A 56,984-nucleotide genomic window follows, 5' to 3' on the forward strand; every position below is an offset into this window, starting at 1 on the left:
CGACCTTGTTGACGACCCTGCCGCCGATGCGCAGCTCGCCGGAGGTGATGTCCTCCAGGCCCACGATCATGCGCAGCAGCGTGGACTTGCCGCAGCCCGACGGGCCGACGAGGATCATGAACTCGCCGTCCTTGATGTCCAGGCTGACGTCGTTGACGGCCGGATAGCCGTCGCCGTACCTCTTGACGATGTTGGTCAGCGTGATCTCGGCCATGGCGCACCCCTCCTCGAGTCGGCCCCGTCAGCCCTTGACCGCGCCGGACGTCAGCCCCGCGACGATCCGCCGCTGGAACAGCAGCACGATCACCACGACCGGGACCGTCACCACCACGGCCGCGGCGCAGATCGCCGTGGTGGGCTGCTCGAACTGCGACTGGCCGGTGAAGAACGCCAGCGCCGCGGGCACCGGCCGGGCCCGGTCGGTGGAGGTGAGCGAGATGCCGAAGACGAAGTCGTTCCAGCAGAAGAAGAACGTCAGGATCGCCGCGGTGAACACCCCCGGCGCCGCCAGCGGCACGATCACCTTGCGGAAGGCCTGCCAGGTCGTGGCCCCGTCCACCTGCGCGGCCTGCTCCATCTCCCAGGGGATCTCGCGGAAGAACGCCGACAGCGTCCAGATCGCCAGCGGCAGTGCGAACGAGATGTAGGGGATGACCAGCCCCGGCCAGGTGTCGTACAGCCCGAGCTCGCGCCACAGGTCGAACAGCGGCCCGACCAGCGACACCACCGGGAACATCGCGATGGCCAGCGCGAACGACAGGATCAGCCGCTTGCCCGGGAAGTCCAGCCGGGCGATCGCGTAGGCCACCAGCGTCGCCAGCACCACCCCGACGAACGTGGCGATCAGCGAGATGCCGATCGAGTTGATCAGCGCGGAGGTGAACAGGCCGGTGGAGAACACCGTCCGGTAGTTCTCCAGGGTCCAATCGCGGGGGAGGAAGCCCTGGACGTTGCCGATCTCCCCGGGCTGCTTGAACGACAGCATCGCGATCCACCCGATCGGGAAGATCGTCCACAGCAGGATCAGCAGCGACACGACGATCCACAGCGCCCGGGAGCGCCCCGTCTCCATCAGCGATCACCCCTCACCTGGGACAGGTCCACCCGGAAGCCGCGGATGAACACCGCCGCGATCAGCACCACGGACAGGAACAGCAGCACCCCGACCGCGTTGCCCATGCCGATCGAGGTGCGGGTGATGGTCTGGTCGTAGGTCAGGAACGACAGCGTGGCGGTCTGCTCCTGGCCGCGGGTCATGACGAACGGGTTGTCGAAGATCCGCCAGGCGTCCAGGGTGCGGAACAGCACCGCCACCAGGATCGCCGCCTTCATGTTGGGGATGGTGACCCGGCGCAGCCGCTGCCAGGCGGTCGCGCCGTCCACCGTGGCCGCCTCGTCCAGGTCGCGCGGCACCTGCGCCAGCCCGGCGAGCAGCAGCAGCGAGATGAACGGCGTGGTCTTCCAGATCTCCGACAGGCAGATCACGAACAGTGCGGCCCACCGGTCGGAGAACCAGGCGAAGTCGCCCAGCCCGAACCAGGAGTTGACGAAGCCGGACTGCAGGTCGAAGGCGTACCGCCAGGCGAACGCCGAGATCACCGTGACGATCCCGTACGGCAGCAGGATCGCGGTGCGCACGGTGCGGCGGGCGAAGACCGCCCGGTGCATCACCATCGCCAGCCCGAACCCGAGCACCAGCTCGACCGCCACGGTGCTCAGGGTGATCAGGAACGTGGTGAACACGTCCTGCCAGAACAGCGCGTCCGACAGCGCGGTGGCGTAGTTGCGCAGGCCGACGAACTCGCGGTCCTGCGGGGCGGTGAGCCGGTAGTTGAACAGCGACAGGTACAGCGCGTTCAGCAGCGGGTACCCGGTGACCAGCAGCATGACGGCCACCGCGGGCGCCGACAGCAGCAGGCCCAGCCGGCGTTCGGCCCGGGCCCGGTCGGAGATCTCCGCGCGCCCGGCCGGCTCGGCGGCCAGCGCCGTCTCCACCTGGGCGGTCATGACGCACCTCCTGGCACAGCGGGGGCGTTGCTCGTCCGCACGGCGCGTCCCCCGTCACAGCAGCGCCTCGTCGCGCAGCACCGCGCGGACGAACTCGGCCGAGCGGCGCGGCGTGGTCTGCGGGTTCACCGACGCGGGCGGGTGCCATCTGCGCTGCACCGCCGCGGACACGTCGGTGTAGTAGGGGGTGATCGGCCGGGGCGCCGCCGCGTTGATCGAGTCGCGGATCAGCGTGGCCATCGGGAACTCGCGCTGGACCTCGGGGTCGTCGAACACCTCGGGCCGCGCCGCCGGGTTCCCCGAGTCGAGCATGTACTTCTTCATGTTGCCGGGCGCGGTGAGGCAGCGGACCGCGTCGACGGCGTGGGTGTCCTTGTACTTGCCGAACGCGCCGATGCCCAGCTCGATGCCGCCGAACGGCGGCCTGCTCGGCCGGTCCGCCGCCACCCGCGGGTAGGGCGCCCAGCCCAGGTCGCCGGGGATGCTCTTGTCGATGACACCGTGCTCGGCGTCGTCGTTCTCGGCGCGCCAGATGTAGCCCCAGTTCACCATGAAACCGCCGCGGGGCCCGTTGAGCATCGACCGCGCCTGCTCCTCGATGTCGGTGGACAGCGACGGACTGGCCGCCTTCGACCGGGCCAGCTTGCGGATGATCCGGGCCGCCTCGCGTCCGGCCGGGGAGTCGATGTCGATGGACGCGTCGTTGCCGCGCTCGGCCGCGCTGATGATGCGGCCGCCGGCGGACGCGACGAGGGCGTTGATCCACACCATGTAGCCCTCGTACTTGTCGCCCTGCGCGCCGACCGTGAGGTTCACGCGGACCGCCGCGTCGATCATCTGGTCCCAGGTGAAGCCCGGGGCGGTCGGGTCGACGCCCGCCTTGCGCGCGGCCGACTTGCGGTACCAGAGGATCTGGGTGTTGGCCCAGAACGGAGCCGCGTACAGCCGACCCTTCCAGGTGGAGCTCTGCACGGCGGCGGGGAACACGCCCTTTGTGAACCGCTGCGCCTCGGCGGCGTCGAACGGGCGCAGGAATCCGGCGTTGGCGGCCTCGGCGACGAACACCGGGTCCAGGCTCATGATGTCGAGCTGGTCGTCCTCGGCGGCCAGCCGCCGGATCAGCTGCTCGCGCTGCTGCGTCGCGTCGTTGGGCAGGACGGAGGTGACGATGCGGTACCGGCCGCCGGCCGCCTTCGTGCACGCCTCGGCGAGCCGCGCCTGCCCGCCGTTGTCGGGGTTGATGTACCAGTGGAGCGTCGGTGTTCCGCCGTCGCCGCCGCAGGCGGTCAGCCCCCCGGCGAGCAGCGCTGCGGCGGCCGCGCCCCGCAGCGTCCGCCCGGGCGCCCTCGGCCGGGTTCGTCCTGCCGGACCGCTGCGGGCACGTCCGCCGCGGTCACCGCGTCCGCTCCTCGCCCCTTCGCTCACGGAACCTCCCGACGGCCCCCCGGTCCGGGCACCTCGGCGGGCCCGGCGCGGCGGGACTGGCTCTCCACTCAAGCACCGGCGACTACGGAATGTCGAGATCCGTATGCGGACCGGTGCAGAGCAACTGCTGGCTACCCTCCAGTCCGTTGCATCACCCGGCTGTGCGGTAGAACACACATCCGGCGAGTGGATGGCCACACCTGGCCCGCCCGGCAGGCGGCGCGCCGACCGCATCCGATGACGGACTGTAGAACTTTCATGAACAGTCCGCGATGTCACGACATACGGCGTTGGATGGCATTTGCGGGGGTCGGTTGCCCGAATGTCCGGCGCAACCGATCGCAGGTTCGGCCGCGACGGGGCGGCCGCCGGCCGCGCCCCGCCAGACGTGCCGCGCCCGGCGGCCTCTCGCCCGCGGACGCCACCGGCCTGTCATCCGGTGGTCCGAATCAAGGGCCATCCGCCATTCACATGATCATTATTGAATGGCGCGAGAGAACGCGATCACCTTTTCCCCGGGACGCCCGCCGGACGCGTCCGTCTTCGCCTCCGGATGGAAGACCCAACCGTGGTAGACGGCTTTCTTCACGGTCGTCCGGATGGGCCGGAAGCAGTGCGGCGGAAGTGCGCAGAAGCCCGTGCTCACCACGTCCCGGTAGACCAGGTCGGACACCGCCAGGGCGAGGTCGCGGTCGGGCCGCTGGTCGAGCAGGCGGCGCAGCGGCCGGGCGTCCAGCAGCCGGCTTGCCACGACCGGGGCGTCGCCCGCCGGGCCGAACGACGCCTGCGGGCCCAGCACGAGCGTGCCGTGGTGCATCGCCATCCGCACGCGCAGCCGGCGCCCCCGGCCGCGCCCGCCGTTCACCTCGCCGAGGGACCGCTCCAGGGCCTGCGGGAAGGCGCCCACGACGTGGGCGAGGTCGATGCCGTCGGGGAGGACGGCGAGCTCGCCGTCACCGGCGCGCTGCAGGTACCAGCCGGTGCGGTCCAGGCGGGTGGCCGCGGCCGCCTCCTCCAGCGCCGCGCACAGGTCCATCTGGGCTTCGAGCTGGTCGAACGCGTGCCGGGAGCTGTAGCCCTGCACGTCCACCGCCAGGACGAGGCGGGACACCAGGCGGGGCCCGCCGCCGGCGTCGTCCGCGACCGGTCTGCCAGGGTGCACCGCCCGCAGCGGCGGTGTCGTCGGAGTCAGCGACATGCCAATTCCCCACAGCGTTGGCGACGCCCTTTGCGAAAGCAAGGGTCGACGCATTCAGTTTGGCACGGGAATGGCAAATAAGTAAAGCGAGTCCGTTGACTCAGGCCGAAAGAAGTGCTATATGCCGCACTGCTTTCCGTCAGGTCGATAAGACTCGTACGGCTTCGTGGCCGACCGCCACATGGCATCCTGAAAGGAGTCACTTACACAGGTCGCGGCGCCGGGCACGGGAAAGGCGCGAAGACGCCGTCCGCCCCCGTCGGACCGCGGCGTCCCCGCGCCCTCCGTCTCCGGTGCGCGGCCCTGCTCCGGCCGCACCGCCGCCATGGGCGCGTGCTGTCGCGGTTCGGTCATCCCGGAGCGTTGGTGATCTTGGTGCCCTGCGGGGAGACGACCCACCAGGCGTTCTGCAGGCCCTGGCCCTTGGTGTCGCCCGGCTGCTCGTCCCCGGCGTAGTAGTACATGGGGCGGCCGTTGATGGTGAGCTGGCAGGAACCGTCGTCCTTGCGCTCGATGAAACCGATCAGTTTCCGGTCGACGCCCTCCACCTTGAGCTTCTTCCAGTTGGTGAACTTCACCACCGGCCATGTCCGCCTGCACTGCCCGAAGCAGGTGGTGGTCCTGGCCCGGTCCTTGTCGAAGCGGTACATCACGCGGCCGTCGCCGTCGGTGACGATCCTGCCGAGCTGCGGGTCCTGCCGGACCTTGACGACCGTCCAGCCCGCCCAGCGGTCCCGGTCGCCGTCATCCGCGTCGTCTCCGCCGTCGTCCTGCCGCTGCGCCTGCCGCCCGCCCGCGGCCTTCGCGCCGTCGGGCGCCACCGCGAACCAGGCCCCGCCGACGCCCTGCCCCTTGACCTCGCCGGGGCTGTCGTCGTTGGCGTACCGGTACAGCGGCCAGCCGCCGAGCGTGACCTGCCAGGTGCCGTCGGGCCGTTTGACCTTGCCGACCAGCCTCTGGTCGACCCCTTCGACCTGGACGGCGTCCTGGGTCGCCCGGACCGGCGGCCAGGTCTTGGCGCACGAGTCCAGGCAGGTGGAGGCGGGCGGCCGCGCGGTGTCCTTGTCGAACCGGTAGAGCGTGCGACCGTCGCCGTCCGTCACGATCTTGCCGAGCCGGTTCACGCTGGCGGCCTGCAGCACGGGCGCGGCGGCGGTGGGGGACGGCGATGCCGAGGGGTCCTGCTGCGCCGGGTCGGGGGCGGCCTGCGTGGGGCCGACGCCCGCGTTCGCCTGCTGCCCGGGGGGAACCTTGCCGCAGCCTGTGAGGAGGAGCACCCCGGACGCCGCGACGGCCGCGGCGGGGGTCGCCCAGCGTGGGATGTGCATGTCTGGTCCTCCGTTCTCCCGGCGAGCAGTACGCGGACCGTCGCGCCCCGGTTCAAGGTGGGGCATCCCGCACTGACACCCGCACGGAGGACCGAACAGAATGACGCTCGCATACGTCGCATAAAGGCAGGCGGGACACCGGAACCGTCAGATGTGAGGTGAGCGTTGACCACGGCCGGACGGCCCCAGCGGCCCTACGACCGGTACGACCCGCGGCCCGGCGCGTCGGATCCGGCCGCCGCCCCCGCTCCGGGCCTGGTCGAGCCGTCCTCGGCGCCGCCGCGTGAGCGGCCCCAGCCGGCCGGCCCGGCGTGGGTCGTCGTCCCGGCGCGGGTCGTCGCGCTGACGGTGGTGCTCCCGTTCCGGCTGCTGTACGACGGCCTGCGGCTCCTCGGCCGCGGCCTGGAGCGGGCCTTCGCCGGGCTGTTCCGGGGGATCGGATGGCTGCTGGCGGCGATCGGGCGCGGGCTGTACGCGGCGGTGCTGCGCCCGCTGGGCCTGCTGTTCGTCTTCCTGGTGGTGCGGCCCGCGCTGTGGTTCTACGCCGCGGTGCTGACCCCGGTCGGGCGCGCCCTGGTGTGGCTGCTGGAACGTCTCGTGGTGCAGCCCTTGCGCCTCCTCGCCGTCGCGCTGGCGTGGCTGGTCAACACGCTGATCGTGACCCCCGCCGTGCTGCTGTGGCGCTACCTGCTGCGCCCGCCGCTCACCGGTCTCGCGTGGCTGCTGCGCACCATCGGAACCGGGCTCGCGCGGGCGTGGCGGGCCACCGGGCGTGCGCTGGCGTGGCTGGTCAACACGCTGATCGTGACCCCCGCCGTGCTGCTGTGGCGCTACCTGCTGCGCCCGCCGCTCACCGGCCTGGCCCGGCTGCTGCGCACCATCGGAACCGGGCTCGCGCGGGCGTGGCGGGCCACCGGGCGCGGGCTGGCCTGGCTGGGACGCGTCGTCATCGTCACCCCCGGCCGGGCGGTCTGGCGGTACGCGCTGCGGCCGGTGTGGCGCGGCGTCGCCGCGGGCTGGCGCCTGGCCGGGCGCGTCCTGCGCCGGCTGTGGCGGACCCTGGTCGTGGCGCCGTGCCGCTGGGTGGGCCGCAGCGTGCTGCGCCCGGTCGGCACCGCGGTCGCCGCGACGTGGCGGGTCGCCGTCCGGGAGCCCGCCCGGTGGGTGGGCCGCAACGTGCTGGCCCCCGTGCGGCAGGCCGGGCGGGACGTCCGCCTGTCGATCCGCCGCGCCTTCCGCGGGGTCTGACCGTCCGGCGGTACCCGGCGGCGGCGGGGCCGGGCCCCGGCTGGAAGAATCGGTCGCGATGTACCGACTGCTGTTCTCACTGGTCGTCAGCCGGGTTCCGGCGGAGACCGCCCACCATCTGACCCTGCGGGCGCTGCGCGTCGTCCAGGCGGTGCCCGGCGCGGCGCCGGTGCTGCGGCGCGTGCTGGCCCCGCGCGATCCCGCGCTGGCCGTCCGGGCGTTCGGGCTGGAGTTCCCCGGGCCGCTCGGGCTGGCCGCCGGATTCGACAAGGACGCGGTGGCCTACGAGGCGCTCGGCGCGTTCGGCTTCGGCCATGTCGAGATCGGCACGGTCACGGGGCGGCCGCAGCCCGGCAACCCGCGGCCCCGGCTGTTCCGGCTGCCCGCCGACCGGGCGATCATCAACCGGATGGGCTTCAACAACGCCGGATCGGCGGCGGCCGCGCGGCGGCTGCGCCGGCGGCGGCCCGGCACGATCGTCGGGGTCAACATCGGCAAGACCAAGGCCGTCCCCGAGGACGAGGCCGTCGCCGACTACGTGGCCAGCGCCGAACGGCTCGCCCCGTACGCCGACTACATGGTCGTCAACGTCAGCTCGCCGAACACGCCCGGTCTGCGCGATCTGCAGGCGGTGCGGCATCTGCGGCCGCTGCTGACGGCGGTGCGCGAGGCCGCCGACCGGTCCGCCGGACGGCGCGTCCCGCTGCTGGTGAAGATCGCGCCGGATCTGGCGGACGAGGACGTCGACGCCGTCGCCGACCTCGCCCTCGAACTGGGCCTGGACGGCATCATCGCCACCAACACCACCGTCGGGCGCGACGGCCTGGCCGGCCCCGCCGAGCTGACCAAGGAGACCGGCGGGCTGTCGGGCGCCCCGCTCAAGGCGCGCTCGCTGGAGGTGCTGCGGCGGCTGCGGGCGCGCACGGACGGCCGGCTGACGCTGGTGTCGGTCGGCGGCGTGGAGAACGCCGACGACGTGTGGGAGCGGATCCGCGCGGGCGCCACGCTCGTCCAGGGCTACACCGGCATGATCTACGGCGGGCCGCTGTGGGCGTACCGGGTGCACCGGGCGCTGTCGCGGCGGCTGCGCGGCAGCGCGTTCGCCACCCTCCGCGACGCCGCGTCCCGCTGACCGGGGCCCGGGGCCGGGTTCGCGGGGGCCTTTGCCATACCCGGGCGGCGGCCTGGCCGTGCGGTGACCCGCGGGGCGGCACCGTGCAGGTATGTCGGTGGGGACGCTCTCGCGGGACACCGTGGCGGTGCGGATCGCCGTCGCCGTGGTCATCGCGCTGCCCGCGGTGGTGCTGCGGCTGACGGGCGTCCACCCGCCGCCCGTGGCCGCCATGGTCCTGTTCGGCGCCGGGGTGGTGAGCGCCGCGGTGCTGCTGCTGTGGGCGGCCGAGACGGCGCGGGTGGACATGTCGGGCGCGCTCGCGGTGGCGCTGCTGGCGCTGATCGCGGTGCTGCCCGAGTACGCGGTGGACCTGTACTTCGCGTTCGCGGCGGGCAGCCGTCCCGAGTACACCGCGTACGCCGCCGCCAACATGACGGGCGCGAACCGGCTGCTGGTCGGGGTGGGCTGGCCGCTGGTGGCGTTGGCGTTCGCCCTGGCGGTGCGGCAGCGCAGCCCCCGGCGGCGGCGCATCGGCCGGATCCAGCCGCCCGCGCAGCGGCGCGACGTGCGGCTGAGTGAACGCCACCGGATCGAGCTGGGCTTTCTGACCGTCGCGGCGCTGATCGCGTTCATCCCCGCGCTGACCGGCGAGATCGGCTGGTACGTGACGATCCTGCTGGTCGCGGTGTACGTCGCCTACATGATGGGGATCGGACGCGGTGCCGCCGAGGGCGTGGACGACCTGATCGGCGTGCCCGCGCGCTTGGCGATGCTGCCCCGGACGCGGCGCCGCCAGGTCACCTGGCTGGGGTTCGGGTTCGGCGCGCTGGTGGTGGTGTGCGCCGCCGAGCCGTTCGCCGAGGCGTTGGTCGACACCGGCGCCGTGCTCGGCATCGACCGGTTCCTGCTGGTGCAGTGGCTGGCGCCGCTGGCCTCGGAGGCGCCCGAGCTGATCGTCGCGGCGGTGTTCGCCTGGCGGCTGCGCGGCGGCGACGCCATCGGCATCCTGCTGTCCAGCAAGGTCAACCAGTGGACGCTGCTGGTCGGCACGCTGCCGCTGGCCTACCGGGCGGGCGGCGGCGCCTGGTCGCTGCCGCTGGACGCCCGGCAGATCGAGGAGGTGCTGCTGACCGCCGCGCAGACCGTGCTGGGCGTGGCCCTGCTGGTCAACCTGTGGTTCCGGCGGATCGAAGCGGTGCTGCTGTTCGTGCTGTTCGCCGTGCAGTTCGTGTTCCCCGGCACGCAGATCCGCCTGGTGCTGGCGGGCATCTACCTGGCCATCGGGTTCTCGCTGCTGATCGCGCGCAACCGCGACCTCGGCGAGTGCCTGCGCGCCGCCGCCGTCTCCCCCACCCGCTGAAACCCGCCCCGGCGGGGCGCCGTGCCGGACGCGGTCAGGCGGGCGGGACGACCTCGAAGAATCCGTCGGCGATCAGCTCCGGCAGGACGGCGGCGGCATGCGCCCGCACCTGGTCCGGGTCCAGGCCGGTGAGCTGGGCGATCGCGGCCAGCAGCGGCCCGAGCGGCAGCGTGCCGTCGCAGACGCCCGCCAGGCCCGCCTCCACCGTGCCGACGCCCGCGGCGCGCCGCAGCCGGCCGGTCTGCCGCAGGACGATCCGCTCCGGGTCCTCGGCGCCGGGCGGGCCGATCTGCTCCTGGACGACGCCGAGGGCGGTGCGCAGCCGCACGTCCTGCCGTCCACAGGCTGTGGAAAACTCCCGGGCGGCGGCGAGGCCGTCCAGGATGCCGTCCACGTAGCCGCCCACGGGCTCCTGGACGGCGTGCCGCAGCTCCTCCACCCGCACGACCGGCTGCTCGCGTCCCGCGTTGCGCAGCGTGATCCAGCCGAAGCCGATGCCGGTGACCCGCTGCCGTTCGAAGTGGTCGAGCCAGGCGTCGTAGCGCTCCCGGTACTCGGGGGTGCCCGCCTCGCAGGAGTCGCGCAGCCACAGCTCCACGTACTCGGCCGGGTCCTGGACGTCGCGCTGCACGACCCACGCGTCGCAGCCCGACGCCTCCACCCACGCGCCGACCCGCTCCTGCCAGGGCGTCCCGTCGACGTGCAGCCAGTTGGCGAGCAGCTGGCAGCGCCCGTCCTCGGTCAGCACGCCGGGCACCTCGGCGACCAGGCGGCGGCAGAACTCGTCCCCCGGCAGCCCCGACTCGCGGTAGGTGAACCGGGGCCCGGCGTCCGGCGCGATCACGAACGGCGGGTTGGACACGACCAGGTCGAACCGGCGGCCCCGGACGGGCTCCAGCAGCGGCCCCTCCCGCAGGTCCACGCCGTCCAGGCCGGACAGCGCGAAGCTCATCGCGGCCAGCCGCAGCGCCCGCGGGTTGACGTCCGTCGCGGTGATCGCGCGCGGCGCCGGGCGGACGGCGGGGTCGGCGAGGTGCAGCGCCTGCACGCCGCAGCCGGTGCCGAGGTCGAGGGCGTTGTCCACAGCCCTGTGGACAACAAGGCGGGCCAGGCCGGCGGAGGCGCCGCCCGCCCCCACCACGTGCTCCGGCGCCGGCCGCCCGCCGGACCCCGGACGGATCCGCAGGTCGGACACGACGTGGCCGACGTGCCCGGCGCCGCTCACCGACTCCACCGGCTCCACCCGCAGCAGCGCCCGGACCTCGCCGCCGGAACGCTCCACCAGCCCGGCGGCGACCAGGTCGTCGGCGAGCTCGTCGACGGGCGGGGCGTCGCCGGGCACCGGCACCTGCAGCCAGAACAGCCGGACCAGCGTCTCCAGCGGCGACCCGCCGGCGGTGGCGCGCAACGCGGGCACGATCTCGTCACGGGACAGGGCGCCGCCCGCGACGGGGCCGAGCAGGTCACGGACGGCGGCGACGGTGTAGTCCGCCCGCTGCAGGGCGGCGCGGACACGGCTCAGGGAAGCGGCAGGCTGATCGGACACCCGCCCAATCCTGCCCGGTCCGGGGCACCCGTCACCTCGCGAACGCGGGTGACCCGGCGAACATCACGTCAGGTAGTCGTCGAGCCCCTTGGCGAGCGCCTCGGCGATGCGCTGGCGGAACGCGGCGCTGCTGAGCTTGGCCGCGTCGCCGCTGTTGCGCATGTTGCCGCACTCGATGAACACCTTGGGCACCTTGGACAGGTTCAGCCCGCCGAGGTCGTCGCGCGAGTCGAGGCCGTCCTTGCCCAGGTAGGTGGAGTACGGGAGGCCGGTCCCGGCGCGGTAGGCGTCGCGGATCGCCCGGCCGAGCCGCCGCGACGCGGGCACCATCCCATCGCCCTGCCCCTTGACCGACCGCGGCTGGATCACGTGGAACCCGTGCCCCGAGGCCGACGCGCCGTCGGCGTGGATGGACAGCGCGGCGTCGGCCTTGGCGCGGTTGCCGATGGCGGCGCGCTCGGTGATGCACGGCCCCACGCCGGTGTCGTCGGGACGGGTCAGCACGACCTTGGCGCCCTCGGCCCGCAGGATCTTCGCCAGCCGCTTCGACACGTCCCAGGTGAAGGCGTGCTCGGGGTACCCGTCGTCGGTGCTGGTACCGGTGGTGTCGCACTCCTTGCGGCCATTGCCGATCTCGACCTGCTTGTTGATCTGCGCCGGGTGCTTGGCGTTGCCGCCGTTGTGCCCGGGGTCGAGCACCACGACCTTGCCGCGCAGCGGGGCCGCGTCGTCCTGCCGGGCGTGGGCCGCCCCCGTGGTCGCGTCGCCCCCGCCGCTCGCGGTGGGCGGCTCGGCGGCCCCGGCGGACGACCCGCCGTTCCCGCCGTCTCCGCCGCATGCGGTCAGGGCGGCCAGGCACAGTGCCAGGCCGGCGGCCGCGGAAGCGCCTCGTTGGATGAGCAACGGCCGTCTCCCCGTGATGCGCTCGTCACCGACCCTGCCAGTCTGCACGCACACGGCCGTACGTCAAACAGCGGCGCGGCCGCGCGGGCCTCCCACCCCGCGCGGCCGCGTTCCCTCCGCTCCCCCGATCGGTCAGCGGAGCGCGTTCTCCTTGCCGAGAAGCGCGGCGAGCGCGCGGGCCTCGTCCGCGTCCAGGCCCAGCACCACGCGGGGGCGCCCCCACGGGTGGTCGATCGAGTGGGCCACGTAGCTTGCGACGGACTCCGACACCTGCTCGGCCAGCCCGCGCGCATGCCGCCACTGCGCCCACGCGCGTTCCAGCTCGCTCGCCGCGCGCTGCGCGCACGACACCAATTCCGGATCACGCACGGCGTGAACCCCCCTGGGTGAACGATCCTTGCCCGTGTTCCTCGGCGGGCCCTCCTGCCGGCCGCGGGTCCGGCCGGAGCAGCGGTCCCCCGCCTCCGACCCACCGAACGGTGCCACCCATTAACCCCTTTGCGGCACCCTCCGGCCGGGTGATTGCGGCAGGCTTTCCCGTGGCATTAGCAACGCCTAGCGAACCCATGGCCTGCCGGGACGCGCGCCGCCCCACTCGGGGCGCACGAGCCCGGCCCGGCGCGCCGGGGCGACGACGCACCGGGCCGGACGTCCCTGAGTCACACCCCCGCGGGGACGGGCCCCGTCGTGGAGCGGACCACCAGATGGGGGACGACCAGGTTCTGCCGGGCCACCCGGGTGGGGTCCTCGATCCGGGCGGTGAGCAGCTCGGCCGCCACCCGGCCCATGTCGCGGCGCGGCTGGTCGACGCTGGTCAGCGAGATGTGCCGGATCGCCGCCAGGTGCGTGTTGTCGTACCCGACGATCGACACCTGCTCGGGCACCGGCATCTCCAGCTCGTCGGCGGCCGACAGCACACCGGTCGCCACCAGGTCGTTGGGCGCGAAGATGGCGGTCGGGCGCGGATCGCGGGTCAGCAGCGCGCGGGCGGCCAGGTAGCCGCCCTCCTCGGTGAAGTCGCCCCGCTCCACCATGATCTGGTCGCCGAGGCCGTGCCGCCGCATGGCCTTCTCGTACCCGGCGCGGCGGTAGCGGGCCGTGGTGGAGCGCGCGCCCTCGATGTGAGCGATGCGCCGGTGCCCCAGCTCCACCAGGTGGTCGACGGCCAGGCTGGCGCCGAGCTCGTCGTCGTCGACCACGATGTCCACGCCGCTGACGTCGCGTTCGCCGACCACCACCACCGGGACGCTGGCGGCGGCCTCCTTCAGCGACTCGGGCACGACGCTGAGCAGCACCAGGCCGTCCACCCGCATCTCCAGGAACGCCTCGACCGCCTCGGCCTCGAACATCGGGTCCCAGCGGCCGCTGCCGACCAGCATGCGCAGGCCCTCGCCGTGCAGGGTCTCCTGGAGCCCGTCGAGGAACTCGGCGAAGAACGGGTTGTGCAGGTCGGCCACGATGGCGCCGATCAGCCTGGTACGGCCCTCCACCAGGCTGCGGGCCACGGCGTTGGGCCGGTAGCCGAGTTCGCGCGCCGCCTGCAGCACGGCCTGCCGGCGCCGCTCGCTGACGTGCGGCGACCCGCGCATGACCAGCGACACCAGCGACTTGGACACGCCGGCGCGCTCGGCGACGTTGCGGATGGTGGGCTTGGGCGCGTTCGGGGCGGGCGGCACCGCGCGTCCCCCGCCCGCGCGGCCCCGGCGTCCGCCGGACGACGGCCCGCCGTCGCGCGGCGGCGGCACCTGACCGCCGGGCCGCCGCGGCGACCCGGCGCCGGATGAGGCCGGAGGTTGCGCACCGGGCGGCGCCGGGGACTCGCCGTACCGCGGCCCCGGCCTCTTGTTGCGCGGGGCTTTTCCTTCACCAGCTGACATGGCACTCCGTCCAGGGGGCCTGCAGGACCTGCCGCCACGGCGCCCCAGAGCCCCGCGGGGGTGGGTGCGCGGGAGTCGGTGCGCCTTCCTCACTCGGGAGGAGATGCCATGATGCCTCGCCTTCGCCCGATATCGAGGCAACAGGGAGTAACGGGCTGCCGCCAATGGCAGTTCGGGGCTGTGGTGTTCTGCATCACAACGCGACGACCGCCCAGCTCGGAGCCGGTGCACGGCACTGAAGCGGGCGTCGCGCTCGGATACGCTGCCCGGGTGGCAGAACACGCGGTGACCGACGCGGAGACGCGCACCGAACGTTCCCGGCGCAGCCGGCGCAGGCTCAGCGTCGACGAGCGCAGGGACGAGTTGATAGAGGCGGCGCTCGGGCTGTTCAGTACGCGACCCCCCGAGGACGTGTCCATCGACGACGTCGCGGTGGCCGCGGGCGCTTCCCGGGCACTGGTGTACCACTACTTCGGCGGCAAGCAGGAGCTGTACCTGGCGGCGCTCTCCAGCGCGGCGCGGCGGCTGTCGGTGCTGCTGGAGCCGCCGACCGAGGGCAAGCCGCTGGACCGGCTGCGCATCTCCCTCAGGCGCTACTTCGACTTCGTGGAGGACCACGCGGCGGGCTACACGGCGCTGCTGCGCGGCGGCCCGGCCGACCGCTCCGGCGAGGTCGGCGAGATCGTGGAGAACGTCCGCCGGCTGCTGCTCGACCGCATCCTGCACACGGTCGGCGTCGAGGCCCCCAGTCCGGTGCTGCGGATCAGCCTGCGGTCGTGGATGGCCGTCGTCGAGACGGCCGCGCTGGACTGGCTGGAGCACCGCGACATCGAGCGGGCCGATCTGGAAGGGCTGCTGGTGGACCAGTGGGTCGTCATGCTGCGCGCCGCGGGACGGCACGACCCGGTCACCGCCGAGCTGTTCGACCGGATGTCCCAGGAAGAACTCGACCCGGACCGCTGACCCCCCGGTCCTGCGGCCCGCCCTCGTTCGGCTGCTCCCGCCGTCCGCGCGCACGCGTGCGCGAGACGGCGTGAACGGTGAGATGGCCCAGGACCACGCCATTGTGGTCCTGGGCCTCGCCCAGGGGACCCCTGAACAGACCACTCGGCTGTTCAGCGGCCTCCTGGCCGCCCCCCACTGTTGGTGCCGTGTGCGTCCGGCGGGCGGTACGGACCGTAGGACCCCCCACGGCCGCGGTCAGCCATGGCCGCCGCGGGAGACGCGCCCCCGCGCCGTCGGCTCACCGCCACCGCGGCAAGGAAACCCCCCGCCCCCAGGTCGACCGCTGCCGTCGCGGGGTACCCGCCCCCGCTCCCCCGGCCCGGTCGACACAGGCGCCCGCCGATCGGAACGTGCTACTCCGAACGCTGCTGCGGGATACCCGCCAGCAGCGCCCGCACCTCAGCCTCGCGGTAGCGCCGGTGTCCCCCCAGGGTGCGAATGGAGGTCAACTTTCCGGCCTTCGCCCACCGCGTGACGGTCTTGGGGTCGACGCGGAACATCGTCGCCACCTCTGCCGGCGTCAGCAGGGGCTCGGCCTCTGGCGTACGTGCTGACATGTGTGCGGCCTCTCCTCCGTGGACCGATGACAGCGATCCTGCGATTGAACCTCGCGGTCACTGATGTCCCCTATGGCCCGAAAGAGCCACTATGACATCACAACGTGTAACCTTGCCACCACTCAACGCAACAAGCAAGTTCCTGGCGGTAGTTGCGTGGGAACATCCCCGCGAAGACGGGTCGCGATGCGCGCACGGCGGCAACTGGGTCACGCTGCGTGATTCTAGCGACACGTATAGTCGTATCGCGCGCGGATTCGGGAAATTTGTTCAATCTCGTCCTCACGACGCCGCGTCGGAGGCCGGTCACGCGGGCGGCCGCGGGGCGCCGAGCGCCCGAAACCGCCCGTCCGAGCGCGGGTGTAGCGGTGTTCCTTACCGGAAGGACACACCCTCGGAACCCTTCGGCTCCGAGCAGCCTAGCGGGGCGGACGGCGGCCGATGGGCGCCCTACCTGGCCGATCGCGGCCGCGGCGGCCCTCCGCGGTCAGTTCGCCGACTCGAGGGCCCGCACGGGGCGCCAGCGGTCGAGCAGGCGCGTGGACATCGCCACCGCCAGCTCCGCCTCCCCCCGCTCCAGGGCGGCCAGCGCCACCGCGGTCTCGGCCACCGACGCGTCGGCGCGCAGCCACCGGTCGTCCAGCAGGTGAACCAGACCGCCATAATCCAGTTCCACCAGGGAACGAGGATGGAACTCCGACAGCCACCTGCCGAGTTCCTCCAGCCGCCCCTCACCCAGCGTGACCGTTTCGCCGCCGCCGACGCGCGTGCGGACGATCCGCAGCGCCCCCTCCACCCGGCGGCGCGCCTCGGCCATCGCCGTCACGTAGATGAGGGTCCGCGCCGTCGCCGCCGTCCTCGGCCCGCACCCGGCGTGTTCCGGCGCCGCGGGGGCGGAGCGGCCCTTGTCGGTGGCGCCGTCCCCGAGCAGCAGGCACCGCTCGGCCGGGGCGAACGGCACGAACCACGTGGGCGGCACGTGCCAGGTGCTCGTCAGGATGTGCGGCCGCAGGGTGCGCCCGGCCCGCTTCCAGCGTTCGTAGTCGCGCTCCACGCGTTCGGTGACGGCGGGCGGTGCGAACATGGGTACCAGCCGGGCGGGGGTCCGCTCCCGGAAACGCTCGTAGGCCAGCCATGACCGCAGGCGCGTCCCCCAGGGGCAGATGTAGATGGTGTCGCCGGACTTCCGCACGTAGGCGTCCTGGCTCTCCAGCTCGGGGGCCGGCTCCGGAGGGTCGGCCACCAGACGTTGCAACGCCTCCTGGTGCTCGACCTCCAGGGCGCGGACCCGTTTGGGGCGCCGCCTGGACTCGGCGTAAGCGGTCCACAGCGTCCGCGCAGGCTCGGGGAAGGCGGTCACCGGCTCATATACCCGTAGGTACGCGGCGTATGGCAGCACCACCGCATCGTGACACGAGCCACTCCGGACCACTGGCACCACCGCGCCACCGAGATCGGTGCGTTACGTGAAATCTCCAGGCGGGGCAGGCGGCACAGGCCCGCGACCAGTCCTAATCTGATCTCAAGACAGAGAGGAGGGCACTACCGTGCCTAATGTCTTCGGGACGCCCCACAAGGGCGCAGAACCCCGCCACGAGCAGGTCGTCTTCTGCCAGGACGAGGCCAGCGGCCTGCGCGCGATCATCGCGATCTACTCCACCGCGCTCGGCCCCGCGCTGGGCGGCACCCGCTTCTACCCGTACCGGTCCGAGGACGAGGCACTGGCCGACGTGCTCAACCTGTCCCGGGGCATGGCGTACAAGAACGCCCTGGCCGGACTGGACCACGGCGGCGGCAAGGCGGTGATCATCGGCGACCCGGCCGTCGACAAGACCGAGGCGCTGCTGCGCGCGTACGGCCGGTTCGTGCAGTCGCTGAACGGCCGCTACTACACCGCCTGCGACGTGGGCACCTACAGCGAGGACATGGACGTGGTCGCCCGCGAGTCGCGCTTTGTGACCGGCCGCACCACGGCCAACGGCGGCGCCGGCGACTCGTCCGTCCTGACCGCCTACGGGGTGTTCCAGGGCATGCGCGCCGCCGCCGAGACGGTGTGGGGCTCCCCCACGCTGCGCGGCCGGCGGGTGGGCGTCGAGGGCGTCGGCAAAGTGGGCCACCGGCTGGTGGAGCACCTGCGCGAGGACGGCGCCGAGGTGGTGGTCTGCGACGTCAGCGAGGCGGCGGTGGAACAGGTCCGGGCGCGGCACCCCGAGGTGGAGGTCGTCGCCGACAGCGACGCCCTGATCCGCACCGACCTGGACGTGTACGCCCCCTGCGCCCTGGGCGGCTCGCTCAACGACGACACCGTGCCCGCGCTCACCGCCAAGATCGTCTGCGGGGCGGCCAACAACCAGCTGGCGCACCCGGGGATCGAGAAGCGGCTGGCCGACCGCGGAGTGCTGTACGCCCCCGACTACGTCGTCAACTCCGGCGGTGTGATCCAGGTCGCCGACGAGATCCGCGGCTTCGACTTCGACCGGGCCAAGTCCCGCGCCTCGGGCATCTACGAGACCACCAAGCGGATCTTCGCGCTGGCCGCGGACGAGGGGGTGCCCCCGGCCGCCGCGGCCGACCGGCTCGCCGAGCGCCGCATGTCCGAGATCGGACGACTGCGCGGAATCCTGCTCTGACGCCTGTCCTGTCGCCGAAGGGCGACCTGTCCGGTCCGCCCCGGGCAGATCGCCCTTCGGGGGCGCCATGTGATCTCGCTGACGACTTCGCGGCGCGGGGGCTCGCCGCGCGACCGGACGCCCCCGGCAGGACGAACCGGCAGGTTGCGGTTCGTTGGTGGCGTGTCGGCTTGGATCGGTGAACTCGCAACCACCGGATACACTGGAGTTCGCCGTTAGGGGCGTGCGCCACGTACCGACGATGTACCGAGCCGGGCGCAAAACGGGTACGGTTGTACCCGTGACTGACGCATGGCTCATCAGGCACCGGTTCGTGTGTAGGACGCGCGCGTTGATGGGCCCACATAAGCCCTGACCATTCGAGGGGGTCGAGCCAATGGGTCGCGGCCGAGCCAAGGCCAAGCAGGTGAAGGTTGCCCGGCAGCTCAAGTACCGGACCGGCAACACGGACCTCGACCGCCTGAAGAGCGAGCTGGGAGTGTCCGACTCCCCCGGCGACGACTCCTACGACTACGACGATCTCGCCGAGAAGTACGCCGACTACGCAGACGACTACGGCACCGAGGACCGCAAGGACGGCACCTCCGCCCGTTGATCTTCGACACTACGCCACCGCCCGCGGCAGCGCCGGGTGGTGGCGTTGTTTTTTACCCGCGCCTCCCCCCGGCGTCGGCACCGCAGCGCCTCGTCAGCTCTCCAGGGCCTGCCGGACGCCGGGCTCGGGGCGGCCAAGCACGGCCGGGTCGGGGCGGATCACCAGCGTGGCCACGGCCTTGAGCATCGCCAGCGGCTCGCGCGTGTAGCCGAACGCCGTCGGCCCCGGGCGCGCGGCCATGCTGTCGTCGCCGACGCCCCACGCGTCCAGGCCGGCGGCCCGGCACAGCGCCACGGCGCGCGGCAGGTGGAAACCCTGCGTGACGACTGTCACACGCTCCACCCCGAAGATCCGCTTGGCGCGGACGCAGGACGCCCACGTGTCGAGCCCGGCGAAGTCGCGGACGATCCTGCGTTCGGGCACGCCGAGGGCCACCAGGTGGTCGCGCATCGCGGTCGGCTCGTCGTAGCCGCGGGTCCGGTTGTCGCCCGACACCAGCAGCACCCGCACCTTGCCGCGCCGGTACAGGTCGGCGGCCAGCTCCAGGCGCCGGGCCAGCAGCGTCGTCGGCCGGCCGTCCTGGATGCCCGCCCCGAGCACCAGCGCGACCGGCGTCCGCGGGACGGCGCCGGGGTCTGCGCGGCGTTCTCCGGTCGCCGCGTACGCCCAGGCCAGCGGCGCCAGCAGCGCGTAGGCCGCCAGCCCGGCCAGCACCGCCAGCGGCGCACGCCACCGCAACGCCAGGCTCTTGATCACGGCAGGGGTGACGGCACCCCGCCCGCGCCCGAAGACCCGCACGGGCGGGCGTCAGGACAGGTGGACGGCGCCGGTGCCGGGGACGATCTCGCCGAGCGCCCAGGCGGGCACGCCGCGTCCGGCCAGCAGTTCCAGCGCGGCGTCGGCCCGCTCGGGCGCCACGATCGCGACCATGCCGACGCCCAGGTTGAAGGTCTTGTCCATCTCGGCGTCGGGCACCCGGCCGTGCGCCCGCAGCACCTCGAAGACCGGCGGGACCGTCCAGGACGAGCGGCTCAGCACCGCGTCGGCCGTGCCGGGCAGCGACCGCGCCAGGTTGCCCGCCAGCCCGCCGCCGGTGATGTGGGCGAACGCCCGCACGCCGCCCGCCCTGGCCAGCGCCAGGCAGTCCTGGGCGTAGATGCGGGTGGGGGTGAGCAGCTCCTCGCCGAGCGGCCGGTCGAGCTCGGCGGGCGTCGCGTCCAGCGACAGCCCGGTGGTGGCGAGGATGTGCCGGACGAGCGAGTACCCGTTGGCGTGGATGCCGGACGACGCCAGGCCCAGCACCGCGTCCCCGGGCCGGACCCGGTCGGGGCCGAGCAGCTCGTCGGCCTCCACCACGCCGGTGGCGGCGCCCGCGAGGTCGAACTCGTCGGGCTCCAGCAGACCCGGATGCTCGGCGGTCTCCCCGCCGACCAGGGCGCACCCGGCCAGCGCGCAGGCGTCGGCGATGCCGCCGACGATGTCGGCGATCCGCTCCGGGACGACCTTGCCGCAGGCGATGTAGTCGGTCATGAACAGCGGCTCGGCCCCGCACACCGCCAGGTCGTCGACCACCATGGCGACCAGGTCGTGCCCCACGGTGTCGTAGACGCCCAGGCGGCGGGCCAGATCGACCTTGGTGCCGACGCCGTCGGTGGACGTGGCCAGCAGGGGCCTGCGGTACCGGGCCAGCGCGGAGGCGTCGAACAGCCCGGCGAACCCGCTGGCGTCGTCCACGACCTCCGGCCGCCGCGACCGCGCCACGCGCGCCTTCATCAGCTCGACGGCCCGCTCGCCGGCCGCGATGTCGACCCCGGCCGCCTCGTAGGAGGTGCTCATCTTTCCCTTCGATCGTCGCGCTGCGGACAGGTCACGAGCGGGACGGCTCCAGCAGGTGCTTGCCCCGGGCGCCCTCGTCCACCGGAATGGGGTAGATCCCGTCGAAGCAGGCGCGGCACAGCCGGTCCTTCGGCACCCGGGACGCGGCGATCAGCGCGTCCAGCGAGATGTAGCCGAGGCTGTCGGCGCCGATGGAGTCGCGGATCTCCTCGACCGACAGGTTGCCGGCGATCAGCTCGGCGCGGGTGGCGAAGTCGATGCCGTAGAAGCACGGCCAGGCCACCGGCGGGCTGGAGATCCGCACGTGCACCTCGGCGGCGCCCGCGTCCCGCAGCATCGCCACGATCGCCCGCTGGGTGTTGCCGCGCACGATCGAGTCGTCCACCACCACCAGGCGCTTGCCCGCGATGGCCTCGCGCAGCGGGTTCAGCTTGAGCCGGATGCCGAGCTGGCGGATGGTCTGGGACGGCTGGATGAACGTCCGGCCGACGTAGGAGTTCTTCACCAGCCCCTGGCCGTAGGGGATGCCGGACGCCTCGGCGTACCCGATCGCCGCCGGGGTGCCCGACTCGGGCGTCGGGATGACCAGGTCGGCCTCCGCGGGGTGCTCGCGGGCCAGCCGGCGGCCCACCTCCACCCGGGTGGCCTGCACGCTGCGCCCGGCGATCGCGGTGTCGGGCCGCGCCAGGTAGACGTACTCGAACAGGCAGCCCTTGGGCCGCGGCTCGGCGAACCGCTCCGACCGCACCCCCTGCCCGTCGATCGCGACCAGCTCGCCGGGCTCGATCTCGCGGACGAACGCGGCGCCGACGATGTCCAGGGCGGCGGTCTCGGACGCCACCACCCAGCCGCCGAGGTCCTCCAGGCGGCCCAGCACCAGCGGCCGGACGCCCTCGGGGTCGCGCGCGGCGTACAGCGTCTGCTCGTCCATGAAGACCAGCGAGTAGGCGCCCCGGGCGTCCGGCAGGATCTGGCGGGCCGCGGCGAGCGGGTCGCCGTCGGCCGCCGTGCCGTGCGCGGCCAGCAGCGCCGTCAGCACCTCGGTGTCGGTGGTGGCGGTCAGCACGCCGGGCTCCAGCCGCGCGGCCAGCTCCGGGGTGTTGATCAGGTTGCCGTTGTGCGCCAGCGCCAGCCCCCCGGCCTCGGTGGACCGGAACGTCGGCTGGGCGTTCTCCCACGTCGGCGAACCCGTGGTGGAGTACCGGCAGTGCCCGACGGCGATGTGGCCGCGCAGCGTGTTGAGCACCGACTCGTCGAAGACCTGCGACACCAGGCCCATGTCCTTGAACACCACGATCCGCGACCCGTCGCTGACCGCGATGCCGGCGGACTCCTGCCCGCGGTGCTGCAACGCGTACAGCCCGTAGTAGGCGAGCTTGCTCACCTCCGCACGGGCCGCCGAGTCCGGGCGCACCCAGACCCCGAACACCCCGCAGGCGTCCTGGGGGGAGCGGTCGAGGGGATCGATGTCGTGGCTCAGACGTCCATCACCGTGAGGCACCCAGACAGTCTAGATGCCCCGCTCCCCTGCTCCATCAGCCCAACTGCCCAACAGTGCCCAGAATGGCCCTTTCGTGGGTCATCTGGGCAGTTGGTCGACGATTGCCGGGTTAAGCAGGTCACGCACCTTGGCGTACGGCGCGGTGCGCATCTCGGGGCTGCAGCCGCTGCCCTCGTCGTCGGTGTGCACCTCGATGTGGTCGGCGGCCAGGAAGACGGTGACCAACGGGGGGTACGGGTCCGGCAGTCCGGGCGCTTCGGCCCGCCTGGGGAAGAAGTCCGAGCGGTCGGGGTATTCGCGTGGGAGGCACCCCTCCGGACCCCAGTGCGGCGCGCTCTCAGGAGGCCGGTCTATGACGGTCGTCCGGCTCAGCAGGGTGCGGATGCCCGATCCGGTGAGCGTTTCCGGCTTGAGGATGTCCTCGGCGGTGTAGGCGCGGCCCGACTTCAGATCGACGGTGACGGCCCATCCGGGGGGCTTCCCGTCCAGGCGCACGCAGCTGCCGGCGCTGCCGTCGTACATCTCACTGCTGTTGGAGTACTTCACCGAGACCAGCGACGGCCCGTTCACGCCGACGCGGACGCCCATGGACACCCGGGAACTGGGGGTGCACCTGGCGTCGCTGTGCCGCTGGACGCGCTTGATCGTCCAGTCGAGCGGGGCGCGCAGCGCCTGGTCCGCCCGCTGCCGGACGGCCGCGTCCACGGGGCCGCTGAGCCGCGCGTACTGGGCGCGCACCTCGATCCTCCCGCCGTTGAGCGTCTGCCGCTGTTCGGCGATCACGGCCGCGACGGGACGCGCCGAGGCGCTGGACGTGGCCGGAGGCCGGTCGGCCCCCGCCCCGTCCCTCGTGACGGACACGACGGCGGCGCCGCCGCCCACCACCAGCGCGACCCCGGCCACACCCGCCGCGATCGCGACACCGGCGCCGACCTTCGCCCCCGAGGCCCCGGCCGCGGCCGCCGTGCCGCCGCCGCTCGTGGCCGTCCCCCCGGCGGCTCCCGAAGCGTGACCGGTCGTCGCGGAGGCCCCGGCACCGGAAGTGCCGCCCGCAGGCTGAGCGCTCGCCGCTACCGATGAGCCCCCCGAGGCTCCACCGCCAGACGCAGCCGTCCCCCCGGCGCTCCCGCTGCCGGACGCGGTCGCCCCGCTTACAGCGCCACCGCCAGCACCGCCACTGGACGCAGCCCCGCCAGACGCAGTCGCCCCATGCGCGGCGCCACCGGACGTGGCCACACCACCCGCACCGCTGCCCGACGCGGCCCCACCCCCTGTGGCAGCACCAGTTGCGCCCCCACCGCCCGCGGCACCACCACCGGAGGCAACCCCGCTGGAAGCGGCCGCCCCATGCGCAGCGCCACCGGCGCCGCCGGAAGCGGCCGCCCCGCCTGCGGCACCACCGGCCGCGACCCCGCCACCGGCCGCAGCCCCGCCGCCGGTGGACGGCAGGAGCGCGGCGGCCAGCGGGAACAGGGACGCCAGGGCGACCGCGGCCCCCGCAAGGTTGCGAACGGCGCGGGTCTCCCAGTCCGGCCCGTACGCGGCGGTCGCGACGGTCTCCAGCTCCTGGACGAACCCGGCGGCGTCACCGGGCCGCTCCTCGGCGGACTTGGCCATGCCGCGGGCGATCAGACCGCGGACGTGCTCGGGCGCCTCCTCCACCGGAGGGGGCGCGCTCAGGTGCGCCTCTCGCAGCGCCGCCTCCCTATCCCCGCGGAACGGGCGCCGTCCGGTCAGGCACTCGAAGAACACGCAGGTGGCGGCGTAGACGTCGGTGGCCGGGACGGCCGGTTCGCCGCGCCACTGCTCGGGCGCCATGTACCGGGGCGTGCCCGACGCGCCGCCCTCGCCCGCCAGGACCGCGATGCCGAAGTCGATCAGCTTGCTCAGCCCGTCGGCGCGCACCACCACGTTGGCGGGCTTGTAGTCGCGGTGCACCACGCCGACGCGGTGCGCGGCGGCCAGGCCGAGCAGCGAGCCCTTCATCACCAGCAGCGCGGCCTCCGGCTCCAGCGCGCCGCGGTGTTCGAGGACCTTCTTGAGGGAGACCCCGTCGATCGCCTCCATCACGATCGCCGCGCCGTGCTCGCTCTCCACCAGCCGGTACAGCCGCGCGACGTGGGGGTCGTGCACCCGGCCGAGCAGCACGGCCTCGTGCCGCAGCAGCTCCTTCTGCGCGGCGTCCGCCCGCACGTACTTGATCGCGACGGGCGTGCCCGACTCCTCGTGCCGGGCCAGCACGACCCGGCCCTGCCCTCCGGCGCCCAGTTCGCGCAGCTCCTCGAACCCGGCGATCCGCCATGCCCCTGCCAACGCTCCTCCTGTCCGTCCGGCCCTGCAAGCCCATCGGGCGAGAAGTGAGACACCCGTTCGGCGACATCGGTTCGACGCAGCGTCATGATCGCGTCCGCGCGGGCCCGCGTGACCAGACCGGCGGTGATGTCGATCACGTGCGGCGGGTCTACCGCTCGGAGCGCAGTCCTTAACCGACCTTTACCCGCTCCGGCGGCGTGGGGAGGGGTGGGCGCGGAAATCTGGTGGTCGACACCGGGGGAGGAAGCGCAGATGACGGTTCCGGGTTACCAGACGTTCTCGCCGCCGGCCGCGCCGTCCGGGCGCGGGGGCATGGCCGTCGCGTCGCTGGTGCTCGGGATCGCCGGGCTGCCCGCGCTGGCGCTGTGCGGGCTCGGCCTGCCGATGGCGCTGGCCGGGATGGTGCTCGGGATCCTGGCGGCGGCGCGCGGCCCGCGGCGGGCGACGGCCGTGGCGGGCGTGGTGTGCTCGACGCTGACGCTGGCGATCGGCGGGGTCGCGGTCTTCTTCCTGCTGACCAAGGCCGCCGAGTGCGCCGACGAGGGCCGCTACCCCGACGACGCGGCCCGGCGGCAGTGCGTCGAGCGCGAGTTCCCGTTCGCCGAGCAGCGGCCCTGAGGGCTCAGCCGGGGAGCGGGAGCAGTCCGGACAGGTCGGCGCGGGGGCCGCTGGCCCGGACGCGGCCGGAGTCGACCGCGGCCGTCCAGCTCAGGTCGCCGGTGGCCAGGGCGATCAGGGTGGACGCGTCCATCTCGACCACATTCGGCGGGGTTCCCCGGGTATGGTGCGGCCCGGCGATGCACTGCACGGCGGCGTAGGGCGGGACCCGGACCTCGACGGATCGTCCGGGGGCGAGCGCGGCGATCCGGTCGAGCAGTTCCCGCACGGCGCCGCGCAGGACCGGCCGGGCCGGTTCGGTGCCCGCGGCGTACGCGGCCAGCGCGGTGTCGAGCGCGGCGCGGCGCAGGTCGGCGGGGTCGTCGCCGCCGGCATGGGGAGGCAGACCGAGCGCGGTGCGCTGTGCGTCGAGGACGTCCCGGGTGAGTTGTTGTCGCGCCATCGGGACCGACGCTACCGGGTCTCGGCTCGCGGTCGCGATGCGGACTTGGGCCCGCGGACGCCCGCAAACCCGGTAAAAATGTGACGGTTTGTCGGTACGAAGCGGTTCAGACCACGGCACGACAGGCGGTACGGAGCACGACACGGCGGATGCGGGGGCGCGGTCCGGGGCGGTGACCCGGCCGGTGGAAGGAGCAGGAGACGGGGGGCTTGCCGGGGGGAGGCCCGGCGCAACGACACGGAGGTTCGCAAGATGGCCGAGGCGCTGCCCCTGCAGCCCGGTGATCCGCGCCGAATCGGCAGCCACGACATCCTCGGCCGGCTGGGCGTGGGCGAGCAGGGCACGGTGTTCCTCGGCCGGGACGGGGCCGGGCGCTCGGTCGCGGTGAAGCTGCTGCACCTGCGGCTGAGCGGGGAGCCGGCGGCCCGGGCGCGGTTCACCGGCGCGCTGGCGCCGGCGCGCCGGGTGACGGGTCCGTGCGTCGCGGCGATCCTGGACGCCGATGTCGAGGGCGACCGCCCGTTCGTGGTCGGCGAGTTCGTCAACGGCCCGTCGCTGCAGCAGCTGGTCGACGAAGAGGGGCCGCGCGCCGGGGCGGTGATGGAGCGGCTGGCCGCGGGCACCATCCTGGCGATCGCGGCGGCGCACCGGGCGGGGGCGGCGCACCACGACCTCAAACCGCGCAACGTGCTGCTGGGCCGGGACGGCCCGATGGTGACGGACCTGGGCGTGACGCGCGCGTTGGAGACGGTGTGCGCGACGCCGACCGGGCGGGTCAGCGACGATCCGGCCTACAAGGCGCCCGAGCAGCTCAGCGGCATCGGCATCGGGCCGGCCGCGGACGTGTTCGCCTGGGCCGCCACGCTGCTGTTCGCGGCCTCGGGCGCGCCGCCGTTCGGGGAGGGGTCGCCGTCGGAGGTCATGCAGCGGATCGTCTACGACGACCCGGACCTGTCGGCGCTGCCCGGGGCGCTGCGGGACGTGGTCTCCGACGCGCTGGCCAAGGACCCGGGGAGCCGTCCCGAGGCCCTGGAGATCCTGGACCGGCTGCTGGGCGAGAACGGGACGCTGACGTCGCGGACGCCGCCGCCGCTGGTGTCCGAGGCGCAGAACCTGCTGAGCGCGCCGTCGCCGTCCGTGGTCACCACGCCGGAGGTGCTGCCGCTGCAGCTGCCGCCTCCCACGGAGGCCCCCGCGGCCGTGCAGCCCCCGCCGCCCCCGGCCGCCGCACAGACGCCGACGCCCGCCGTGCAGACGCCGTCTGCGGCGCCCGAGACGGCCGAACTCGGGGCTTTCGGCGGCGGCGCCACCGTGCAGGTGCCGGTGCGCGACGACATCGGCGGAGACGCGACGCAGGCGCTGCCGCCGGCCGCCATACCGGCGCCGTCGCCCGTGGAGGACACGGCGACGGACATGACCGCGCTCACGCCCCACCTGGTCCCCGGCCTGGAGCCGCAGAGCGGCGGGCGGCCGGGCGCGGGTGAGCACAACGCCACGGCCGTCCTGCACCTGGAGCCCGAGCCGGAGCGTCCGGCCCTGGCCTCGCGCCTGCCCAGGCTGCCGGGCGGGCTGTCGCTGCCGCGTCCCAGCAACCATGTGCTGGGCGTGGCGGCGTCGCTGGTGATCGGCGTGCTGGTGGGCATCGCGATCATCGCGCTGGTGCTGTGGCCGCAGTTCCGCGGCGACACGGCGGAGGAGGCGCAGCAGAGCGATCCGGCGGCGCAGGTCGGCGATGACAGCCCGGTCAGCGCGATCCCGCCGGCGTTCGCGGGCTCCTGGCGGGGAACGGCGATCAACGCGGCGCGCGGGGCGCAGTTCCCGATCCAGGTGGAGTTCGAGTCCGGGGCGACGTCCGCCCGCGCCTTCTACCCGAAGGAGCGCTGCTCGGGGACGCTGACGCTGACGCAGGGCACCAACCGGACGCTGCGCATGGCGCTGACCATCGCCAAACCGTGCACCAGCGGGAACGTGCAGATCACCCGGCAGCAGGACGGCACGCTGCAGTACGTGTGGACGAGCCCGAGCGGCAAGGCGACCTATCACGCCCGGCTCTCCCGCGGGTGACGGGCCGGATTAATCACCGCACACATCGGCTGACGGATTTTTGCCCAATTTCCGGTTTTTACAGTGAATTACCGGTCGTTCTCCAATAAAGTACCGGCTTGTCGACGCGCCCTGGATCTTGGTTGGCCACGGGGGCCGCGGGCGCGTCGCAGGCAAAGGAGACCCGGTGCGCTCTGTCCCCCCACGAAGAATCCTCGTCACCGGTGCGGTCACGGCCGGTCTGGTCGTCGTCGCCGCGCCGCTCTCCCTCGCCGCCGTCCCCGAGCCCGTCCGGGTCCAGGTGACGGCCGCGCAGGGCACCCCCGTTCCGGGCAAGTACATCGTCACGCTCAAGGACGGCGCCTCGGCGGCGACCACCGCCGGGCAGGTGAAGGCCGGATCCGTCCAGCGGTTCGGAGGCGCGCTCAACGGCTTCGCCGCCAAGCTCAGCGCCGCGCAGCTGGACAAGCTGCGCCGCAACCGCAACGTCGCCGCGATCGAGCAGGACCAGATCTACCGGGCCACCACCACGCAGAAGTCGCCCGCGTGGGGGCTGGACCGCATCGACCAGCGCAAACTGCCGCTGTCGAAGTCGTACTACTACAAGAACACCGGCAAGGGCGTGAACGCCTACGTGATCGACACCGGCATCGCGTGGTCGCACCCGCAGTTCGAGGGCCGCGCCAAGTCGGTGTGGAAGGCCCCGTCCTTCAGCAGCGGCTGGGACTGCAACGGGCACGGCACGCACGTGGCGGGCACGATCGGATCCAAGACCTACGGGGTGGCCAAGAAGGTCAACCTGCGGTCGCTGCGCGTGCTGGACTGCGAGGGCTACGGCACGGTGTCGGACATCATCGCCGCCGTCGACTGGCTGCGCAAGAACGCCGTCAAGCCCGCGGTCGCCAACCTGTCGCTCGGCGGCAAGAAGTCCACCGCGCTCAACACGGCCGTGACGAACCTGTCCAAGTCGGGCGTCTTCGTCGCCGTCGCGGCGGGCAACGAGAACCGGAACGCCTGCAACGTCTCCCCGGCGAGCGCCGGATGGGTGCAGGCGGTCGGCGCGACCACCGTCTACGACAACCGCGCCGCCTTCTCCAACTACGGCGGCTGCGTGGACATCTTCGCGCCCGGCTACGGCATCAAGTCGACCTACCTCGGCGGCAAGACGGCCACGATGACCGGCACGTCCATGGCGTCCCCGCACGTCGCCGGGGCGGCGGCGCTGTACCTGCAGTCGCACCGCAGCGCCACGTTCCCGACCGTGCAGAAGTGGCTGAACGGCAACGCCACCAAGAACCGCCTCAAGCGCATGCCGAAGGGCACGCCCAACCGGCTGCTCTACAAGGGCACCGCTTGACCGCAGCCGCACCTCGGCTTGGGACCCCCGCCCGCCCGGGCGGGGGTCCCGCTGTGCGCGCCCCCGACGCGCTACGCTGCGGGGCGGCGGTGCGTCTCGTCTCGCAGTCCCGGCCATCCAAGGTTTCCCTTGGGTCTAATCTTGGCCAAGACCCGACCGGTTCCTTACAGTAGCCTTCGCCCACTGGGGGTGGGCATGATCGCAAACCGATCTGCAGGCTGGCCGAGCCAGCCGAATCCCGCGGCCGTACTACGGCACGGGAACCGGGGACCCAAGCGCCGGGCGGCCAGCCAGGTCACGTCGGCACCGGGGTGAATTCGCGGCTCCGCCGCGATAGGGCGGACTCCCGGCCCGAACCCGTCAGCTAACCCGGTAGGCGTCACAGGAGAGGAGACGACGTGGAGAGCCCGAGCTCCACCCGCCCACGTCATGCCGTGCGGATGCGGCGCCCCGCCTTGGCTCTCGCCGTCACCGCGGCGGCCGTCTTGGTGACGTCGGCGGGCATGGCGCCCGCCCAGGCGGACCCGGGTGACACCGGCCGGCTGACCAAGCTGAACAAGCAGATCGCCCAGCTCGACAAGGAGTACGGCGGCGACCTGGCCAAGCTGAAGGACGCCCAGTACGGCATCCAGAAGGCCCGGCAGAAGCAGCGCCTGCTCCAGCGGGACCTCGACAGCGCGCGCACCATCGTGGCGCAGATGGCGGCCACCCAGTACATGACGGGCACCACCGACCCGGCCGTGGCGGTGCTGGCCAGCGACGACCCCGACAACGTGCTCAACAACGCCAGCCTGGCCAGCCATGTGGCGTCCAATCAGGCGGCCAAGGTGCGCCAGATCGAGCAGCTGGTGACCGAGCAGAAGAAGGCGCGCGAGGAGTACGAGAAGAAGGTCCAGGAGCTGGAGAAGGACATCGCCGAACTGCGCACGCAAAAGCGCAAGGTCCAGGCGCTGATCAAGAAGTTCAAGCCCGAGTCCCCCAGCTCCGGGATGGGCGGGGTCACCCCCCGCATGCTGAACGTCAAGAACACCATCGACATCGAGTTCGGCCCGTTCCCGATCATCGGCTGCGTGCGGATGACCGGCGACCCGCAGGACCACGCCACCGGACGCGCCTGCGACTTCATGGTCAGCACCGGCGGCACGATGCCGTCGGCGAGCGGCAAGGCCCTCGGCGACCGCACGGCCCAGTACGCCATCTCCAACGCCAACCGCCTGGGCATCAAGTACGTGATCTGGCGGCAGCGCATCTACGACATGCGCAGCCCCGGCTGGCGCACCATGGAGGACCGCGGCGGCATCACCGCCAACCACTACGACCACGTCCACATCTCGGTGTTCTGAGGACGTTCGGGCGACCGCGCCCGGAAACGGCGAAGGCCGCCGTCCGCTTCGCAGCGGGCCGGCGGCCTTCTCTCGTCGTGCGGGTCGGCGGCGCGGGTCAGTCGTTGGCGTAGCTGGGGACGATGTGCTCGTGCGTCTCGCGCAGTTCGGCGAGCGGGATGGAGAACAGCTCCTGCGGCTGCCCGTCGGCGCCGCGCGCGGAGATGTGCAGCGCGTCGCCGCCCGTCACGCCGAGCTGGGTGACCGGGACCCCGGCGGCCTCGCACAGCGCCGCCAGACGGCCCTCGGAGCCCGGCCGGACCGCCACCACGGCGCGGGCCACCGACTCGCTGAACAGCGACACGAACGGATCGCCGGGCAGCGTGATCCGGGCGCCCAGCCCGCCGCGCAGGCACGACTCGACCAGCGCCTGCGACAGGCCGCCGTCGGACAGGTCGTGCGCCGCCGACAGCAGGCCCTCGCGGGCCGCCGCGACCAGCACCGAGGCCAGCGCGACCTCGGCGGGCAGGTCCACCTTCGGCGGCAGGCCGCCCAGGTGCCCGTAGACGACGTGCGCCCACTCCGAGCCGCCGAACTCCTCGCGGGTCTGGCCCAGCAGCGCCAGCGTGGCGCCCTCGCTGCTGAACGCGATGCCGACGCGGCGCCGCACGTCGTCGTGCACGCCCAGCACGCCCACGACCGGCGTCGGGTTGATCGGCGTGGTGCCGGTCTGGTTGTAGAAGCTGACGTTGCCGCCGGTGACCGGGGTGCCCAGGTAGCGGCAGGCGTCCGCCAGCCCCTCGACGGCGCGGGCGAACTGCCACATCACGCCCGGGTCCTCGGGGGAGCCGAAGTTCAGGCAGTTGGTGACCGCGAGCGGGCGGGCGCCGGTGGCGGCGACGTTGCGGTACGCCTCCGACAGGGCCAGCTGCGCGCCCGAGTACGGGTCGAGGCGGGTGTAGCGGCCGTTGCCGTCCAGCGACAGCGCGATGCCCAGGCCCGACTCGTCGTCCACCCGCAGCACGCCCGCGTCCTCGGGCATGGCCAGGACGGTGTTGCCCAGCACGTACCGGTCGTACTGCGAGGTCACCCAGGTCTTGCTCGCCAGGTTCGGCGACCCGGCCAGCCACAGCACGGTGCGGCGCAGCTCGTCGGCGGTGCTCGGGCGGGTCAGCCGGCCCGGGGTGTCGGACTGCAGCGCGGCCAGGTCGGCCGGCGGCTCGTACGGCCGGTGGTAGACCGGGCCCTCGTCGGCGGCGGTGCCCGGCGGAATGTCGACGATCTTCTCGCCGCGCCAGGTCATCACCAGCCGGCCGGTGTCGGTGACCGCGCCGATCACGGTGGCGGGGATCTCCCACTTGGCGCAGATCTCCAGGAACCGGTCCACCTTGGCGGGCTCGACCACCGCCATCATGCGCTCCTGCGACTCGCTCATGAGGATCTCCTCGGGGCGCAGGGTCGCATCGCGCAGCGGGACGGAGTCGAGCTCGATGTGCATGCCGCCGGTGCCCGCGGCCGCCAGCTCGGTGGTGGCGCACGACACCCCGGCCGCGCCGAGGTCCTGGATGCCGACCACCAGGTCCTCGCGGAACAGCTCCTGGCAGCACTCGATCAGCAGCTTCTCCATGAACGGGTCGCCGACCTGCACGCTGGGCCGCTTGGCCTGCGACTCCTCGTCGAAGGTGGCCGAGGCCAGCACCGAGGCGCCGCCGATGCCGTCGGGGCCGGTGCCCGCGCCGAACAGGATCACCCGGTTGCCCGGGCCCGGCGCCACGGCCCGCTTGATGTCCGCATGCCGCATCACGCCCACGCACAGGGCGTTGACCAGCGGGTTCTGCGCGTAGCAGGGGTCGAAGACGGTCTCGCCGCCGATGTTGGGCAGGCCGAGGGAGTTGCCGTAGCCGCCGATGCCGGCCACCACGCCGGGCAGCACCCGCTGGGTGTCGGGGGCGTCGGCGGGCCCGAACCGCAGCGAGTCCATGATCGCGACCGGGCGGGCGCCCATCGACATGATGTCGCGGACGATGCCGCCGACGCCGGTGGCCGCGCCCTGGTACGGCTCGACGTAGGACGGGTGGTTGTGCGACTCGACCTTGAACGTCACCGCCCAGCCCTGGCCGATGTCGACCACGCCCGCGTTCTCGCCCATGCCGACCAGCAGCGCGTCGGTCTCGGGCGCCTTCTCGCCGAACTGGCGCAGGTGCACCTTGGAGCTCTTGTAGGAGCAGTGCTCGCTCCACATCACCGAGTAGATCGCCAGCTCGGCGGAGGTGGGGCGGCGGCCGAGGATCTCGCGGACCCGCCGGTACTCCTCGTCCTTCATGCCCAGCTCGGCGTACGGCTGCGGCCGGTCGGGGGTGGCCGCGGCGATCTCGACGGTGTCGGTGACGGGCTCGTCCGGCGGGGTCATCTCGGTGGCCAGCTTGGGCCGCGCCGGGTCGGCCGGGCCCGGCTGCGGACCGGGCTGCGGGACGGGCTGGGGGCCGGTCGGCTCGGCGGTTCCGGCCGCCGGGACGGGCTCGGCGAACGGGCCGGGGCCGGCGGGCTCGCCGGGGACGGGGTGGTCCGGCGCGGGCGGCTCGGGCGACTGCTGCCGCTCGGCGGCCAGCGCCTTGGCGAACACCTCGGCCGCGTCCGGCGACATCACCACCGGCGGCCCGGGCGGCTGCGCCGGCCCGGCGGGCTGCGGCGCGGCCGGGGCCTCGCCGGGGACCGCGGGCTGCGGCCCCGTCGGCGGGCCCTCCTGGACCACCGGCTGCGGACCCGTGCCGGGCCCCTCCGGCGGGACGGCCGGCTGCGGGCCCGTGGGCGGCCCCTGCGGCACCGGAGGCTGCGGGGCGGCACCCGTGCCGGGCTCGGCCCCCACGACGGGCAGCGGGCCCGTACCGGGGCCGGGCTCCGCGCCCACGACAGGCAGCGGGCCCGTGCCCGGGCCCGCGGGGCCGGCGGCGCCGGGTTCGGCCGCCTCGTCGCGCGGCGCGTCCTCCTCCACGATCGCCTCGAACGCCGCCGTCACCGAGTTGCTGACGGGCTGCAGCTCGGGGTCGTCGGCGTCGGACTTCAGATCGGCGAACCACTCGAACGTCGGCTCGCCGGTGTCCTGCCGCGGGCCGGGGCCCCCGGCCGCGTCCTCGGGTCCGCCGCCCGGCACCCGTTCGTCACGCTCGGTCATCCCGCTCCCCTCCGGGGCCCGCTGGTCGTCGTTGGTCCACCGCTCGTCGCTCATGTCCTGCCCCCGCTCGCGCGCGCCGCCGCCGTCACGCGTTGACCAGCCTCTTGACGATCGAGGTGAAGAAGCCGAGCCCGTCGGTGGACGGTCCGGTCAGCGACTCCACGGCGTGCTCGGGGTGCGGCATGAGGCCCACCACGTTGCCCGCCTCGTTGCAGATCCCGGCGATGTCGCCGAGCGAGCCGTTGGGGTTCAGGTCGAGGTAGCGGGCCACGACGCGGCCGGTGTCCTCCAGCTCGGCGAGGGTGCGCTCGTCGGCGGTGTAGCGGCCGTCGCGGTTCTTCACCGGGATGACGATCTCCTGGCCGACCCGGTACTCGGTGGTCCAGGCGGTGTCGGCGTTGTCGATGCGCAGCCGCTGGTCGCGGCAGACGAAGTGCAGTCCCGCGTTGGGCAGCAGCGCGCCCGGCAGCAGGTGCGACTCGCACAGCACCTGGAAGCCGTTGCAGATGCCGAGGACCGGCAGCCCGCCCTTGGCGGCGTCGACGACCTCGGTCATCAGCGGCGCGAACCGGGCGATGGCGCCCGCGCGCAGGTAGTCGCCGTAGGAGAAGCCGCCGGGCAGCACGACCGCGTCCACCCCCCGCAGGTCGTGGTCGGCGTGCCAGAGCGCGACGGGTTCGGCCCCGGCCAGCCGTATGGCGCGTGCCGCGTCACGGTCGTCCAGGGATCCAGGGAAGGTGATGACCCCCACCCGGGCAGCGTCCATCTGTTCGTCTTCCTCCGCAATGAGGGCGGCCAAGGTTCTCGGGGACCCGGGCGGCGTCGTCGCCGCCCGGCTCGGGGGTCCGGGGGCCGAGGGTCACCCCCCGGGTGAACACCGCGGCGCCGACGCAGCCGCCGACGGGCGACGGGCGGGCCGCCCGTCCCGGCGGTTCCGCGCCGCCGGTCACCCGATATGCGCCGGTTCGGGGGTCGCCCCCCGGGTGGACTCGACGGGCCTCCGGCGCAGCCGCCCCGAAGGGCGGCGAGCACGGGGAACCGCCTCGGCGCACGCCCCTAATCTACCCGGCACTGCGTGCGAGCTGTCGTTCGAGGCGGCGTACCAGGGCTCCGTCCTGCCAGGTCAGCCGCTTGCGCAGGTGAACGACGGTGCCCCGGTCGGGGCCGGCGTCGATGCTGAGGTCGTCCACCAGCGCGCGCATGATCCTAATACCGCGCCCAGATTCGGACAAATCGCCCAATTCCGTACGGGGTGCCGGGCGGCGCGGACCGCGCCCCCAGTCCTTGATCCGCAGTACGCAGCTGCCGTGGTCCACCCATCCGGCGACCTCGAACTCGGCGCCCGCGCGGGCGTGCTGGACGACGTTCGTGCACGCCTCGGAGGCGGCCACCAGTACGTCGGCGACGCAGTCCTCGGCCACGCCCAGTCCGCGCAGCGCGTCCCCCACCACCCGGCGGATCACCGGGACGCTCAGCGCCTCCCGGGGCATTGCGAGCGAGAGCTTCATGTCCACCCGGTCACCTCGTGTCATCCCCAGGCCCCCCTGGTCGACCCCCGGACCCGGACCGCGCTCGTCGTACTCAATCGGACCTAAGGCTTCCCCGACGGAAACTTCCGTAATCGTTATACTGGCCGGACTTTTCATGAACTCCAGGTGGCCAGAACGACCGAATCGCCCCATCGGATCCGCCGCATCGGCCGAGCGTGGCGGCCCCGCGGGCGCCCCTCCGGCCCCGCTGGAGCCTCCTTTTCCCGCACCGCTTGGAATTGGAACGGGCCAGAAAGCGGACGCGTTCACGACCGCGTCCGCCCGAAGAATTCCGGTTGACATTCCCCGCTGACCGGAGGCGGCCATACCGGGCCCCCGAACCCCGGGCGCGGCGCCCCGGTCGCCACACAGCGTAACCGGTCGGGGCCGGTCGCGGGGGCCGGTCAGTCCTCCTGCAGGACGCGGACCTCGTAGGTCTCGATGACGGGATTGGCCAGCAGGGTGCCGGCGATCTGCCGGACGCGCTCCACGGCCGCCTCGTCGGCGGGGCCGTCCAGCTCCACCTCGAAGCGCTTGCCCTGGCGGACGGCGGTCACGCCGTCGAAGCCGAGCTGCGGCAGCTTGCGCGCGATCGCCTGGCCCTGGGGATCGAGGATTTCCGGCTTGAGCATGACGTCGACCACGACCCGCGCCACGACTGCCCCCTCACTGATCTGGGCTTTCACTGTCGCGTTGAAGCGTACGGCACCATTACCTCCGACAGGTCACGCCCCCGAGCCAGCGCGGAGCCGTCCGAATGAACGTCGAGGAGCTGTCTCCCCCCGAACGCCGTCTGTGGCAGGCGTTCCCCCGCGGGGAGGTGGTCGATCTGTCCACCGGCGACCCCGGCTACGACGACCCCGCCCAGGCCGAGCGGTGGGGCGTCGACCGGGTGATCCGGGCCGAGGTGCTGGTGGCGCTGCTGGTGGGCGCGGTCGAACCGGAGCCGGGGCAGGTGGCGGCGCTGCGGCTGACCGGCGCGCGCATCGTCGGGTCGCTCAACCTGGGGCACGCCGAGGTGACGGTGCCGCTGGTGCTGACCCGCTGCGCGTTCGACGAGGCCCCGCACCTGTACTGGGCGAGCATGAACAGCGTCCACCTGATGGGCTGCCGCCTGCCCGGGCTGGTGGCGTCCGGCACCCGGGTGGACGGGCACCTGTGGCTGGAGGGCAGCCGGATCTCCGGCGGAGTGTGGCTGGACGGTGCGCACATCACCGGCATCCTCAACATGTCGGGCGTGCACCTGGCCAACCCGGGCGGGGACGCGCTGCTGGCCGACCGGCTCTCGGTCGACGCCAACGTCTACTGCGACCGGGGGTTCGCGGCCACCGGCGAGGTGCGGCTGCCGGGCGCCCGGGTCGGCGGGCAGCTGATCTTCCGGACGGCGCGGCTGCACAACCCGTCGGGCGCCGCGCTGTACGCCAGCCGCCTGGACGTGGCCGCCAACGTGTTCTGCGACGGCGGGTTCGCCGCGCGCGGGGAGATCCGGCTGCGCGGCGCGCGGGTGGGCGGCTACCTGTCGTTCGTGGGCGCCGAGCTGTCGCATCCCGAGCGGACCGCGCTGAACGCCGACGACCTGCAGGTGGAGACCGACGTCTACTGCTCCGACGGCTTCTCGGCGGTGGGCGCGGTGAGCTTCGCGGGGGCCCGGGTGTCGGGCGAGCTCAACCTGAGCGGCGCCCGGCTGCGCAACGAGAGCGGCACCGCGCTGAACCTGGAGCGCCTGCAGGCCGAGGAGGTGCTGCTGCGTCCGGCCGAGCAGGTCGAGGGCGTGGTCGATCTGGCGTACGCGCGCATCAACCTGCTGCGCGACGACCCGGCGACGTGGCCCGCGCGGATGCAGCTGGACGGCCTGCAGTACGAGAACCTGGACCCGCCCCTGGACGCCCGGCAGCGCCTGGAGTGGCTGCGCCGCGACACCGACGGCTACCTGCCGCAGCCCTACGAGCGGCTCGCCCAGACCTACCGGACGCTGGGCCTGGACGCCGACGGGCGCACGGTGCTGCTGGCCAAGGCCCGGGCCAGCCGCGACACGCAGGGCGTCCCCCGGAAGATCATCGGCTGGCTGCAGGACATCCTGGTCGGCTACGGCTACCGCCCGTTCCGGGCGATGAGCTGGCTGGCGGGCCTGCTGGCGTTCGGCACCATCGTGTTCTCGCTGCACCGCCCGCCGATCCTCAACGAGGACGACCACCCGCACTTCAACGCCTTCCTCTACACCCTCGACCTGCTGCTGCCGGTCGGCGACCTGGGGCAGGAGCGGGTGTTCGCGCCCGAGGGCATCTACCAGTGGATCGCCAATCTCCTGGTCGCGGCGGGGTTCATCCTCGGCCTGACGGTGGCCGCCGGGATCACCCGCGCCCTGTCCCGAGAGTGATGCCTTTTGTTGTTTCTCGCGGCTGTTGTCACTCTTCGTAGGAGCGCCGGTCACGCATAATCGCGGTGCAGGCGGGGAAGCGGCCGACGGGGAGAAAAGAGCCGGACGAGGTCTTGCGCCCCCGGGAGTGATGTCTGCCACGATGGCTTTGCGGCATTCGTCCCTTACCTGGGGCGACATGCCCCAGACGCCGGCCGGCGTGCGGCGACCCCGCGTTCCGGCCCCGATCGAGGAGTGACATCGATGGCGATCGACTCCGCGCGCGGCGCACCCGACGTCCGCGAGCTCGCCGAACCCGAGCTCATCCAGCTGCTCACCCCCGAGGGGGAGCGCGTCGAGCATCCCGACTACCCGCTCGACCTGACGCCCGAGCAGGTCCGCGGCCTGTACCGCGACCTGGTGATCGTCCGGCGGATCGACCGGGAGGCGGTGGCCCTCACCCGCCAGGGCGAGCTGGGCCTGTGGGCCTCACTGCTCGGCCAGGAGGCCGCGCAGATCGGCTCCGGGCGGGCGCTCGGCGAGCACGACATGGTGTTCCCCACCTACCGCGAGCACGGCGTGGCCTGGTGCCGCGACGTCGACCCGCTGAAGCTGCTCGGGCTGTTCCGTGGCGTGAACCACGGCGGCTGGGACCCGGCCGAGCACAACTTCCACCTCTACACGATCGTGATCGGCAGCCAGACGCTGCACGCGACCGGCTACGCCATGGGCGTCCAGCGCGACGGTGTGCTGGGCACGCCCAACGCGGGCGCGACCATCGCCTACTTCGGCGACGGCGCCACCTCGCAGGGGGACGTGAACGAGTCGTTCGTGTTCGCCTCGGTGTTCAACGCGCCCGTCGTGTTCTTCTGCCAGAACAACCAGTGGGCCATCTCCGAGCCCCTGGAGAAGCAGTCGCGCATCCCCCTGTACCGGCGCGCGCAGGGCTACGGCTTCCCCGGCCTGCGGGTGGACGGCAACGACGTGTTCGCCTGCCTGGCCGTGACGCGCAAGGCGCTGGAGGCGGCCCGCACCGGCCAGGGCCCGACGCTGATCGAGGCGTACACCTACCGGATGGGCGCCCACACCACCACCGACGACCCCACGCGCTACCGCCTCAAGGCCGAGGAGGAGGCGTGGAAGCTCAAGGACCCGATCGAGCGGGTCAAGGCGTACCTGGTGCGCGGCGACATGGCCGACGCCGCCTTCTTCGAGGAGATCGACGCCGAGGCCAAGCAGATCGCGATGGACCTGCGCAAGGCGTGCCTGGCGATGCCCGACCCCGGGCCGATGGACATCTTCGCCGACGTCTACGCCGACGCCCACCCGCTGATGACCGAGGAGCAGGAGCAGTTCGCCGCCTACCTGGCGTCCTTCGAGGAGGTGTCGTCGTGACGACCGAGACCGGGACCGCCCGCGCCGCCGCCGCGCCGGCCGCCGAGACGCTGACGCTGGGCAAGGCGCTGAACGAGGGCCTGCGCAAGGCCATGGAGAACGACCCCAAGGTCCTGGTGATGGGCGAGGACGTCGGCAAGCTCGGCGGCGTCTTCCGGGTCACCGACGGCCTGCAGAAGGACTTCGGCGAGGAGCGGGTGATCGACACGCCGCTGGCCGAGTCGGGCATCGTCGGCACCGCGATCGGGCTGGCGCTGCGCGGCTACCGGCCGGTCGTGGAGATCCAGTTCGACGGGTTCGTGTTCCCCGCCGCCGACCAGATCATCACCCAGCTGGCGAAGATGCGGATGCGGTCGCTGGGCGCGGTGAGCCTGCCGGTCGTGGTGCGGATCCCGTGCGGCGGCGGCATCGGCGCGGTGGAGCACCACAGCGAGTCGCCCGAGGTGTACTTCACGCACACCGCGGGCCTGCGCGTGGTGGCCTGCTCCAACCCGGCCGACGCGTACACGATGATCCAGCAGTCGGTCGCCTCCCCCGACCCGGTGATCTTCTTCGAGCCCAAGCGCCGCTACTGGGACAAGGCCCCCGTCGACGTCGCCGCCGCCCCCGAGAGCTGGACGCCGCTGCACCGCGCCCGCGTCGTCCAGCCGGGCGAGGACGTCACGGTGCTGGCGTACGGGCCGATGGTCAAGACCTGCCTGGAGGCCGCCGCGGCGGCCGCCGAGGAGGGCCGGTCGCTGGAGGTCGTCGACCTGCGCTCGCTGAACCCGCTGGACGTCGACCTTGTGGTCGCGTCGGTGGAGCGCACCGGCCGGTGCGTGGTGGTGCACGAGGCGCCGGTGTTCTCCGGGTACGGCGCCGAGCTGGCCGCGCGGATCACCGAGCGGTGCTTCTACCGGCTGGAGGCGCCGGTGCTGCGGGTGGGCGGCTTCTCCACCCCGTACCCCCCGTCCCGGTTGGAGGAGCACTACCTGCCCGACCTGGACCGGGTGCTGGACGCGGTGGACCGGACGTTCGCGTGGTAGGGGTCATGAGCGAGGTCAAGCAGTTCAACCTGCCCGACGTGGGCGAGGGCCTGACCGAGGCCGAGATCGTCAAGTGGCATGTGGCGCCGGGCGACCGGGTCGAGGTCAACCAGACGATCGTGGAGATCGAGACCGCCAAGGCGATCGTGGAGCTGCCCTGCCCGTTCGAGGGCGTGGTGGCGGGCCTGCTGGTCGCCGAGGGCGAGACGGTGGACGTCGGCACCCCGATCATCTCGGTGGACGTCTCGGGCGGCGAGGCCGCGTCCGAGGCCGCTTCGCAGGCCGACGCAGGGGCCGCCGCAGGGGCTGCCGCAGGGGCCGCCGCGCCCGCTCCCGAGGCGGAGGCGGTGCAGGAGGCGCCGGTGCCGGCCCCGGACGAGCCGGGCATGGTGCAGCCGGAGGAGCCCAAGCGCCAGCCGGTGCTCGTCGGGTACGGGGTCAAGCCGGGGGCGACCAGGCGCCGTCCGCGCCGCACCCCCGCGCCCGCTCCGGCCTCCCGCCCCAACGGCCGTCCACAGCCTGTGGACAAGCGCGTCCTGGCCAAGCCGCCGGTGCGGAAGATGGCCAAGGACCTGGGCGTGGACCTGGCGACGATCACGGGGACGGGCCCGGCCGGGTCCATCACCCGCGACGACGTCCAGGCCGCCGCCGCGGCCGCGGCCGCGCCGCGCGTCCCGGCCGCGCCGCAGGCGCCCGCGCCCGCCCCGCGGGGCGGCGAGGAGCGGATCCCGGTGCGGGGCGTGCGGCGCAGCACGGCGGCGGCGATGGTCGGGTCGGCGTTCACCGCGCCGCACGTCACCGAGTGGCTGCAGGTGGACATGACCGCCACCATGGACGCGGTGCGGCGGCTGCGGGAGCTGCCCGAGTTCGCCGGGGTGAAGGTGTCGCCGCTGCTGCTGGTGGCCAAGGCGCTGCTGATCGCCGTGCGGCGGCATCCGATGGCCAACTCCTCCTGGGTCGGCGAGGGCGACGCGGCCGAGATCGTCGTCAAGCCGTACGTGAACCTGGGGATCGCCGCGGCCACGCCGCGCGGCCTGCTGGTGCCCAATGTCAAGGACGCGCACGCCAAGTCGCTGCCGGAGCTGGCGCGGGCGCTGAACGAGCTGGTGGACACGGCCCGCGCGGGCAAGGCGTCCCCGGCCGACCTGACCGGCGGCACGATCACCATCACCAACGTCGGCGTGTTCGGCGTCGACGCGGGCACCCCGATCCTGACGCCCGGCGAGGCGGCCATCCTCGCCGTCGGCCAGATCCGGGACATGCCGTGGGTGCACCAGGGCGAGCTGGCGGTCCGCAAGGTCGCCACGCTGGCGCTGTCGTTCGACCACCGCATCATCGACGGCGAGCTGGGCTCGAAGGTGCTGCGGGACGTCGGCGACATGCTGGAGGACCCGCTGCACATGATCGCCTGGTCCTGACGGGCCCGGCGGGGGCCGGGGCGCGGCGCGCGTCCCGGCCCCCGCGCGCGTCAGTTCACCGGAACGTTGTCGATCTTGCCGAAGGGGCCCGCGTCGAAGGTGACCCTCTTGACGTCGCCGGGCGGCGCGGGCAGGTAGACGAAGCCTCGCGCCGGCTGCCCGACGCCCGTGCGGAACGTGGCGCGCCCCGGGTCGACGTAGGAGGCGTACGCGCCGGGGGCGGCGGCCCCGATGCGTACGGCGCGGTAGACGTCCTTGCCTCCCGGCACGCTCACGGAGAACGCGGTGAAGGCGCCTCCCGGGTAGTCCTGGTGGGCGTACGAGGCGTCCGGCGGGGTGTCGCCCGGACCCTCGTTGACGATTTCGAAGACGGCCACCAGGTAGGAGCCGTCGCGGTAGAACGGCTTGACGTTCAGCCGCCGTGTGGCCTGCCCGAACCGTCCGGTGCGGCTGGCCACGGTGGTCCCGTCCTGGGCCCGGAACGTCGCGGGTGTGGCCGAGGACGTCGGCGACGCGCTGGGCGTCGCGGACGGGGTGGCGGTCGCGGACGGGGTGCCGGTGGCGGCCCCCTGCTGCACCTTGTAGGAGATCTCCACGCGGCGGTTGCGGGCGCGGGCCGCCGCGTCGCCGGAGCCGCCCTCCTTGGCGACAGGGTCGGCCTTGCCCTTGCCGGTGGCCGTGTAGGTGAACGTGTCGCCGAGCCGCTTCTTCAGCTCCTTCTCCACGGCCTGGGCGCGGCGCCGCGACAGGTCGAGGTTGCGCGAGGCGTCCCCGGCGCCGTCGGTGTGGCCGTCGATGGCGATGGCGCGGTCGGTGGCGCTGATGGTGCGCCGGATGTCGGCGGCCGCCTGGTCGAGCACCTGCCCGGCGCGTGCGGACAGCTTGTCGGAGCCGGACTCGAACAGCACGTCCGCGCGCAGGCTGAGCGTCTCGTCGGACGGGCTGGAGGTCACGTCGCGGGTCTCGCCCTCGGTGATGCTGTAGAGGTCGGTCGCGCCGCCGCTCGGCGACGTCGTGCCAGGCGGTGTCGTGGACGGGGTGGGCGTGGACGGGGTGGGCGGGCTCGTGGTCGTCCCGACCGGAACGGCGCCGAAGCCCCTCCCAAGGCCGCCCCCGGGCACCGTTCCGGTGCCTGGGCTCGTGCTGATGCCAGGGCTCGTGCCGGTACCCGGGCCCGTGCCGGTGCCGGTCGGGGTGCCGGCGGTGACCGGGACCCCGGTGAACTCGCCGGCCGTCCCGGGCGTGATCACCGTGACGCGCTGGACGTCCTGCGGCAGCGGCGGGTACTCGATGGCCAGCTCCTGGGCGGCGCCCACGGTGAGCTGCGCCGGCTGCCCGCCCGTCAGCGGCCGGTAGAACCTGCGGCCCACCGGGTCCAGCAGCGAGACGGCGAACGGCATGGTGGCGCCCGCGCCGCCGGAGGCACCGGCCGAGGGGGTGGCGGACGCCAGCGGCGTGAGGGCCAGGCGCAGCACCGACCGGGCCGCCTGCCGCTCGACGCCCTTGACCTCGACGCGGGCGTGCAGCCCGTCCGCCCCGCCGAACCAGCCCTCCTTGACCATGCCGCCGCCCGCCGCCGACGCGGTCGCCGGGCCGCCCGGCGCGCGGGGCGGGTCCACCCTAACGGCCGCGGGGCCGGAGTCGGAGCAGCCCGCGGTCATGATCAGTACGGCGGTCAACGGGACGGCCGATGCGAGGACGGGTCTGCGCACTGCCATGGGGCCTTCCGCTTCCGACAGCGACTCGGTCGCGGGACACCCTAGCGACGCCCACCCGCCCGGGCGACACCCCCACGCCGCCGCTTGCGGAGACCGCGCCGACCGGCAGGGAACCGTTCCGGCGCCGCTCGGCAACAAGGGATGTACCGACCAGAAGCCGAGAGGCCCACAATGAGCGAAACGAGCCCGCCGGGGGCCGACGACGCCTCCGCGATCGAACGGTCCCGGAGCCATCCGGAGGCGTTCGCGGAGGTGTTCCGCCGCCACGCCCCCGACCTCAAGCGGTACGTCACCCGCAGGCTGGGACGCGACGCCGCCGAAGACGTGGTGGCCGAGACCTTCCTCAACGCGTTCCGCCAGCGCGACCGCTACGACCTGGCCCGGCGCGACGCGCGTCCGTGGCTGTACGGGATCGCCACCAACCTGATCCGCCGGTACGTCCGCGAGGAGGTGCGCCACCTGCGCGCCGCCGAGCGCACCGGAGCCGACCCCGTCACGGCGCCGTTCACCGAACGCAGCGACGAGCGGGTCAGCGCGCAGGCGCACGGGCCGCGCCTGGCCGGGGCGCTGGCGGCGCTGCCCAAGGGGCACCGCGACGCGCTGCTGCTGGTGGCCTGGGGCGGCCTGACCTACCCGGAGGCCGCGCAGGCGCTGGGCGTGCGGGTCGGCACGGTGCGCTCGCGCATCAACCGGGCGCGCAAGAAGTTGCGCCGCGAACTCGGCGAGACCAACCCCACGCTGATCGTCAGGGAGGAGAGGGTCCATGGATGAGATGACCGCGCTCGACCGGTTCCGCTCGGAGGTTCCGCGTCCGGGGCCGGACGACCTGCGCGCCGAGGAGGCGCGGCTGATGGCCGCGATCTCGGGGGCCGACCCGGCTCCCGCCCGCCGCGTCCGCGCCGGCGGTCCGGGGCGCGTCCGCGGCCGCCTGGCGATCGGCCTGGCCGGGGGGCTGGCCGCCGCGGCGCTGGCCGCCGGGGCCGTGGTGGTGTCCCACGAGCCGGCGCAGCGCCAGCCGGAGCAGGTCACGCGCATCATGCCCGTGGCGGCGTCCGAGGTGCTCACCCGCGCCGCCGACAACGCCGGCAAGTTCCCCGAGCTGCACCCCAAGCCCGGTCAGTACCTGGTGTTCGAGTCCCAGACGATGAACCCCGCCGAGCTGAACACCGCCAAGGGCCACTCGCGCTACCTGGAACGCGGCTACCGCAAGGTGTGGCTGCCCGTGGAGGGCGACGCGACGAAGGGCGTCATCGAGGGCAAGAGGCTGTCGCCCAAGCCCTACCCGGGGTGGCCGATCCCGCCGGAGGCGTACCAGACCGAACCGAGCAACGGCCCGGAGAAGCTCGCCGACTTCGACAACCGGGTGGAGTACCTGCGCAACGACTACGCCTACACCAGCCGCCTGCCCACCGACCCGCAGAAGATGTACGAGCACCTCTACACCCGCCTCGGCACGGGCCCGGAGGCCGACATCGAAGCCTGGCAGCGGGTCGGCAGCCTGCTGACGGAGGCGTACATGCCCGCGGCGCAGCGGGCCGCGCTGTTCCGGGCCGCCGCGGCGATCCCCGGCGTCACCACGATCGACGACGCGGTGGACGCGGCGGGCCGCAAGGGCATCGCCGCCGCCAAGGTCATCGGCGGCAGCCGGCACGAGTACATCTTCGACCGGCGCACCTACCGCTACCTCGGCGAACGCGAGGTCGTCACCGACGCGGCCAAGGCCGAGGCGCCGGTCGGGTCGGTGCTGACGTCCACGGCCCTGCTGAAGGTCTCGGTCGCCGACCGGGCCCCGCAGGCCAAGCCCCACCGGTGAACCGCTAGCGGACGCGGGCGGGCCCCGTCACCGGCGACGGCGACGGGGCCCGCGACCGCTCCGGGAGGCGGAGGCCGATGTCAGAAGGCGTCCTCGGGGAGCTCCATGACGTCGAGCGTCGTGGCCTCGGCGGCGGCGCGCTCGCCGGCCAGGCGCGGCAGCACGTTGGCGCAGAAGAACTGCGCCGCGGCGACCTTGCCCTGGTAGAACGCCTTGTCGGCGGCGGAGACGTCGCCGGCCAGCTTGGCCAGGGCGACCTCGGCCTGGCGGCACAGCAGCCAGGCCACCACCACGTCGCCGGCGGCCAGCAGCAGGCGGGTGGTGTTCAGGCCGACCTTGTACAGCTCGCGCGGGTTCTCCATGGAGGCCATCGCCCAGCCGATCATCGGCTGCAGGATGCCCTGGAAGTCCTCCAGGGCCCGGGCGAGGGCGGCGCGCTCGCTCTTGAGGCGGCCGTTGCCCGCGTCGCCGGCGGCGAACTCGCGGATCTGGTCGGCCAGCACGGTCAGCGCGGCGCCCTGGTCGCGCAGGATCTTGCGGAAGAAGAAGTCCTGGCCCTGGATCGCGGTGGTGCCCTCGTACAGGGTGTCGATCTTGGAGTCGCGGATGTACTGCTCGACCGGGTAGTCCTGCAGGAAGCCGGAGCCGCCGAAGGTCTGCAGCGAGTCCGAGCCGAGCAGGGCGTAGGCGCGCTCGGAGCCGAAGCCCTTGACGATCGGCAGCAGCAGGTCGTTGAGCTTTTCGGCCTGCTCGTCCTTGCGGCCCTCGTGCTCGGCGATCTGCACCGCGTCCTGGTAGGTGGCGGTGTAGAGCACCAGCGCCCGCATGCCCTCGGCGTAGGCCTTCTGCGTCATCAGGCTGCGCCGCACGTCGGGGTGGTGGGTGATGGTGACGCGCGGGGCGGTCTTGTCGGTCATCTGGGTCATGTCCGCGCCCTGCACGCGCTCCTTGGCGAACTCCAGCGCGTTCAGGTACCCGGTGGACAGGGTGGAGATGGCCTTGGTGCCGACCATCATCCGGGCGTGCTCGATGACCATGAACATCTGCCGGATGCCGTCGTGCACGCCGCCGACCAGGTAGCCGATGGCGGGGTGCTTCTCGCCGAAGGTCAGCTCGCAGGTCGTGGAGACCTTCAGGCCCATCTTCTTCTCGACGTTGGTGACGTACACGCCGTTGCGGTCGCCCAGCTCACCGGTCTCCAGATCGACCAGGTACTTGGGCACCAGGAACATCGACAGGCCCTTGGTGCCCGGGCCGGCGCCCTCGGGACGGGCCAGGACCAGGTGGAAGATGTTCTCGGCCATGTCGTGCTCGGCCGAGGTGATGAAGCGCTTGACGCCCTCGATGTGCCAGGTGCCGTCGGGCTGCTCCACGGCCTTGGTGCGGCCCGCGCCGACGTCGGAGCCGGCGTCCGGCTCGGTCAGCACCATGGTGGAGCCCCAGCGCCGCTCGATGGCCAGCTCGGCGAACCGCTTCTGCTCGGGCGTGCCGATCTGGTGCAGCAGCCGGGCGAAGGCGGGGCCGCTGCCGAACATCCAGACGGCCGGGTTGGCGCCCAGCACCATCTCGGCGACCGACCAGCACAGCGAGCGGGGCGCGTTGTTGCCGCCGAGCTCCTCGGGCAGCTCCAGCCGCCACCACTCGGCGTCCATCCACGCCTGGAAGGACTTCTTGAAGCTCTCCGGCATGGTGACCGAGCTGGTGGCCGGGTCGAACACCGGCGGGTTGCGGTCGGCGTCGGCGAAGGACTCCGCCAGCGGGCCGGAGGCCAGCCGCTCGACCTCCTCCAGGATGCTGCGGGCGGTGTCGGCGTCCACCTCGGCGAACGGTCCGGTGCCGAGGACCTCGCCGCGTCCGAGGACCTCGAAGAGGTTGAACTCCAGGTCCCGGAGGTTGCTCTTGTAGTGCCCCATCGAAGCTCCTTGCCTTGGCCGGTGGCGGCGGCGGGCAACGACCCCGACCGACCTCCCGGGTGACGGTATGGCGTTCGTAACGTACTGGTCGGTAACACCCCAATGCTACCCGCTGGTAACCAGTGCCGACCACACATTCCGAATGCGATTCCGGAGGACGGACCACTAGACATCGGACGACAATGGCGAAAAGTGATACAAATCACACAGTGTTGTGAGGTCGTCCGAAAACCGGTCATCTCGCCCGCAACAGGACGCCCAACAGCGGGTACACCCTCCCCGGATCCGCCGCCGCGCCCCAGGGCAAGCGCACGACGAGGAGGTTCGCGGCACCGCGCCGCCCCTGCACCGCCGGCCGCCGGAGACCGAACGCGCCTCGGAATCGGCGGCGGGACGCATAACCGTCCGGGCCGGGGGTTCGAACGCCGGGCCGTGCTGAGGCAGGATCGGCTATCTGGCCGTCGTTTCCGTCGGTGACCCGGCGCCCGCAGCCGCACCCCGTACCCGACAAGGAGAACGCCCATGAACCCGACGGAGTCCCCGAGGCTCACCGTCATCGGCACCGGCTACCTCGGCGCCACCCACGCGATCTGCATGGCCGTCCTGGGCTACGAGGTCCTGGGCATCGACGTGGACGAGCGCAAGATCGCCAAACTGGCCGCCGGCGAGGTGCCGTTCTTCGAACCCGGCCTGCCCGAACTGCTCACCAAGGCGCTGGAGTCGGGCCGGCTGCGCTTCTCCACCTCCTTCGCCGAGGCCGGGGAGTTCGGCGACGTGCACTTCATCTGCGTGGGCACCCCGCAGCAGCCCGGCTCGGACGCCTGCGACCTGACCTACGTCAACGCCGCGATCGACTCCCTCGCCCCCCACCTGGCCCGCCGGGCCCTGGTGGTGGGCAAGTCGACCGTCCCGGTCGGCACCGCCGCCGAGCTCACCGAGCGGCTGCAGCGGCTGGCCCCCGCCGGCACGGCCGTCGAGCTGGCGTGGAACCCCGAGTTCCTGCGCGAGGGCTACGCCGTCGACGACACCATGCACCCCGACCGGCTGGTCTTCGGGGTCGCCTCCGACTGGGCCGACCAGCAGCTGCGGGCGGCGTTCCGGCCCGTCCTGGACCAGGGCACCCCGGTGATCCGCACCGACCTGGCCACGGCCGAGCTGGTCAAGGTGGCCGCCAACTCGTTTCTGGCCACCAAGATCTCCTACATCAACGCGATGGCCGAGGTGTGCGAGGCGGTCGGCGCCGACGTCAAGGACCTGGCCGACTCGCTGGCCCTGGACGACCGGATCGGCGGCAAGTTCCTCAAGCCCGGCCTCGGCTTCGGCGGCGGCTGCCTGCCCAAGGACATCCGCGCGTTCGCCCACCGCGCCGAGGAGATCGGCGTCGGCCAGGCGGTGTCGTTCCTGCGCGAGGTGGACGCCATCAACCGGCGGCGCCGCGCCCGCACCGTCGACCTGGTGCGCGAGCTGCTCGGCGGCCAGATCTCCGGGCACCGCATCGCCTGCTGGGGCGCGGCCTTCAAGCCCAACTCCGACGACATCCGCGACGCGCCCGCGCTGGATGTGGCACGTACCATGCACGGCCTGGGCGGGCACGTACGGGTGTACGACCCGGCCGCCCTCGACAACGCCCGCCGCGCCTTCCCCGAGCTGCGCTACGGCGAGAACGCCCTGGACGTCGCCCGGGACGCCGACGTCGTGGTGCTGCTGACCGAGTGGTCGGAGTTCCGCGAGATCGACCCGGACGCCCTGGCCGAGGTCGTCGCCCACCGCCGCATAGTGGACGGCCGCCATGCCCTGGACGCCGCCCGCTGGCGCGAAGCAGGCTGGGAATACCGCGCCCTGGGCCGCTCCTAGGCCGTATCCGGTGGATCATGGCGGCCGCGTGTCCGCCTCCGGTGAAGCCGCCCCGCCGACAGAACGAAACGGTCCGAAACCGCATCGAGCTGCCCGAAGTGAGGTGCGGCACCGCCGCCCCGGCGCCCGGCCCGGCCCGTCACCACCGGCCGGAGCACCCCGGCCACCGCACCGCTGCGCCCCCGCCATGATCCACCGGACAGGCCTTAGCCCCCGGGCGCCGCAGGGCCGACCGCGCACAGGACACGCGCCGACGGCACGAGGCGGACGCCCACGCCGCTCCTGAGCACCCGGGCCCCCGAAAGGCCAAGCCCTCCAAGCACACCGGCGCACCCTGGCAAGTGGCCCCTGAGACCGGCCCGGGGCCGCCACGCCCCCACCGGAGGCAGCCGGTGAGCCGAAAGCTCATCCTCACCGTCGCCCCGACGGGCGGCATGGCCGCCAAGGCGCAGAGCCCGCACCTGCCGGTCACCCCCGGAGAGATCGCCGACGGCGTCGTCCGCTGCTGGGAGGCGGGCGCGAGCGTCGCGGCGACAACACACCCCGGGCCGCGCCTCCCACCAGGAGCCCCACAGCACACCGGTACGAGGGCGCCGCGACGTGTTGAACGCTGCGTCGACCGGCTCAAATGAGCCGCGCGGGATCGTCCCCCGCCGAGCTCGCCCGTCGCTGCCGGGGGCGCCGTAATCCGCTGGATACCGGCGGAGGTCCCGTTGGGAGGGCTGGGCTCCGGGAAGGGGCGGGGTGGGTTTCTGGTTGGATTGGGATGAGGGCGTGTGGTGCATGCCCTTCCGGACGAGGAGCGCGCCGTACCCGGTCAAGACAAGACGACGCGTGGAAGTGACCGGCTCGTCTTGTTCGGAGGGGTGGAAGCATGGCCTGGGTCCTCGTCATCGTCGCCGGCCTGTTCGAAGTGGCCATGGCGTTGTCGCTGAAGGCCAGCCGCGGCTTCACGCAGGTGCTGCCGTCCATAGGGTTCGTGCTGTTCGCGCTTATCAGCTTCGGCCTGCTCAACCTGGCGCTGACCAAGCTGGACGTCGGCACCGCGTACGCGGTATGGGTGGGCGTCGGGGCCGTCGGCACCGCCGTGCTCGGCATGCTGTTCATGGGCGACCAGGTCTCGGCGGGCAGGATCGCGGCGCTGGCGCTGATCGTCGCCGGGGTCGTCGGGCTCAACCTGGCCGGCGGAGGCGCCCACTGACCTGCGCCCGCGGCCGTCCGCCGCCGTCCGAGATCGTCCGTGGCCGTCCGCAGCAGCGGGAACGCACTCCCCCCTGCTCGCGTCTACTTGGCGAGGACGCGATAGCGTCCCGAATCTCTCGGGAGGGGAGAAGACGGTGGTCTTCAAGAAGCTGATGCAGGCGCTCGGAGTCGGCGGCCCGCAGGTCGAGACCGTCCTGCACAACCCGAACACCACGCCCGGCGGGGTGGTGACGGGCGAGGTGACCGTCATCGGCGGCGAGCACGACTCCGACATCAAGGGCATCAACCTGGCTCTGAAGACCCGCGTCGAGGTCGAGTCCGGCGACAGCGAGTACCAGTCCGACCTGGAGTACGCCAAGGTGCAGATCGCCGGGCCGTTCCGGCTGGACGACGGCGCGCGGCACAGCATCCCGTTCCAGCTGCACATCCCGTGGGAGGCGCCGCTGACGCACTTCTACGGACGGCCGCTGCACGGCACCACCGTCGGCGTCGCCACCGAGCTGGAGGTCGCGCGGGCCGTCGACGCCACCGACCTGGACCCGATCGCGGTGCACCCGCTGCCCGCGCAGGAGCGGATCCTCACCGCCTTCGCCAATCTCGGCTTCCACTTCCGCAACGCCGACTGCGAGAAGGGCCGCATCTGGGGCGTCCACCAGGAGCTGCCGTTCTACCAGGAGATCGAGTACTACCCGCCGACGCGGTACGCCCGCGGCATCAACCAGCTCGAGGTGACCTTCGTGTCGTACCCGCAGTCGATGGAGGTCGTCCTGGAGCTGGACAAGCGCGGCGGGCTGTTCACCGAGGGCCACGACGCGTTCGCCCGGTTCACCGTCGACTACGCCACCGTCGACAACATCAACTGGGAGCAGCAGCTCGACTCCTACCTGCAGCAGGCCGCACGGCGCCGCGGCCTCTTCTGACCGGCGGGGGGTTGGCGACCACCGGAGGAGACGAACCACGTGACACAACCCCCCGGACTCAGCGAAACCGAACAACGGCTCTGGGCGGCGTTCCCGACGGGCGCCCGCGTGGTCCTCGGGGACGACCGTCCGGCCGGTCCGGATCCCGGGCGCACCGTCCGCGCCGAGGTGATCAGGCAGCTGCTGCTCGGCGCGTGCGAGCCGCGCGAGGGGTACGTGCCCGCCGTCCGCCTCACCGGCGCGTACATCATCGGGCGGCTGGACGTGTCGGGCGGCACGGTCGAGCACGAGCTGCGGTTGGAGCACTGCCGCCTGGTCGAGCAGCCCGACTTCTCCAACGCCCGCACCCGGCAGCTGCGCCTGTCGGACTGCCGGATGCCCGGGTTCGACGGCGGCGGCCTGCACGCCGACGGCTACCTCAGCCTGTCCCGCTCGGTGATCGACGGGGAGGTGCGGCTGCCGCGCGCCCAGCTCATGGGCGGGCTGCGGATGATGCGCACCGTGATCACCGAGACCGACCCGGCCAAGTGGGCGGTGTTCAGCGGCGGCATGGTGGTCGAGGTCGGCGCGTTCATCCGGGACGCGCAGATCACCGGCGGGATGCGGCTGGTCGGCGCGCGCATGAACGGCGGGCTGTTCATGGAGGGCACCGCGCTGCGCAATCCGGGGCGGCTGGCCCTGGACGCGCAGAACATGATCGTCGAGGACACCGCCGAGTTCAGCAAGGGCTTCACCGCCCTCGGCACGGTGCGGCTGCGCAGCGCCCGGGTCAACGGCATCCTGTCGTTCTCCAAGGCCGTGCTGGACTCCGGCGACCCGGGGCGGATGGCGCTGCACGCCAGCCACCTGCACGCCGACGAGCTGATCCTGTGGCCGCAGCGCCGGATCGAGGGCCGGGTGTCGCTGTCGTACTCCCGGATCGGCCTGATCATGGACGACCCGTCCATCTGGCCCGACGAGCTGTACCTCAACGGGCTCGTCTACGACAGCCTGCGCGGCGGCACCTTCCGCGACCGGCTGAACTGGGTCAACCGCGACAAGCAGTTCCACCTGCAGCCGTACGAGCAGCTGGCCGCCTGGTACCACGGCATCGGCCACGACGACCTCGCCCGCAAGGTGCAGCTGGCCAAGCTGCGCACCCGCCGCCGCCATCTGGCCAACCCGATCGGCAAGGCGTGGGGGTACCTGCTGGACTGGACGGTCGGGTACGGCTACCGGCCGTGGCTGGCGTTCGGCTGGTTCGCCGTGCTGGTGACGCTCGGCACGGCGGTGTTCTCGGCCGACAAGCCGCAGCCGATCAAGCCGCCGGACGAACGGCCCGACTACCACGCCTTCGTCTACACCCTGGACCTGCTGATCCCGATCGACACGTTCGGGCAGCAGCAGGCGTTCGACCCGTCGGGCTGGTCCCGCTGGGTGGCGTATGCGCTGGTCGCCACGGGGTGGATCCTGGCCACCGCGCTGATCGCCGGGGTGACCCGCGTGCTGCGTCCCAGCTGACCGGGCACCGCCCCCGCGGCCCGCGCATCGCCGAGAATGGAACGTCATGGGGACATACCTGATCACCGGGGCGACCGGGGGCATCGGCACCGCGGTCGCCGAGCTGCTGCGCGACCGCGGGCACGACCTGATCCTGACCGGCCGGTCGGCGGAGCGGTTGGCCGCGCTGGCGGCGTCGCTGCGCGGCGGGGCGCACGCGCCGACGCAGGTCATCGTCCGCGAACGCAACGGGGAGACGGGGGCGGCCGGGCGCGCCGCCACCGCCGCGGGCGCGACGATCCGCACGGTCCCGCTCGACCTGGCCGAGCCGCGCCGGCTGGAGGCGGCGCTGGCCGCGACGGGGCTGCCCGATCGGCTGGACGGCCTGGTGCACTGCGCGGGCGTCGTCCACCTGGGCACGGTGGCCGAGCTGGACGCCGACCAGTGGCTGGAGCACCTGAACGTCAACCTGGTGTCGGCCGCGGAGCTGACGCGGCTGCTGCTGCCCGCGCTGCGCGCCGCCGAGGGGCAGGTGGTGTTCGTCAACTCCACGTCGGGGCTGCGGGCGAACCCGAACTGGTCCGCCTACGCGGCGAGCAAATGGGGCATGCGGGCGCTGGCGGACTCGCTGCGCGCCGAGGAGCCGCTGCTGCGGGTAACGACGATCTTCCCCGGCCGCACCTCGACCGAGATGCAGCGGCGCGTCCGCGCCCAGGAGGGCCGGCCGTACGACGCCGGCGACTTCGCCGCGCCGGCCACGGTGGCGCGCGTGCTGGTGGCCGCCCTGGAGACGCCGCGCGACGCCGCCGTCACCGAGGTGACGGTGCGTCCCCGCTGAGGGTCAGTAGTAGCCGGGCCGGTAGGCGGGTGCGGCGGGCTCGGGCCGACGGCGGCGGCGCAGCAGCCAGGAGGCGAGCACGCCGCCGATCATCCCGAACAGGTGGCCCTGCCAGGAGATCCCCGGGTCGCTGGGCAGCACCCCGAAGATCAGCCCGCCGTACAGCAGCACCACCGCGGCGGCGATCGCCAGGTCCAGCAGGTGCCGTTCGAACAGGCCGCGGCCGAGCAGGTAGCCGAAGAAGCCGAAGATCAGGATGCTGGAGCCCAGGGTGTTGGCCGAGCTGGTGAACCACACCCCGAGGCCGCCCACCACGATGATCACCAGGCTGGCGGCCAGGAACTTGGCGATCCCGCGCGCCGCCGCCAGGAAGCCCAGGATCACGAACGGCACGGTGTTGCCGATCAGATGGCCGAAGCCGCCGTGCATGAACGGTGCGGTGAAGATGTCCGGCAGGTCGTCGACGTCGTGCGGCTGGATGCCGAACGCGTCCAGCCGTCCGCCGACGACGTAGTCGAAGATCTCCAGCACCCACATGACGGCGGTGACCGCGCCGATCAGCACGATCGCGCCGAGGGCCCGCACGCCGTGCGTCGCGAGCCCTTCGGATCGGTGCCGTTCCTGCGGCTGGGGGGAATAGCTCATGTGCGCCACCGTAGGTGTGAAAGACGCTCCCGTCACCACTGACAACGATCCAGGGGCTCGCGCTGTGCCCCGCCCACTGTGGCGAACGCCATTCGGTTTCCGTCATAGTGGGGCGCATGCGCGCCGTGGTGTGTGAGGAGTTCGGGTCCGTCGTCGTACGCGAGCAGGACCCGCCCGAGCCCGGTCCCGGCCAGGCGCTCGTGGACGTGGCGGCGGCCGGGGTCAACTACGTGGACGCGCTGCTCGTCCACGGCCGCTACCAGATCAAGCCGCCGCTGCCCTACGTGCCGGGCACCGAGGTCGCCGGGACCGTCGCGGCGCTCGGGCCGGGCGCGGACGGCCCGGCGGTGGGCACGCGCGTGCTCGTCGGCTGCTTCGGAGGCGGCTTCGCCTCCCAGGTGGCCGTGCCCGCGTCCGCGCTGGTGCCGATCCCCGACCACCTGGACGCGCCGCGCGCGGCGACGTTCCTGCAGAGCCACTGCACGGCGTTGTTCGCGCTGCGCGAGCGGGGCGGCCTGGCGTCCGGTGAGACGGTGATGGTGCTGGGCGCGGGCGGCGGCGTCGGCCTCGCCACGATCAAGGTGGCGACGGCGTTGGGCGCCCGTGTTCTGGCCGTCGCGTCCACTCCGGACAAAAGGGAGCTGGCGCTGGCCGCCGGGGCCGAGGCGGCGGTCGGGCCCGACGACGTCAAGACGTCCGCGCGGGAATGGTCGCAGGGCGGCGTCGACCTGGTGGTGGATCCGGTCGGCGGGGCCCTGGCGGATCCGTCTCTGCGCGCTCTGCGGGAGGGCGGCCGCTACCTGGTGATCGGTTTCGCCTCCGGCGAGATCCCGTCGCTCCCCCTCAACCAGGTGCTCTTGCGCAACCGCACGGTCGTCGGCGTCGACTGGGGCGCATGGTCGCTGACACATCAGGCCGAGCAGCGCGCCCTGCTGGACACGGCGCTCGACCTGGTCACCGACCCGGTGGCGCCACGAACACACCCTCTGGACGCGGCTCCCACCGTCCTGGACGACCTCCTGCATCGCCGGACCGCCGGCAAGATCGCCCTGATCCCCTAGCCGGTCAGGCGGCCTGGTCGGCGCGGTGCTCCTCCACGTCGCCGCGTACGGAGATCACCGGCAGCCGGCGCCGCGCCGGAGCGTCCGCCTTGCGACGCAGGTAGCGGCGCTCGTCCGGGGTCGTCCCACCCCAGATCCCGTCGGGCTCGCCCACGCGCAGCGCCCAGGACAGGCAATCGGCGGTGACCGGGCAGTTGCCGCAGATCGCCTTGGCCGCCGCGATCTGCTCCTGGAGAACGGGCGCACCGTAACCGATCGGGAAGAACAGGTCGGGATCGGCGCCCCGGCAGATGGCGTGGTCGGTCCAGTGCTCGTCGTTGTCGCTGTTGAACATGGTCTCTCCCGCCGATGTCCGGAGGCCCGGCACCGGAGGCCGTGGGGTGGGAAAGTTTGTCGAACCCAACGTAGTACTACAAGCCGTAGTACTACAAGTCATGGTGACCGACCGGCCGGATCGACCCGCCGATAGCCTGAAACGGTGCGTCCCAGCCCGACCTTCCGCGAGGCCACCCGCGACGACCTGCCGCAGATCGTCGCCCTGCTGGCCGACGACGGCCTCGGCGCCACCAGCGAGACGCCCGGCGAGGCGCTCCCCGAGTACTACGTGCGCGCCTTCGAGGCCATCGCCGACGACCCCCGCAACGCCGTCATCGTCGCCGAAGTGGACGGCGAGATCGTCGGCACGCTGCAACTCACCTACATCCCGAGCCTGACCTGCCTGGGCGGCGAACGCGCCCAGATCGAGGGCGTCCGCGTCGCCACCGATCAGCGCGGCCACGGCATCGGCCAAGCAATGATCACCTGGGCCGTCGAGCAGGCCCGTGCGCGCGGCTGCCGCATGGTCCAGCTCACCACGGACCGCCGCCGTCCCGAGGCGATCCGTTTCTACCAGAAACTCGGCTTCCGCCCGTCCCATACGGGCATGAAGTACCACCTCAACGAGACCTAAACGCCGTTTCGGACACTTTTTGACCAACGATCTACCGGGATCCCACCACCGTCACCAACGATCCCGGCAGTGGCCGCCCGCCCCTCTCGGCACGCCCCACACAGCCGAGCGGCCATCACACCCTTCCCGCGAGGCCGTGATAGCCCGTACCGCACTCCACACCGCCGGACACCGGATCGTGCGGCCCGGCACGACAGATCAACCGTCACAACGCCCCGCGACGCGGCTCCTGCCGCGAGAGCCAGACGGACGGCAGCGGTTTGGGACAACCGAAATCCGCAAGGCAGGCTCCCACCGACCGATCTTGACGAGCCTCCAGCCTCACCCGTCCGCCGCGAGCCCCCACCATCACCCACAACACCTACGCGTCCGGCCCCACTGAGTGAGACCCGCAAGTTCCGATACCCCAGGGTGACGACGCGGCCGGGCCGGACGCATCACCGACCGCGCCCGCCACCTGCGATACCTCCAGGGTGATGATGCGGCGTCGGCGCATCAGGTCCGGATGCCGGCCCAGGAGTGGGCGTCGCGAACCTCAGGGCGATGACGCGGCCTCCACACCCGGACGCGAGGCCGGCGCGGACCGCGTCCGCCGTGTCGGCATCCGTGCTCGCGGTCGTCCCGTGCGCATCCCGGGCCGACGCCGCGCACGGCGGGACATCCCCGCATGTGGCCAGCTCGGCCGCCGCGACACTTCGACGCGGCAGAACCGCACGTTCCTTCCAGAGTGATGATGCGGCGGGGGTGTACGTGACGGTGTACGCGCGGTGGCTGCAATACCTCAAGGGTGATGATGCGGCCCGAGGGTAATGCCGCAGATGGGCGCGGCCTGTGTATGGGCGCACAGGGTAGGTTCTGCAGCAGTCCGACGGTTGTGCAAGTACGCAGGTCACAGCGGTGCCGTGAGCCGATCGGGGCTCCCGCATCCAACTGGTGCCCGTGGAGGTCGCCCTGGTGTCCTCGCTATGCGCCGCGTGCCCTCCTGCACCGGAACATGGCCGGTTCGTCACCGGTAGGACGCGGCGCGCATGACAGCAGAGACCGGTTGACCGGGCAGTCACCAGCAGGGCACGCGGGGCGCGGCAAGCCAATGGGCTTGACCCGGCATGAACCGGTCATCCGGCAGCTGGCCGCCCGCCACGGGCGTCACCCTTGCTCCAGCGTCCGACCGTGGCGTCGCTGTTCGCCCTGCTCGGCACACCCGTCCAGGGCCGCTGCCGACCGCAGGTTCAGCAGCATGCGGCACCCCCCGTGTCGCCCTCTGCCCACATCCAGGCCATGCCAGCAGCCGCCCCAGCCCCCTGAACAGCACCTTCGCCGCAGACGGAGAGGACCGCCGCCTGCGCCCAGCGGAGTTTCCGCTGATCAGCTTTGCGAGGCTCCAAAAAACCTGGCGAGATCACGACGTCGGCCGAACCTGACGCCCCACATGTGAATCATACGTACTGGAACGGAAACCACACGGTCCGGA

Annotated in this window: 49 protein-coding genes and 2 riboswitches (1 of these 51 running past the window's edge); of the genes, 24 read left to right on the top strand and 25 right to left on the bottom strand. The window is 73.0% G+C overall.

Translation table 11 applies throughout. The features are described from left to right. The 6 genes from ABD879_RS04655 to ABD879_RS04680 all read right to left on the bottom strand — a co-directional run. Positions 1-214, bottom strand: the 5' portion of a protein-coding gene (locus ABD879_RS04655) for an ABC transporter ATP-binding protein (protein ID WP_345017747.1). 1,076 nt of this gene lie to the left of the window's left edge; only the first 214 of its 1,290 coding nucleotides appear in the window; the start codon lies at positions 212-214; the stop codon falls past the left edge of the window. Between the two features lie 27 nt (positions 215-241). Beyond that, on the bottom strand, positions 242-1,072 hold the full coding sequence (locus ABD879_RS04660) for a carbohydrate ABC transporter permease (RefSeq protein ID WP_345017749.1): 831 nt from the start codon (positions 1,070-1,072) through the stop codon (positions 242-244). After that, a complete protein-coding gene (locus ABD879_RS04665) occupies positions 1,072-2,007 on the bottom strand; it encodes a carbohydrate ABC transporter permease (protein WP_345017751.1) in 936 nt (311 codons plus the stop codon). The genes ABD879_RS04660 and ABD879_RS04665 overlap by 1 nt, the downstream gene beginning before the upstream one ends. A gap of 54 nt (positions 2,008-2,061) precedes the next feature. Next, entirely contained in the window at positions 2,062-3,432 is a 1,371-nt protein-coding gene (locus ABD879_RS04670) for an extracellular solute-binding protein (protein WP_345017753.1), read from the bottom strand. Positions 3,433-3,910: 478 nt separating this feature from the next. Then, complete coding sequence (locus ABD879_RS04675; protein ID WP_345017755.1) at positions 3,911-4,630, bottom strand: hypothetical protein; 720 nt, start codon at positions 4,628-4,630, stop codon at positions 3,911-3,913. A gap of 350 nt (positions 4,631-4,980) precedes the next feature. Continuing rightward, positions 4,981-5,958: an SCO0930 family lipoprotein gene (locus ABD879_RS04680; protein ID WP_345017757.1), complete on the bottom strand. Its 978-nt coding sequence runs from the start codon at positions 5,956-5,958 to the stop codon at positions 4,981-4,983. A 165-nt stretch (positions 5,959-6,123) separates the two neighbouring features. Between ABD879_RS04680 and ABD879_RS04685 the strand changes: the two genes are divergently transcribed. The 3 genes from ABD879_RS04685 (at position 6,124) to ABD879_RS04695 (ending at position 9,680) form a co-directional block, all read left to right on the top strand. Beyond that, positions 6,124-7,206, top strand: a complete 1,083-nt coding sequence (locus tag ABD879_RS04685) for a hypothetical protein (protein ID WP_345017759.1) — start codon at positions 6,124-6,126, stop codon at positions 7,204-7,206. Positions 7,207-7,264: 58 nt separating this feature from the next. After that, positions 7,265-8,338 (top strand): quinone-dependent dihydroorotate dehydrogenase, encoded by a 1,074-nt coding sequence (locus tag ABD879_RS04690; RefSeq protein ID WP_345017761.1) that lies wholly within the window; start codon positions 7,265-7,267, stop codon positions 8,336-8,338. Positions 8,339-8,429: 91 nt separating this feature from the next. Then, positions 8,430-9,680, top strand: a complete 1,251-nt coding sequence (locus tag ABD879_RS04695; protein ID WP_425549618.1) for a sodium:proton exchanger — start codon at positions 8,430-8,432, stop codon at positions 9,678-9,680. Positions 9,681-9,714: 34 nt separating this feature from the next. Here ABD879_RS04695 and ABD879_RS04700 read toward each other — a convergent pair whose 3' ends face one another. From ABD879_RS04700 to ABD879_RS04715, 4 genes are all read right to left on the bottom strand, one after another. Then, positions 9,715-11,226 (bottom strand): DUF7059 domain-containing protein, encoded by a 1,512-nt coding sequence (locus ABD879_RS04700; protein ID WP_345017765.1) that lies wholly within the window; start codon positions 11,224-11,226, stop codon positions 9,715-9,717. Between the two features lie 63 nt (positions 11,227-11,289). Next, on the bottom strand, positions 11,290-12,129 hold the full coding sequence (locus tag ABD879_RS04705; RefSeq protein ID WP_345017767.1) for an N-acetylmuramoyl-L-alanine amidase: 840 nt from the start codon (positions 12,127-12,129) through the stop codon (positions 11,290-11,292). A gap of 132 nt (positions 12,130-12,261) precedes the next feature. Continuing rightward, positions 12,262-12,498, bottom strand: a complete 237-nt coding sequence (locus ABD879_RS04710; protein WP_285497459.1) for a hypothetical protein — start codon at positions 12,496-12,498, stop codon at positions 12,262-12,264. A gap of 290 nt (positions 12,499-12,788) precedes the next feature. Next, positions 12,789-13,805 (bottom strand): LacI family DNA-binding transcriptional regulator, encoded by a 1,017-nt coding sequence (locus ABD879_RS04715; protein ID WP_345017769.1) that lies wholly within the window; start codon positions 13,803-13,805, stop codon positions 12,789-12,791. A gap of 471 nt (positions 13,806-14,276) precedes the next feature. Between ABD879_RS04715 and ABD879_RS04720 the strand changes: the two genes are divergently transcribed. Continuing rightward, complete coding sequence (locus tag ABD879_RS04720) at positions 14,277-14,969, top strand: TetR/AcrR family transcriptional regulator (protein WP_345017771.1); 693 nt, start codon at positions 14,277-14,279, stop codon at positions 14,967-14,969. Between the two features lie 395 nt (positions 14,970-15,364). On the opposite strand, the gene bldC is transcribed toward ABD879_RS04720, so the two are convergent. Together bldC and ABD879_RS04730 are read right to left on the bottom strand one after the other, a co-directional pair. Beyond that, positions 15,365-15,568, bottom strand: a complete 204-nt coding sequence (gene bldC / locus ABD879_RS04725) for a developmental transcriptional regulator BldC (protein WP_012850682.1) — start codon at positions 15,566-15,568, stop codon at positions 15,365-15,367. Between the two features lie 487 nt (positions 15,569-16,055). After that, complete coding sequence (locus ABD879_RS04730; protein WP_345017773.1) at positions 16,056-16,967, bottom strand: DUF8083 family protein; 912 nt, start codon at positions 16,965-16,967, stop codon at positions 16,056-16,058. Between the two features lie 148 nt (positions 16,968-17,115). Here ABD879_RS04730 and ABD879_RS04735 point away from each other — a divergent pair, with 148 nt between their 5' ends. Together ABD879_RS04735 and ABD879_RS04740 are read left to right on the top strand one after the other, a co-directional pair. Next, positions 17,116-18,198, top strand: coding sequence for a Leu/Phe/Val dehydrogenase (locus tag ABD879_RS04735; RefSeq protein ID WP_345017775.1), 1,083 nt, complete (start codon positions 17,116-17,118; stop codon positions 18,196-18,198). A 376-nt stretch (positions 18,199-18,574) separates the two neighbouring features. Then, a complete protein-coding gene (locus tag ABD879_RS04740; protein WP_285497465.1) occupies positions 18,575-18,793 on the top strand; it encodes a DUF3073 domain-containing protein in 219 nt (72 codons plus the stop codon). A 93-nt stretch (positions 18,794-18,886) separates the two neighbouring features. On the opposite strand, the gene ABD879_RS04745 is transcribed toward ABD879_RS04740, so the two are convergent. The 4 genes from ABD879_RS04745 to ABD879_RS04760 all read right to left on the bottom strand — a co-directional run bounded on the left by ABD879_RS04745 (position 18,887) and on the right by ABD879_RS04760 (position 24,443). Beyond that, entirely contained in the window at positions 18,887-19,549 is a 663-nt protein-coding gene (locus tag ABD879_RS04745) for a SanA/YdcF family protein (protein ID WP_345017777.1), read from the bottom strand. Between the two features lie 51 nt (positions 19,550-19,600). Beyond that, positions 19,601-20,629 (bottom strand): phosphoribosylformylglycinamidine cyclo-ligase, encoded by a 1,029-nt coding sequence (gene purM / locus ABD879_RS04750; RefSeq protein ID WP_345017779.1) that lies wholly within the window; start codon positions 20,627-20,629, stop codon positions 19,601-19,603. A 31-nt stretch (positions 20,630-20,660) separates the two neighbouring features. Next, positions 20,661-22,130: an amidophosphoribosyltransferase gene (gene purF / locus ABD879_RS04755; RefSeq protein ID WP_345017781.1), complete on the bottom strand. Its 1,470-nt coding sequence runs from the start codon at positions 22,128-22,130 to the stop codon at positions 20,661-20,663. A gap of 78 nt (positions 22,131-22,208) precedes the next feature. After that, positions 22,209-24,443 carry a serine/threonine-protein kinase gene (locus ABD879_RS04760; protein ID WP_345017783.1) on the bottom strand — a complete coding sequence of 745 codons (2,235 nt, stop codon included), beginning with the start codon at positions 24,441-24,443 and terminating at the stop codon, positions 22,209-22,211. Between the two features lie 252 nt (positions 24,444-24,695). Between ABD879_RS04760 and ABD879_RS04765 the strand changes: the two genes are divergently transcribed. Next, positions 24,696-25,061 (top strand): hypothetical protein, encoded by a 366-nt coding sequence (locus tag ABD879_RS04765; RefSeq protein ID WP_345017785.1) that lies wholly within the window; start codon positions 24,696-24,698, stop codon positions 25,059-25,061. A gap of 4 nt (positions 25,062-25,065) precedes the next feature. On the opposite strand, the gene ABD879_RS04770 is transcribed toward ABD879_RS04765, so the two are convergent. Continuing rightward, a complete protein-coding gene (locus ABD879_RS04770; protein ID WP_345017787.1) occupies positions 25,066-25,503 on the bottom strand; it encodes a sterol carrier family protein in 438 nt (145 codons plus the stop codon). Positions 25,504-25,755: 252 nt separating this feature from the next. Here ABD879_RS04770 and ABD879_RS04775 point away from each other — a divergent pair, with 252 nt between their 5' ends. The 3 genes from ABD879_RS04775 (at position 25,756) to ABD879_RS04785 (ending at position 30,246) form a co-directional block, all read left to right on the top strand. Then, on the top strand, positions 25,756-27,567 hold the full coding sequence (locus ABD879_RS04775) for a serine/threonine-protein kinase (RefSeq protein ID WP_345017789.1): 1,812 nt from the start codon (positions 25,756-25,758) through the stop codon (positions 27,565-27,567). Positions 27,568-27,733: 166 nt separating this feature from the next. Next, positions 27,734-28,903, top strand: a complete 1,170-nt coding sequence (locus tag ABD879_RS04780) for a S8 family peptidase (RefSeq protein WP_345017791.1) — start codon at positions 27,734-27,736, stop codon at positions 28,901-28,903. Positions 28,904-29,122: 219 nt separating this feature from the next. Further along, positions 29,123-29,298: riboswitch (cyclic di-AMP (ydaO/yuaA leader) on the top strand. A 3-nt stretch (positions 29,299-29,301) separates the two neighbouring features. Continuing rightward, the gene (locus tag ABD879_RS04785; protein WP_345017793.1) at positions 29,302-30,246 is read left to right on the top strand and encodes a coiled-coil domain-containing protein; all 945 of its coding nucleotides are present in this window, start codon (positions 29,302-29,304) and stop codon (positions 30,244-30,246) included. 97 nt (positions 30,247-30,343) lie between these two features. On the opposite strand, the gene purL is transcribed toward ABD879_RS04785, so the two are convergent. The 4 genes from purL to purS all read right to left on the bottom strand — a co-directional run bounded on the left by purL (position 30,344) and on the right by purS (position 35,582). Next, positions 30,344-32,635, bottom strand: coding sequence for a phosphoribosylformylglycinamidine synthase subunit PurL (purL, locus tag ABD879_RS04790; protein WP_345017833.1), 2,292 nt, complete (start codon positions 32,633-32,635; stop codon positions 30,344-30,346). 847 nt (positions 32,636-33,482) lie between these two features. Continuing rightward, entirely contained in the window at positions 33,483-34,163 is a 681-nt protein-coding gene (gene purQ, locus ABD879_RS04795; protein ID WP_345017795.1) for a phosphoribosylformylglycinamidine synthase subunit PurQ, read from the bottom strand. A 295-nt stretch (positions 34,164-34,458) separates the two neighbouring features. After that, complete coding sequence (locus ABD879_RS04800) at positions 34,459-34,905, bottom strand: ATP-binding protein (protein ID WP_345017834.1); 447 nt, start codon at positions 34,903-34,905, stop codon at positions 34,459-34,461. A gap of 425 nt (positions 34,906-35,330) precedes the next feature. Next, positions 35,331-35,582: a phosphoribosylformylglycinamidine synthase subunit PurS gene (gene purS / locus ABD879_RS04805; protein WP_285497477.1), complete on the bottom strand. Its 252-nt coding sequence runs from the start codon at positions 35,580-35,582 to the stop codon at positions 35,331-35,333. Between the two features lie 101 nt (positions 35,583-35,683). Between purS and ABD879_RS04810 the strand changes: the two genes are divergently transcribed. From ABD879_RS04810 to ABD879_RS04825, 4 genes are all read left to right on the top strand, one after another. Beyond that, positions 35,684-37,303, top strand: a complete 1,620-nt coding sequence (locus ABD879_RS04810) for a hypothetical protein (RefSeq protein WP_345017798.1) — start codon at positions 35,684-35,686, stop codon at positions 37,301-37,303. Positions 37,304-37,546: 243 nt separating this feature from the next. Then, positions 37,547-38,677, top strand: coding sequence for a pyruvate dehydrogenase (acetyl-transferring) E1 component subunit alpha (gene pdhA / locus ABD879_RS04815; RefSeq protein WP_345017800.1), 1,131 nt, complete (start codon positions 37,547-37,549; stop codon positions 38,675-38,677). Next, complete coding sequence (locus tag ABD879_RS04820) at positions 38,674-39,702, top strand: alpha-ketoacid dehydrogenase subunit beta (protein ID WP_345017802.1); 1,029 nt, start codon at positions 38,674-38,676, stop codon at positions 39,700-39,702. The genes pdhA and ABD879_RS04820 overlap by 4 nt, the downstream gene beginning before the upstream one ends. Positions 39,703-39,707: 5 nt before the next feature. Further along, positions 39,708-41,120, top strand: coding sequence for a dihydrolipoamide acetyltransferase family protein (locus ABD879_RS04825; RefSeq protein ID WP_345017804.1), 1,413 nt, complete (start codon positions 39,708-39,710; stop codon positions 41,118-41,120). A 50-nt stretch (positions 41,121-41,170) separates the two neighbouring features. Here ABD879_RS04825 and ABD879_RS04830 read toward each other — a convergent pair whose 3' ends face one another. Then, positions 41,171-42,838: an OmpA family protein gene (locus ABD879_RS04830; protein ID WP_345017807.1), complete on the bottom strand. Its 1,668-nt coding sequence runs from the start codon at positions 42,836-42,838 to the stop codon at positions 41,171-41,173. Positions 42,839-43,009: 171 nt separating this feature from the next. On the opposite strand from ABD879_RS04830, the gene ABD879_RS04835 reads away from it, so the two are divergent. Together ABD879_RS04835 and ABD879_RS04840 are read left to right on the top strand one after the other, a co-directional pair. Beyond that, positions 43,010-43,609, top strand: a complete 600-nt coding sequence (locus tag ABD879_RS04835; protein ID WP_345017808.1) for an RNA polymerase sigma factor — start codon at positions 43,010-43,012, stop codon at positions 43,607-43,609. Beyond that, positions 43,602-44,651 carry a CU044_5270 family protein gene (locus tag ABD879_RS04840; protein ID WP_345017809.1) on the top strand — a complete coding sequence of 350 codons (1,050 nt, stop codon included), beginning with the start codon at positions 43,602-43,604 and terminating at the stop codon, positions 44,649-44,651. The genes ABD879_RS04835 and ABD879_RS04840 overlap by 8 nt, the downstream gene beginning before the upstream one ends. 80 nt (positions 44,652-44,731) lie before the next feature. Here the strand turns inward: ABD879_RS04840 and ABD879_RS04845 are convergent, their stop codons facing one another. Beyond that, entirely contained in the window at positions 44,732-46,564 is a 1,833-nt protein-coding gene (locus ABD879_RS04845) for an acyl-CoA dehydrogenase (protein WP_345017811.1), read from the bottom strand. Positions 46,565-47,086: 522 nt separating this feature from the next. On the opposite strand from ABD879_RS04845, the gene ABD879_RS04850 reads away from it, so the two are divergent. From ABD879_RS04850 to ABD879_RS04875, 6 genes are all read left to right on the top strand, one after another. Continuing rightward, complete coding sequence (locus ABD879_RS04850) at positions 47,087-48,418, top strand: UDP-glucose dehydrogenase family protein (protein ID WP_345017812.1); 1,332 nt, start codon at positions 47,087-47,089, stop codon at positions 48,416-48,418. Between the two features lie 392 nt (positions 48,419-48,810). Next, positions 48,811-49,050 (top strand): 3-keto-5-aminohexanoate cleavage protein, encoded by a 240-nt coding sequence (locus ABD879_RS04855; protein ID WP_345017814.1) that lies wholly within the window; start codon positions 48,811-48,813, stop codon positions 49,048-49,050. A 135-nt stretch (positions 49,051-49,185) separates the two neighbouring features. Further along, a riboswitch (guanidine-III (ykkC-III) riboswitch) is annotated at positions 49,186-49,255 on the top strand. A 37-nt stretch (positions 49,256-49,292) separates the two neighbouring features. Further along, positions 49,293-49,619: a DMT family transporter gene (locus ABD879_RS04860; protein ID WP_345017816.1), complete on the top strand. Its 327-nt coding sequence runs from the start codon at positions 49,293-49,295 to the stop codon at positions 49,617-49,619. A 136-nt stretch (positions 49,620-49,755) separates the two neighbouring features. Then, entirely contained in the window at positions 49,756-50,541 is a 786-nt protein-coding gene (locus ABD879_RS04865; protein ID WP_345017819.1) for a sporulation protein, read from the top strand. A 39-nt stretch (positions 50,542-50,580) separates the two neighbouring features. Further along, on the top strand, positions 50,581-52,041 hold the full coding sequence (locus ABD879_RS04870; protein ID WP_345017820.1) for a hypothetical protein: 1,461 nt from the start codon (positions 50,581-50,583) through the stop codon (positions 52,039-52,041). Between the two features lie 46 nt (positions 52,042-52,087). Then, positions 52,088-52,858 (top strand): SDR family oxidoreductase, encoded by a 771-nt coding sequence (locus ABD879_RS04875; protein WP_345017822.1) that lies wholly within the window; start codon positions 52,088-52,090, stop codon positions 52,856-52,858. Between the two features lie 3 nt (positions 52,859-52,861). On the opposite strand, the gene ABD879_RS04880 is transcribed toward ABD879_RS04875, so the two are convergent. Continuing rightward, on the bottom strand, positions 52,862-53,503 hold the full coding sequence (locus ABD879_RS04880; protein WP_345017824.1) for a rhomboid family intramembrane serine protease: 642 nt from the start codon (positions 53,501-53,503) through the stop codon (positions 52,862-52,864). 116 nt (positions 53,504-53,619) lie between these two features. Between ABD879_RS04880 and ABD879_RS04885 the strand changes: the two genes are divergently transcribed. Beyond that, positions 53,620-54,564: an NADPH:quinone oxidoreductase family protein gene (locus tag ABD879_RS04885; RefSeq protein ID WP_345017826.1), complete on the top strand. Its 945-nt coding sequence runs from the start codon at positions 53,620-53,622 to the stop codon at positions 54,562-54,564. A 4-nt stretch (positions 54,565-54,568) separates the two neighbouring features. Here the strand turns inward: ABD879_RS04885 and ABD879_RS04890 are convergent, their stop codons facing one another. Beyond that, the gene (locus ABD879_RS04890; RefSeq protein WP_345017828.1) at positions 54,569-54,898 is read right to left on the bottom strand and encodes a WhiB family transcriptional regulator; all 330 of its coding nucleotides are present in this window, start codon (positions 54,896-54,898) and stop codon (positions 54,569-54,571) included. A 144-nt stretch (positions 54,899-55,042) separates the two neighbouring features. On the opposite strand from ABD879_RS04890, the gene ABD879_RS04895 reads away from it, so the two are divergent. Continuing rightward, positions 55,043-55,513, top strand: coding sequence for a GNAT family N-acetyltransferase (locus ABD879_RS04895; protein ID WP_345017830.1), 471 nt, complete (start codon positions 55,043-55,045; stop codon positions 55,511-55,513). Positions 55,514-56,984 lie beyond the last annotated feature (1,471 nt).

It is taken from the genome of Actinomadura keratinilytica, from assembly GCF_039539665.1.
GTDB classification, from domain to species: domain Bacteria; phylum Actinomycetota; class Actinomycetes; order Streptosporangiales; family Streptosporangiaceae; genus Spirillospora; species Spirillospora keratinilytica.

Excerpts from the sequence above, each read along its gene's own strand:
- ABD879_RS04660 (WP_345017749.1), bottom strand. The coding sequence starts at position 1,072 with ATGGAGACGGGGCGCTCCCGGGCGCTGTGGATCGTCGTGTCGCTGCTG.
- ABD879_RS04665 (WP_345017751.1), bottom strand. The coding sequence starts at position 2,007 with ATGACCGCCCAGGTGGAGACGGCGCTGGCCGCCGAGCCGGCCGGGCGC.
- ABD879_RS04675 (WP_345017755.1), bottom strand. The coding sequence starts at position 4,630 with ATGTCGCTGACTCCGACGACACCGCCGCTGCGGGCGGTGCACCCTGGC.
- ABD879_RS04680 (WP_345017757.1), bottom strand. The coding sequence starts at position 5,958 with ATGCACATCCCACGCTGGGCGACCCCCGCCGCGGCCGTCGCGGCGTCC.
- ABD879_RS04690 (WP_345017761.1), top strand. The coding sequence starts at position 7,265 with ATGTACCGACTGCTGTTCTCACTGGTCGTCAGCCGGGTTCCGGCGGAG.
- ABD879_RS04695 (WP_425549618.1), top strand. The coding sequence starts at position 8,430 with ATGTCGGTGGGGACGCTCTCGCGGGACACCGTGGCGGTGCGGATCGCC.
- bldC (WP_012850682.1), bottom strand. The coding sequence starts at position 15,568 with ATGTCAGCACGTACGCCAGAGGCCGAGCCCCTGCTGACGCCGGCAGAG.
- ABD879_RS04740 (WP_285497465.1), top strand. The coding sequence starts at position 18,575 with ATGGGTCGCGGCCGAGCCAAGGCCAAGCAGGTGAAGGTTGCCCGGCAG.
- purM (WP_345017779.1), bottom strand. The coding sequence starts at position 20,629 with ATGAGCACCTCCTACGAGGCGGCCGGGGTCGACATCGCGGCCGGCGAG.
- ABD879_RS04765 (WP_345017785.1), top strand. The coding sequence starts at position 24,696 with ATGACGGTTCCGGGTTACCAGACGTTCTCGCCGCCGGCCGCGCCGTCC.
- ABD879_RS04770 (WP_345017787.1), bottom strand. The coding sequence starts at position 25,503 with ATGGCGCGACAACAACTCACCCGGGACGTCCTCGACGCACAGCGCACC.
- ABD879_RS04775 (WP_345017789.1), top strand. The coding sequence starts at position 25,756 with ATGGCCGAGGCGCTGCCCCTGCAGCCCGGTGATCCGCGCCGAATCGGC.
- purL (WP_345017833.1), bottom strand. The coding sequence starts at position 32,635 with ATGACCCCGCCGGACGAGCCCGTCACCGACACCGTCGAGATCGCCGCG.
- purQ (WP_345017795.1), bottom strand. The coding sequence starts at position 34,163 with ATGGACGCTGCCCGGGTGGGGGTCATCACCTTCCCTGGATCCCTGGAC.
- ABD879_RS04800 (WP_345017834.1), bottom strand. The coding sequence starts at position 34,905 with ATGAAGCTCTCGCTCGCAATGCCCCGGGAGGCGCTGAGCGTCCCGGTG.
- ABD879_RS04810 (WP_345017798.1), top strand. The coding sequence starts at position 35,684 with ATGAACGTCGAGGAGCTGTCTCCCCCCGAACGCCGTCTGTGGCAGGCG.
- pdhA (WP_345017800.1), top strand. The coding sequence starts at position 37,547 with ATGGCGATCGACTCCGCGCGCGGCGCACCCGACGTCCGCGAGCTCGCC.
- ABD879_RS04825 (WP_345017804.1), top strand. The coding sequence starts at position 39,708 with ATGAGCGAGGTCAAGCAGTTCAACCTGCCCGACGTGGGCGAGGGCCTG.
- ABD879_RS04830 (WP_345017807.1), bottom strand. The coding sequence starts at position 42,838 with ATGGCAGTGCGCAGACCCGTCCTCGCATCGGCCGTCCCGTTGACCGCC.
- ABD879_RS04835 (WP_345017808.1), top strand. The coding sequence starts at position 43,010 with ATGAGCGAAACGAGCCCGCCGGGGGCCGACGACGCCTCCGCGATCGAA.
- ABD879_RS04840 (WP_345017809.1), top strand. The coding sequence starts at position 43,602 with ATGGATGAGATGACCGCGCTCGACCGGTTCCGCTCGGAGGTTCCGCGT.
- ABD879_RS04845 (WP_345017811.1), bottom strand. The coding sequence starts at position 46,564 with ATGGGGCACTACAAGAGCAACCTCCGGGACCTGGAGTTCAACCTCTTC.
- ABD879_RS04850 (WP_345017812.1), top strand. The coding sequence starts at position 47,087 with ATGAACCCGACGGAGTCCCCGAGGCTCACCGTCATCGGCACCGGCTAC.
- ABD879_RS04860 (WP_345017816.1), top strand. The coding sequence starts at position 49,293 with ATGGCCTGGGTCCTCGTCATCGTCGCCGGCCTGTTCGAAGTGGCCATG.
- ABD879_RS04875 (WP_345017822.1), top strand. The coding sequence starts at position 52,088 with ATGGGGACATACCTGATCACCGGGGCGACCGGGGGCATCGGCACCGCG.
- ABD879_RS04880 (WP_345017824.1), bottom strand. The coding sequence starts at position 53,503 with ATGAGCTATTCCCCCCAGCCGCAGGAACGGCACCGATCCGAAGGGCTC.
- ABD879_RS04885 (WP_345017826.1), top strand. The coding sequence starts at position 53,620 with ATGCGCGCCGTGGTGTGTGAGGAGTTCGGGTCCGTCGTCGTACGCGAG.
- ABD879_RS04890 (WP_345017828.1), bottom strand. The coding sequence starts at position 54,898 with ATGTTCAACAGCGACAACGACGAGCACTGGACCGACCACGCCATCTGC.